The organism is Ruminococcus sp. SR1/5, from assembly GCF_000209835.1.
GTDB lineage: Bacteria > Bacillota > Clostridia > Lachnospirales > Lachnospiraceae > Blautia_A > Blautia_A fusiformis.
This window is the reverse complement of sequence record NC_021014.1, coordinates 556,029-613,699: the sequence shown is the minus strand read 5'-3', so window position 1 is coordinate 613,699 and position 57,671 is coordinate 556,029. Positions and strand designations below refer to the sequence as shown.

The following is a 57,671-nucleotide window of genomic DNA, read 5'->3' as shown; positions in this document are numbered from 1 at the left end:
GGAAAGGCGTGCATCCTTGTCTGTGATATTCACCTCTTCTTCCCAGCTTCCTGTATATCCGGGCGGAGTCTTTGTTTCCGCGATCTTATATTTTCCCTCATTATCCGAAGTCTTCAAAAGTTCACCACTTACATAAAGTTCACTGGAGATGTCATAATCCAGAAGAGTTCCTTTTTCTTTATAGGCTTTTTTGGCTGCACTGTATTCATAAAGTGTAAATTCCGCACCTTTCAGGATCTCACCGGTTTTCGCATCGATCTTACGAACTTCAATCCTTCGTTTTTCAGTCTGGTAGTTCACTGCTTCAAACAGAAATTCCTGCTTTTCTCCCGGCTTTTCCAGCGTAAAATTCTTCTGCCAGTTTCCGGTGTAATTGGGAGGAGATTTTGTCTCACGCACACGGAATTTTCCCTGATTGTCTTCGGTATAATTAAATTTCCCGGAGTTATAGGTACGCTTCTGTCCATCATAAGTCAGTTTTTTAAGGTTACGTAGGCTTTGCTTTTTTTACTCCACTGATACAGGGTGAATTCAGCTCCTGCCAGTGGATCGCCGGTATTTCCGTCTTTCTTTCTGATGGATACTGTTCCGCTGATATCCATGATATCCGTTACGCTGACGGTTGTCGTCTTTCCGCCGGTTACTGTAACATTTTTGATAGCGGTGTTCAGTTTATAGCCTGCAGCGGCTTTCGTTTCTTTCACATAGTATTTTCCCGGAACCAGTTTTGAAAAAAGGATCTCTCCACTGGCGTTTGTTGTTCCGGTTGAAACCTTCTGATCCTTACTGTACATAGTCCGGTATCCGGAGGTCAGAGCTTCTGCTGCAAACAGTCCGTACTGCGCTCCCTGGATCAGTTTTCCCGTGTTGGGTTCCTTCTTGACCAGCTTTGCATTGCCGTAAACCGAAGGCTTTACTGAAAACGAAAGGCTTCCTCTTGTTCCCTGGTATACGTAAGCACCAAAATCCTGTACTCCATCTTTTCCTGCCTGGGCACTTCCGTCAACCAGGATATAGGAAACCGGCTGAAGCAGCATTTTACAGGAAAACTTCTTTGTCGCAGATGCATTTAACGGAAAGATCAGAAAAAATATGCCCCATCCTTAAGGCTCAGGCTTGTCCCCGACATCATTTTGGGATTGGTTTTCTGTGAATTATAATCCGCTGCGCTCGTCCAGTAGGCCAGCTGCCATTTTTCTGCGGCTCCTCTTGTTATGGTGATCCCGTTCCCTGCTTTTGCTCCATCTGTTACTTTCATAAGAGTACTCATCTGAAATCCGTCCTTCATACTATCCGGAACAAAGGGAAAACCTGCAGGTCTGCTTCGAAATACACTTAACGGGATCGTCTTTCCGGATGCTGCTGCCCAGGAACCGTCTTCGGAAACATAAACGGCAGCTTTGTTTCTTGCAGGGATCGTCAATGTCTGGATCTTATCGATCAGGCGGTTTATCCCTGTATGTTCTACTTCTGCTGCTGTGGCATATCCACAGTCATTAAAATATACCTTTGACAGCGCAATATGCGTAAATACATAACGGTTCTGCCATTTTGACCAGTCTATGTGACTGCAGGAAGGGTCATATCCGGTCCCCAGATCCCCCGGTCCTCCGTAACCAAAGTACAAAAGCTTCTGGATCACAGAATTAGTCAGTGCTTTTACTACTTCATTCTTCAGCGTCATACTGTCCAGCCCATCCTGAGTTGCTTTCAGGCAATACAGAGGCGAAACCTTTTCCTCTCCTGTATCATCAATATAATGTACAGAACGATACGTACATCCCATACGGGTTTTATTTCCGGAACCAAGAAAATCATTGGCAGCTGTCCAGATCTCATCGCTGTAAACCCTGGTCCAGCTGTCCAGATAATACTGGGACGGGGAAAGTGCTGTAGCTGCGATAGCATCCTCTCCTTCTGAGATTACTTCCGCACTGCCAGCTTCCCGGAACTCCCCGGGAAGTGCTGCAGAAAGAGCAATGATCTCTCCGTTTTCGATATCCTGAATCAGTTCCTGATCCTCTTCACTTTCTCCTGTAAGGATTTCCGCGTTTTCTTCCGTGAATACAGTAAATCCCGGATCCTCTGTCTGCTCTGGTATCTCTGTCAGAGCTATATTTTCTCCTTCTTTTGAAGCAGCTTCCGGTTCTTCTTCCGGTTCGATCAGCTCATCACTGTCCGTATTTTCAGTATTATCTTTACCTTCTTCAAAAGCTTCCTCCACCGTTTCCGGTTCAGGCAAGGCTGTCGGAACCGGCATCTCAGCCTCCCCAGGCTGATCTGTTACCGGAATATCCGGGGCCTCCTCTTCTTCCTCCGGTTCTGTCTGTTCCTGCTGCGGATCTGCTGATACCGAACTCATATCTGCTGCAGGACTGGCCGAAACCACAAGAGAAGAAGCTGTGATTATCAATGCCAGCCATGCACCGATCATTCTTCTTTTCAATTTTTTCGTCCTCCTTTCCATAGCGTCAGACTGCAGGTAAGCAGCGCTATACCGGCCATCAGTGCAAACAGGATCACAGGAGATTCATCTCCGGTCTTCACTGGTATCGTCCTTACCGAAGAGCTGTTATTTCCGGAAGCTCTTTCTGTGCTTTCTTTCCTGCCATTCCGGCGTGGAACAGGGCTGGTATCTGCCGTCTCCTGATCCTCCTCCACAGAAAAGATCCATTTCACATCTGCAGCTCGAAGAGCATATAAATTATCCAGCTCTGCCGGAACCGTAACCTCAAATCTCATGTTTCCCTTTTCTCCGCTGGAAAATTCCCCCAGGGACACGGCCTTATTGAGAGACACAGCCAAAAGATCCCCGGAATACAGCTTTTTATCATTCATGGTGATCACCAGCTTCAGCTTTTTCAGAAATTCCTGATCCTTTACCGATTTACATTCCGGTGATGTGCGGAAGAAGATCTTTGCAGCATGCTCCGTTGTATTACGGATCTCTACAGAATCATGAAAAACATCTCCCGGCATTGCCGTGGAAAATCCGGAAAAAAAGTCTTCCGGAGCCGCGATCAGTTTGTGCGCATTTCCTTCAAACTCCACCTTCAGATCCACCGGACTTTTTTTCTGAACCACAAGACCATCGGTATCGTGGATACATCTTAAGATCTTCTGATTTCCCCAGGGTGACATGGCACGGAAATCCGGTGCAAAATTTGCCGCCTGGACAGCATCCGCCACGATGGTGATCCCCAGCTTCTTATCCTGGTAGGATTCATCCCATTGGGATGGTACAGTCACACCGGTAAAAATATCCACGCTGTCTCCCTGTTCCAGCTTCCTGGTATAATAAAAATACTCTCCCTTCCGGATCCATCTCGGTGACATTCCTGTAAGATTCCTGTCATCCAGACCATCCAAACCTTCCAGATCATCTGTATAAGAGATCTTCACCCTTACCCAGCATGGCTCTGAGTGATTGGTGATCCTGGGGATCTTGGATATCTCATCTCCCGGAAGAACGATCCGGCGATCCTGATATTTCATTTCTCGGCCGTCCTTTTTTTCCAGTTCCCGAAGAGAAATATTGATATCTCCCACTGATATGTGATTGGTCACTGTCACGGAATCTGAAAATCTGGCATAAGCAGCCGTGCACGCTAGGATACTGCCTGCCACAGCAGCACCTGCCAGCAGGGCTTTAAGGTGTTTTTTCAAGCATTCCCCCTCCTTTCTGCCTGAGCAGAAACCGGATCTGAAAAATACCTCCACGCACTTTCATAATCTGAAAATCCTTCTGCCTGTACAGCTTCCTCATAAACATTGATCTCAAAATCCTTAATGCTGTCCCTGTAAGTATCATCGATCTTTTGGGGATCGATCTGAAATCCGGTACACAGAGGAGTTGTTTTTTCACCCTCGGATATTTTTTCCGGTAGTAATAATAGCCGTCCTGACTGTTATACACCCAGTTTGCCGTATCCAGACCTGTTAATTTCACGCCTCTGCCGATATCGTCATTGGAGTAGGAAAGGGACATCCTCACATAGCAGTCTGCCTGGAACCCTTTCACACTGCCGGAAAAATTTCCGATCCGGATCTCTTTTCTGTAGGATGGACCATTCTCCATAGGCGTAGGTGTAGGATCCGGAAAATCTTCCTCGATCTCCGTTGTCACATACCCTACTGCAGCAGAATTTATCTTTTTTTCAAAATCTGAAAAATACGCCGCAGTCCCTGTTGCGCACAGGATCCCTGTTGTCAGGAGAAGGAAAACGGGTCTTTTTAATTTATTCATTTCGTGACACCACCGGCCTGTCCTTTATTCTGATTTACATATTTCTGGTAAGCAGCAGTTGCCTGCTCCAGAACCGTAGTCTTGTCATCCCCGGTATTGGTAGCCTGGATCGCATAAGCCCGTACCGGCATATCGATCTGCTGTGTATCCAGCTGACCTTCGATGATATTGGCAAAGGTTACTGTATCAAAAAGAGTTGTAGTCTTTGTTCCCGGCTTCAAGATGTGGTTATATGCATAGGTGTAAACCATATTCTGCCCCACTTCGGTCCGCTCCAGCTGTGTCCAGTCCTTGTTTTTGGTGAAGCTGAACAGCTCTGTTTTTGCAAGCGCATTCCTGGTACCATCCTTGGCTACCGTGATCACATTTCGGACCGGAACAGAAACTTCCAGATAGACAAATGCTTCATTTACTCCTTTATTTGCTACATAGGGGTCCTTCCGGATCACCTGAGTAGGAACCAGATCTGTATTGTCCTCCGGTTTCCAGTTAGGTTCATCCAGGTCGATATCCACTTTTCCTACGGTAAAGCTGTTGGTTGCCGTTTCAAAATCCGTGAGATATGCAGCTGTTCCTCCGGCTGCCAGTGCAGTGATCACAGCAGCAAGTGCGATTCCTTTTACCAGTTTTCTGTTTTTCATCATGATTAAATTCCTCCCTGTATTTTTTCTTTTTTGGGGTATATGCCAGATCAAAGAGTACTGACAGACATGCCGCTATGCAAACTGCGGCAAAAGGGATCCGGGCTTTCAGAAAATGGATCACGTAGCCCAGATAAGGCAGGTGAAAGACTACCCGCCCGATGATCTGTGACGCCTCTGCGGGAACAGGATCTTCTGTCTTGTTGGCGTCACCTTTTGTGATAAAGATATCCTTTTCTTTTTTAACCACTCTGTGGGTGACAACGGTATCTCCGTTATGAAAAGTAATGATATCTCCCTTTTTCGGAGAAAACTCTCCTTCCTTTGTAAAAACCACAGCTCCGGTTGGGATCTCAGGTTCCATGGATCCGGAATAGACCACATAGGGCCGAATCCCGAAAAGTCCGGGAATAAGAAGCACCAATGCCATCACCAGCATCAGTCCCAGAACTGTGTTGCCGATACATCGAAAAAATATTTTCATTCCTGTATTCTGTTCTACATACGATATTTGATGATCACTTCCCTCTGCAGGGAAAGAAACAGTGTTCGGATATCAGGAAAATTCCGGCGGAGACCTGCCCCACATAAATTGAGCCATAAAAAAGTCCTCCCTGTATAGCAGTCAATATGGCAATTCGCAACATGCTCCCATCACTTAAACGCACAGATTTTGAAGTGAGGACAAGCATAAGCAAAATAATAATACAGCAAAAATACTGAATGGAAATTATTCGAGCAGATATGCTCAGATGTGCAGTTCCTCTCATTACTTACAGAGGTGAAAGATTCCTGCGACATTTGTTAAAAAAGATTTGTTTCAGATGATATTATTATAGGGTCCACAGATCCGGAAGTCAATCAAATTCGTCCGACAGGATTCGACACTGGTTTCTCAGCGGGTATGTCTGTCACCCTATTTTTCATAAGCTGACAGACCCTGCATCCGTGCAACGCCAGATTTTTTTACAGCTGTACCAGAGAGTAAATATATTCCAATGGAAGCAGCATCAGATCACGGATTTCCCGTTCTTCCTCTTCTTTATTTCCGGAATTTACCGGCAATTCGATCCGGAAAGCCGGCTGGCGGATCATTTCTCCGTAATACTGTTCCGGCCTGCCTGTGCTCCTTCGCCCGTTCTGCGCTTCTCGTTCTATTGCAAGCTGCTCCAGCTTTCCCCTGGTACATTTTTTTAAGTGACGTGCAAGACGGTAGCATCTCTGACCAGTGGAAAAATTCTGATCCCGCCGATAATAAACCACCTTTTTTCCATATCCGCAGAAAACCAGCAGGCCACGTCCTCCGTATTCCTGAAAGATCCGGATCAGTGCACGTGTCTCATTTTCACTGGCAGGCTGCTGATGGATCTTTTTTCTGCTGCAGAAGGTAGTAGGAAAATTCCTTGCAGTATCCATTCCTCTTGCATTTCCCTCGAATTCATCGCAGGGAACATCCTGCATTTTCAGCATTTGACGGAAAATGGGATTTCGCACAGTATTGTAGCCCTTCCGGCAGATCTCATATCCATCCGGATTGACCACCGGTATGATACAAAGCCTGGTCTGATCCAGGAGCTTTTTTACCTCATAAAGCTCGTCCACGGTCCAGTTGCATTCATATATTCTGCAAAGCTCCAGTGCCATCCTGGTAAGCCTGTCCGTCATCTGTCCATCCGTTCCGGAAAAGCCAGCCACACAGAAAATACAGGCATCTCCTTGTCCGATCTCCAGCATAGGGATCATCCGGTCATCGTGGCTTTTTCCGATCACCCGAAACTGTGTAAAGCTGCTGTAACGCCTGGCTGCCTCCCACAGTGAATAATAAATTGCTTCGTAGGTTTTATCCTGTACTGTATCCATGATGTTCCCTTCCTTCCGTCTTTATACATGTTCATTATTATGTATATTATGCGAAAGAGCATAAAAAAGAACCGGTTTAACACCGATTCCTTTTGTTTACAAAATAATTCAGAATACCGCCGCCGATGATGATCACCAGCGCAACTGCAACCACTCTTTTCGCTGCCTCCTGAGGAAGCTGGCCCTTGGAGCCAATAGAAGCCTCATAAAAGGTCAGCGTATAATCGATCTCATGCGGGGCGCCCATGGCCAGTGTATCTGCGATCACTTCCATCTTATCATCCAGGGCAGTTACCGGGACAGTAAAAACAGAATTTCTGCCTTCCTCGCTCTCATTGAGATATTTTTCCCCATCTACGATCATATAATCATAGTTGGAGCTGCTCCACTGGAGCCGTGCATACATCTTCCCATCCTTTACCAGCATCAATGTGGGGGAAGAAACGCTGGCTTTTCCGCTTCCGCCTTCCAGCTCCACCTGTATGGAATATTCTCCGTCCTCCAGATCTGTCTTCACTGCGTTCTCTCCACCTGCAGCCAGAACCTGTATCGGGCATAGCAGCAGCATAGTCAGAAGAAGCAGCATTATTGTTCTCATCCTGTGTTTCATGGTTTTCTCTCCGTTTTTATTTTCCTTCGTATCACTATAGCACAACGCCCCTTTTCTGTAAAGAACATCTCAGAATTGTTGAAATGTCTCTTCTTTTCCAGTATAATAGAGTGAAATTTGCATACAAACGAAAGGAAATGAACAGAGATGATCGAAACAAAAAATCTCACAAAAAAATTCGACAGTTTTACTGCTGTGGATTCTCTGGATCTTCGCATAGAAACCGGCGAATTTTTCGGTCTGCTGGGACCCAACGGTGCCGGAAAGACCACCACGATCAGTCTGCTTTCCACTCTGCTCCTGCCCACAGAGGGCGAAATCCTCATTGACGGGCAGACACTTGGACGCAACCGACCGGATCTGAAGCGCAAGATCAGCGTGATCACGCAGGAATATTCCATGCGCCAGGATATGAACATGGACGAGATCATGGAATATCAGGGCCGTCTTTATTTCATGCCACGAAAAGAGATCAAACGGAAAACTGAAGAGCTTTTGGATTTCTGTGGACTTCTTCCCTTCCGCAAGCGGACTGTAAGGAAGCTTTCCGGTGGTATGAAACGAAAGCTTATGGTATGCCGGGCACTTCTCACAAGTCCGGAGATCCTTCTTCTGGACGAGCCCACTGCAGGCATGGACGCGCTATCCAGACGACAGATGTGGAATCTTCTCCGTCAGCTGAACGGAAAAAATCTGACCATTCTTCTGACAACCCACTATATGGAAGAGGCACAGTCTCTCTGCAACCGGGTAGCACTTATGGATCACGGAAAGCTGGAGGAGATCAATACTCCATCGGGCCTGATCGACGGCCTGGGCAAATACACCGTAGATCAGGAAACACCGGAAGGGGCAAAAAGCCACTACTTCCACAGTCGGGAAGAGGCCATCTCTTTTCTGTCCTCTCTGGACGGACAGTGCACCCTTCGTGAGACAACTCTGGAGGATGTTTTTTGTGGAGCGCGCAGGCAGGCATCTGATGCAGCGATAAGCCGGCGTCAGCCACAGTTATCTTATAATTTAACAGAATGGACGATGAATTATCATGGGAATACTTACTATTTTATGGGAAAAATGGGTGGAGTTCCGAAGGGATTTCTATAAGATCACGCTGGCGGCCATGATCGCGCCGCTGATGTATCTGATCGTTTTTGGAATGGGGATCCAGACCTCCTCACACGGAGAGCCTTATCTGAATTTCCTGATCCCTGGTGTGGTTTCACTGACTACAATGAACGGAAGCTTTAATGCTATCGCACAGAATCTGAATGTGCAGCGTCTTTATGAGAAAGCCTTTGACCAGGTTATGATATCTCCGACACCTCTGTGGCAGTTTATTGCCGGACAGATCATCGGAGGCAGTCTCCGCGGGCTTTATGCAGGAGGAATCATCCTTCTTCTGACCATGCCGATCGGAACCGGTCTTGTGTTCAACGGATGGTCATTGCTGGTGATGTTCCTCAACGGTGCTGTATTTTCAGCCATCGGTGTTGTGGTTTCTTTCCTTGCCAAAAACCATGCGGATGTACCTCGTTTTTCCAACTATATCATTATGCCAATGGCTTTTTTGTGCAACACCTTCTTCTCTACAGAGAAGATCCCGGGCTTTCTTGGGAATTTTGTAGCTGCTCTTCCACTGTCACAGACCAGTCATCTGATCCGTACCATTGCTTCCGGCGGTGGAGTCAATTACCTCAGTGTCCTGATCCTGACAGTCTATCTAATTGCATTCAGCATTGCAGCTTCCTGGTTTATCTATAAGAAAAAAAATCTGTAAATTTATTTTTACAAAAAATCACCGGCTTTCCTGTTCTTTCGGAAAACCGGTGATTTTTTATTTGTTATGCTATTTTGGCTATTGTGCGTTTAGATGTCCTTTTTTCTTCTTCTCACGATCACATATCCACCTGCAAGAAGGGATGCCACTGCCAGTGCGGACATGGTTCCGATCGGTGAGTTATCGGCTGTTGATACTGCATTCTTAGATCTGGTTCCGTTGCCTCCGTTGGAGGATGTTGCAGATGCCTCTCCTGTTATGGTTGCATCCGGATCAGAACCTGTCTGGCCGCCGGTACCGTATGTACCGTCTGCTCCCGGAGTTCCGGTAGGTGTCAGTTTTGCAGACCTAAACTGATATACTGCGGATTCAATGGTGTCTGTCTCCTGCCACTGACCACCGGTGTAGATGTATTTCTGGAAGAATACGTACAGGTTGTATGTAGCGTCTTTGTTGATTCCCTTGCCGGAACCAATCTTCCATGCTGTATGCATCTGGCTCTGGGTTGGGTTTGCAGCTGTACTCCAGTAAACCGGAACCCACTTCACATCACCCTCATTTGGATCCTGATTGGTTGTTCCTGCACCGATCACAGTAAATTCATAGAACTGATTCGGATAGAACTGAATTGCCTCATCCAGTCCCTGTACTACGCTCTCTTTTACATTTGGGATGTATGCATCCGGTGTGTCAGTCGGAGTTGGATCTGCAACTTTCGGTCTGGAATCTTCTTTAAATGCTATTTTCAATGGATTCGTCAAAACACCATTTTTATCTTTGATCTGGATATAAAGATCAATTGGGTTGTCAGAATCTAAATCCTCAAGACCGATATTAAATTTCTTATCAGCAGTAAATGTTATCTGTTTTCCGGTAGATGTAAGATCTTTCGGAGTGGCAGATGTGCCATCACTGTTACGAGAAACCCATTTATAATAACAGGTACCGCTCTTATTCGAAATAAGGGTAACATTCGCAGATGTATGGTTGATCCATGAAAAGCCAACCCATCTGACATTTGCCGGACGCTTAGCTTCATCCAATGTAATCTTCTTTGGTGTACTTACAGTTCCGTCAGTTCCTTTGATACTCACATAAACATCAATCGCATTGTTTGCATCCAAATCTTTCAAACTGATCGTGAAATCCTTATTTGCGGAAACCTTTGTTCCTTTGCTCATTTTATCAACTGTCGGAGCTTTGGAACCACGTTTTACCCATTCATAATAGTACACACCTGCTTTATCAGAACGCATAGTTACAGTCGCAGATGTATGACCTTTCCATTTGTAGCTTACGTTGGAAATCTTCGCAGGTGTTTTAGCTGTTTCTTTCAAAGTAACAGTTGCAATCTTGGTCACTGCTGTCTTTGATCCATCTTTTGCTACTACCTGCACATAAAGATCAATCGCATCACCTTCCAGATTTTTCAGATCAATCTTACAATCTTTTTTTGCGGTGACCGCAATCTTGCTGTCTTTAGTTGTAATGGAAGGTTTATCCGCTCCCTTTGCCACCCATTTGTAATAGCATGTACCACTCTTATCAGACTGAAGAACTACTTCTGCAGTTGTTGCAGTTTTACTTTCTGCGCTGATTTTTGTAACCTTTGGTGCTGCCGGTTTCGGATCAACTGGATTCTGTGCCTGTGTTACTGCAATATCCTTCTTTACACCTTCACCAACAATGGCGTTACCACTTTCACTTTCTTTTACCCATACATAAAGGTCAATAGTCTTGTCTGTGACCTTGGTAAGTTTCAGGGAAGTAGTTTCTCCTGCCTTAACCGTTCCACCTTCTGTAGCTGTCTCGATGGTCGGAGCTTCCGCACCTTTTGCAACATATTTATAGTAATATGTACCTGCTTTATCAGATGTGAAGGTTACAGAAACAGTATTTGCTTCTTTACTTGTAGGATTATCAATATTAACCGTTGGAATGTTGGAAACAAGCAGACCTGTAGCTGTATTTATTCCATAACTCTGGTCGCCTTCATAGCTCATCGCCTTAATTGCCTTTGCAAATGCATCCGCAGCTAAAGATTCAGGCTTCTGGAAAACTGTATAGTCAACTACCGGATTCTCTACGGAATATCCAATGTTCTGGTTCTCAAATGCACCGACAATGATGATACTTCCTGCACTCTGATCCTGCTTTCCTAATACGATATTGGATTTTACGTTCTTTTCTGCGCTTGTATAGTTCTCGATGATCTTCGGTTCGTCTGCTGCAGCATCCGTTCCATGTTCCAAAGAAATCGTACCTGTGCTGTAAACAGCTCCGCCTGTAGATACATTATCTTTGATCTCTCCACCTGTAATTACAAGTTTACCGCTGTTTTTAACTGCCGCACCTGCTGCAGTAGAAACATTCTTGGAAAGGGTAACACCTGTCGTCATCACAAATTTAGCGCCAGCTTCTACGGAAACAATCGATCCATCGACTGCAGTTTCATCGTCTTTCTTACCTTCAACAGAAAGTTTACCGATTTCTGAGGAGCCGTCACCTTCATTCTGTGTCATGGACAAAATACTTCCTGCACTTACTTTGAACATATCTCCTGCAACACTTCCACGTCCAACTACAGTTGTAGCATTTGTTGCACCAAAAATTGCAATATTTTTATTGGCAGGAACGGTAATAGTATCTGTGAGATTAAACGATGCACTGATCAGAATCTTATAAGCAGATGTATATAGATCACTATCATCAATAGATCCTGCAAAATCAGGTGCATTATTAATCGCTGCCTGAAGTTCTGCCGCAGTAGTAACCGTTGCATCTGCCGCAGTAGTTTGCTGCTCCTGCTGCGCCTCTTCCGCCTGAGCCTGAGCTGCTGCCTGTGCCTCTGCTTCCGCCTGAGCCTGGGCTGCTGCCTGTGCCTCTGCTTCCGCCTGGGCCTGGGCTGCTGCCTGTGCTTCTGCCTCTGCCTGGGCCTGAGCTGCTGCCTGGGCTTCGGCCTCTGCCTGAGCCTGGGCGTCGGCTTCACTCTGTGACTGGTCATCCACAGCCGCTCCGTCATCTGGTGTTTCTGTATTCTCGTCTGCAGTCGGTGCTTCTGCCTCTGTTACCGCTCCGGTATCTTCAGCGGCAAACGCTGCGGCAGGTGCCATTCCAACAGTCATGGAACCTGCAAGCAGGACTGCAAAAAGCTGCTTTTTTTCATTTATAAGTCCTCCTGTTATGAGTTAGTCTGTTTAAATCCAATTACAAAAAAGTATAGCACAACGCTTCAAAAAAGTAAAGCGGACCAAAGAATCCGCTTTACTTTATCTGTCTTACGGACGTACCTGTCCATTACCATAAATGATATACTTGGTGGTGGTCAGTGCAAGGAGTCCCATTGGGCCTCTTGCATGGAGCTTCTGGGTGCTGATTCCGATCTCCGCACCGAATCCAAATTCGTTTCCATCGGTGAATCTGGTAGAAGCGTTCACATAAACTGCCGCTGCATCTACCTCATCCAGGAATTTCTGGGCATGGGTATAATCATTGGTAATGATGGCCTCCGAATGCTTTGTATTATATTTATTGATATGTGCAATGGCTTCCTCCACGGAATCCACTACCTTTACAGAAAGGATATAGTCAAGATATTCCGTTCCCCAGTCCTCTTCTGTTGCAGGAACTGCTCCCGGCATCAGAGCCTTTGCCGCTTCATCTGCACGGACCTCCACATGCTTCTCCTTAAGGCGTCCGGCCAATACCGGCAGAAAATCATCCTTCACCTTACGGTTTACAAGAAGGGACTCGCATGCATTGCATACACCCACACGCTGGGTCTTTGCATTGATCACAATATCCGCTGCCATCTGAAGATCTGCAGTCTCGTCCACATAGATATGACAGTTTCCGGTTCCGGTCTCGATGACAGGGATCGTACTCTGGTTTACCACTGCTTTGATCAGTCCTCTTCCGCCACGTGGGATCAGTACATCCACATACCGGTTCAGCTTCATAAATTCCGCAGCCGTTTCTCTGGAGGTATCCTGGATCAGCTGGATGGCATCCTCGATAATGCCGCAGGCCTTCAATGCCTCACGGATACAGTTGACAATGGCAGTATTGGAATGAATTGCGTCGCTTCCCCCCTTCAGGATCACGACATTTCCGGTTTTGAAACAAAGACCGAATGCATCTGAGGTAACATTGGGACGTGCTTCGTAAATAATGCCGATCACACCTAAGGGAACACGTTTCTGTCCGATCAGAAGTCCGTTGGGACGTTTTTTCATACCGGTAACTTCCCCGATGGGATCTTCAAGACCGGTAAGCTGACGAAGTCCGTCTGCCATTCCCTCAATCCTCTCCGGTGTCAGCATCAGACGGTCGATCAGTCCTTCCGGCATGTGATTCTTTTTGCCGTTTTCCACATCCAGGACATTGGCCTTCAGGATCTCATCGGTATGAGCGACAAGAGCCTTTGCCACAGCTTCCAGGGTTTTATTTTTGTCATTTGTGGAAAGATTTCGAAGGACTGTCTCCGCATCTTTCGCATTCTGTCCCAGTTTTTCAAGCATTTCATTCATTTCCAAATATTCCTGCCTTTCTTTCTGTCTTTACAGCAATATCTTACTGTGCATCGCGGTATATATTCTCTTCCGTCACAATGACCTGCGGACGGATATCCGTAGGCTCTGTGGGAACCTCCGGAAGGATCTGGAAGGAAAATCCTACTGCAATGCGGCAGACCTCCGGATGTTTTTCCAGAAAACGGTCATAAAAACCGCCGCCATAGCCTACCCGGTTGCAATTTATGTCAAAAGCCACCCCGGGCATGACCATCATGGCTTCTTCCCAGGAAACCGTTTCTCCGTCTTCCTTTGGCTCAGGGATCCCGAAGTAGCCGGATTCCAGCTGACTGAAATCGGTCAGTCTGTAAAATACCATATCCTTTCCGAAAACCTTTGGCACTGCCACTTCCTTGCCGTCTTTCCAGGCCTGCTCGATGATGTAGCGTGTGATCACTTCATGGTTATAATCTGCGTATGCCATGATCCGTTCTGCATTCCGGTATTCCGGAAGCTGTGTCAGGGCCTCTGTGATCCGGAGACTATTTTCCCGGATCCAGGCATCGGTATGTTCTTTTCTGGCTTTGAAGATCTTTTTTCTAATTTCCTTTTTTCTTCCATATTTTTCTCCAAGATTGGTGATGCTGCCATCCTTTTCTTTGATATCGATATTATTCAGATGCGCACGGAGATTTCCCTTCACTGCATCCAGATATTCTCTCCGAAGCTTCGCCTGTTCCACCTTTTCTTCCTCGGTAAGACCTACACTTTTCTGTTTATGTGCCAGTGCGTTGATCCTGTCGATCTTGATATTGTCCATCATAATGATACTCTCCTTAAAGCAGTTTTTCGATATAATCAATGAGGAAGAATTCTTCCTTCTTGTTTCCTACAAATAATGTTCCGCAGCTCCTGCCTTCCACGATCCTGTGGATGTTGTGGAAGTCGTTTCCGTTGGCAATGACCATGTCCGCCCCTGCCGCAGTTGCGATGATCGCAGCGGTAAGCTTGGTTGCCATTCCCCCGGTACCGACATTGCTTCCTGTAGAGGATTTGCCAAGCTTACGCATATTGTCATCCATATTTTCTACAATGTCGATAAACTGTGCATCCGGATTGGAATTGGGATCGTCTGTAAAAAGACCGTCAATATCGGACATGAGGATCAGAAGATCCGCATCGATCAGTGCAGCAACTACAGAGGAAAGGGTATCGTTGTCTCCGAATTTTACCAGGTTCTGGAATTCGTAGGAGGATACCGAGTCGTTCTCATTTACAATGGGGATCACCTTTTCTGCCAGAAGCTGCTGGAAGGTATTCTGGGCATTCCTGCGGTTGGTATTGTTGACCATGGTATTCTTGGTCATCAGGATCTGTGCCACCATCTGATTGTATTCCCCGAAAAGCTTCTGATAAATGGTCATCAGCCTGGCCTGTCCCACAGCTGCACAGGCCTGCTTTTTCTCAAGCTCTGCCGGCTTTCCCTTCATACCCAGTGCAGCTGCACCTACCGCAATGGCTCCGGAGGATACCAACACTACGTCTTTCCCCTGATTGTGAAGGTCACTGAGCTCTCTGGCCAGGATCTCCAGCTTACGGAAATCCAGTCTTCCTGTTTCTGCGTGGATCAGTGATGATGATCCGATCTTGATAACGATGCGTTTCTTGTCTTTCAGTCGTTCCCTGTAATTTGCGTTCATGTTTTTTGTTTCTCCTGATACCTGTATATTAGTCTTACTGATAAGTAACGGAATCAATCCTGTCATTTTGTACGATCTCCACCCAGGTAGTACCCGGATTCAGGCGGATCTCCTGTTCATTTCCGTCGTAATAATGCGTGATCCCCCATGGAGAATCCTTCTCCCAGCGGATATCAATAGCTTTGCCTCTGGTAATAAACTTGCCCTCTCCGCCGGAAATGGCATCAATATTCAGATAGCCGTTTCCATCGTAGGCCGGGCAGGATGAATACTGAAGGATGATATTGTCGCAGGTAAGCGGTTCATTATCCAGCTGATCCACATGTTCCTTGCCAAACTGGAATCTCTTATATTCCTTTGTCTCTTCATCGTATTCATACCACGGATGATTGTCAGTAAAATTATCCAGCTTCACAAGGCTGGCTGTGATCCCATCCGGTACAGTCTCTGTACCATCTTCTGCAAAAAGATAATGTCCGGTATATTCTTCTTTATATTCCTGGCTGTATCCCATAGCATCTATGCCTGCCTGAAGGTGGCTGGCATCTGTATAGGCATTGTGAGGTGCCTTCCTGTCTGTTGTGCGGAAAAAAGCCAGCTTGCCGATCTGGATCCCGTTGAGGTTATCGATCACATGCTGCTCCAGATAAGGCAGTGCATAGGCAGCCTGTCCGTAGTGGGCATAGATCGCATTAAATTCGTTGGCATAAAAGAGATAATAGTCACGGCAGCTGCGAACGGAACCGATTCGTTCCAGCTCATCGTAATCTTCGAGAATGCCCATAAGACGGGTAATATTACCTTCCACCGGCGCTTCGTAGACAACACCGGCATGTCCGATACCACTCTGGGGAGCTCCGACACTGTTGTTGCCCATCATCACGGCAACCGGTCTTCTCCGTCCAATGCTCTCCGGAACATTTTCGCCGGTAAGATAGCTCTTTACCTGGGTTTCTTCCTGCTTTTCCTCATTGGGGACAAAGCCTACCAGATCCTGCCCTGCTCCAAAAGCGGGAACAGTCTGGGCAATGCAGATGCATGCAGCTGTGATACCTGCCAGGATACCTGTCTTTTTCATTCTCATATATTACCTCCTTTTCTTAAAGCGGAAGAGTTTCCCGCTTAGCTTTTCCGTGGGACAGCCCGTCTAGCGGTTGATCCCCAGCTCCTTCAGTGCCGCTGCCTGCTTGGCTTCCATGACCTTCGCCTCATCCTCTGTCATATGATCATAACCCAGAAGATGCAGCATACTGTGTGCCACCAGGAAACAGAATTCCCTTGTCACACTATGTCCGTATTCCTCTGCCTGGGCAAAAACCTTAGGCACGGAGATCATGATATCTCCAAGAAGGAGTTCATCACTGTCCAGATCAAAATAGGACTCATCCTCTTCCACAACGGAATAATCCGCCGGTGTCTCAAAGGGAATCATAGGAAATGACAGCACATCCGTAGGAGCCTGGATATTCCGGAATTCCGTATTTACCCTCTTGATCTCCTCGTTGTCTGTCAGGACAAGATTGACCTGTCCGTCATAGGGACATTTTTCCATTTCAAGAACCTTGTCCGCAACCTGGGATGCAAGGGCAGCATAGTCAATGCCTAACTCCTGATCTGTCTCATATTCGATATTTATGGTCATCTTCTGTACTCCTTATTTTTTACAGCATACCTGTCATCCTTCCTGGATTTGGCAGGCTTCTGTTTTTTTCATAATCGTCATAGGCCTGTACGATCTGCTGTACAAGTGGATGACGTACAACATCCTTGCTGGTCAGCTGACAGAATCCAATGTCATCGATCTTCTTCAGCACCTTCATCGCCACATCCAGACCAGATGTGGCATCCCTGGGAAGGTCCTTCTGGGATGCATCTCCTGTGATGATCACCTTGGAACCGAAGCCGATCCTGGTCAGGAACATCTTCATCTGGGCAGGTGTGGTATTCTGTGCCTCATCCAGGATGATGAAGGCATTATCCAGTGTACGTCCTCTCATATAGGCAAGAGGGGCAACCTCGATGAGCCCCTTCTCCATGTTTTTGGCAAAGCTGTCTGCGCCCATGATCTGATACAATGCGTCATAAAGAGGACGCAGATAGGGATCGACCTTGCTCTGGAGATCGCCAGGAAGGAATCCCAGCTTCTCGCCTGCCTCAATGGCCGGTCTGGTAAGAATGATCCTGGAAACCTCCTCATTGCGAAAAGCAGTTACTGCCATAGCCATGGCAAGATAGGTTTTGCCGGTTCCGGCAGGTCCCACGCCGAACACGATCATCTTCTTACGGATCTGTTCCACATAGTCCTTCTGTCCGAGAGTCTTGGGCTTGATGGGTCTGCCCTGTATGGTATTACAGATAAAATCCTTGTCGATCTCCTCCATCACGGAGCCGATCTTCTCCATGGCAAGGGAAAGTGCGTAATTCACATTCTGCTGTGTGATGGTATTGCCTCTGCCCGCAAGTGTGTTCAGTTCCTCCACGATCGCCCTGGCCTGTGTGGCTCCCTCCTGGCTTCCCAGGATCTTAAGAGAACCGTCACGGAAGATCATGGTTACGTTCAGAGTACGTTCGATCAGCTTCAGATGCTCGTCAAACTGTCCGAAAATATTCGCCTGGCGGTCTGCCGGCACATCCACATATAATTCGATAATGCTGCTAGCCATCCTCTGGTGTCCTTTCTTTTGGCTGCGTCTTTTTTCTGTGGGGGCTTTTCTTCCGGTCCGTTCAATGACGGTAAGAGTGCCTCTGCTGACGCAGTCCTGGTGATTTATTTCTATTTTAACATTATTTTCAGATATTTGAACCCCTTTTTCTATTAATTTTTCTTCATAGGCATAAAGCCTTTGTATGGCCTGTTTTTTTTGCGGCATCCTCTGTCAGCTGCTCTTTCTGTACTTCGTACTTCCCGATCGCAGCGATCCCCAGGGTAACAGGAGAACGAAAAATCCCGATACTGAAAAGAGGTTCCCGACTGACGAGACGTTCCTCATTTTGTTTCAGAGGAGAGGAAAAGTCCAGAAACCAGTTTCCCAGCTGAAAAAAAACCTTGTTTTCTTTTTATCGGACCACACCTTTTTCTCCATATCCAACGGAAAGGTATCGTAATAGGCAATGGTATGTCGGATGTAAATATCCGCATCTGCCTGAACATATGCATAGCGGATAACCTCCTGACTGTCATCGGTGATGTCCACGATCCCGGAAACCAGTTCCTGGCCTTTTTTATTTCATCCCCAGCCCTGACAAGAGGAGTTCCCTGCCGTGTGACCATGGAATCGATCACACCGTCCAGTGTTGAAAACAGACTGCAGAATCTTTCTTCCGGCTCTGCTTTTTCTCCGGCAGTTCCCTCCCGGATCTCAAAACGCAGGCCCGTTCCCGAAAATCCGGCAGACACCCAGGTGATCTCCGGAAATTCTCTTCGCAGGGAAGCTGCAAGTGCACTGCAGCTGATCTTCTTTCTGGATACTCCGAAACAGACCCCCTGCTCTTTCAGAAAGCTCATCAGCTGGGGTGTGGGATTTAAAATATTTCCCCGAATTTCAACGTTCCACACTCTGCCTGACAGAAAAAAAAGGAGGCAGCAAACTGCCAGAAATCCTGCGGGGATCATTTTTCTTCTTTTACAGAAAAGCAGAAAAAACAAAGGTCCTCTTTTTTTCAGGATGTGGATATGTACCCCTGTTTTTCTCCGCAGTGGCGAGATCTGCAGAAAATCCGCTACCTTCATAGTCAGCTGAAGCTCCGTCTCACCGGTACGGATGATCCTTTTCAGATCCATTTCCCTGCCTCTGCACAGATTCACAAACCGCTGGCACTGCTGCCCCTTAACAGAAACCCGCACAAAACCTGGGACCATTACTTATTTCCCTCCTCCAGCATAATGCTTTCGATCTGCCCGCGGATACATAGTTCAAGGGTTGTGTAGCAGGGAATCACAAGGTTTTTCCCACGGATCACAAGTCTGCCGGAAGGTGTCAGTATCAGGATCTCCTCCCTTGTATAGCTCTGGATATTCCGGTAATTTTCGATCACTGCCCGGCGTTTTCCCGTAAGTATCACCTGCACCTCCCGAAATGCCGGTTCCCCGGGAAGCTCCAGAAAAGCTGACATTTTTCTCATTAAAAAAATCCTCCGGCTTTTATCATTAATCTATGCCGGAGGATTTCTTCATATGTATCTTTCACTGTATCTGCTTTTTGTCTTTTATCTGCGGATCAGCACCATGGAAAACCAGAGAATGGTATTTCCACCCAGATTATATTCCATAGCTTCCTTTTCTACGATCTCACTGACTACCACGCCATAGCTTTCCAGACATGGATGCATATGCTCCGGAAAACGGCATGGTTTTCCGTCCAGATAGGCACAGCGTTCACAGAAGTCACAGGATTCCGTGGAAAGCGTAAAGGTCTCATAGCCCTCTCCCTCCAGAAAATCACGTACCTTCTCTGTAAGCGCTTCGTGTTCCATTCTTGTGGAAAGCATCTCCTTCATGTTCATGATATCCGATACCTCCGCAACGCTGGAAAAGAAAACTGCTTTCGGATAGCTCCGGATCTTCTTTTCGCATTCTGACAGCTCTCCCACTGCCGGAGGACAGGCCCATGTGCTCCCATAACGTTCACATTCCTGTTTACAGATCGTACGCACACGTGACTGTACTTTAATATCCCCGGTATCCAGCACACGATACTCAAAAATGGGATACTGGGAAATAAACTCATCAAATTTTTCTTTTATACTGTTCATACCTTTAAGATCTCCTGTTCTCCAAAAAGGCTCATAACTGCTGCCTCATAGTCACCAAAATGCTGGGATTTTTTGATCTTTTTCAGATATCTGGCATAATTGGTAAAGCCCGGTGCCATATAACTCCACAATTCCTTCATGCGGAAAAGTACATTTCGTTCTCCCGAAAGATATCGCTGATAATCCCGGTAAAGACGGTCATGGAACTGCCGCAGCTTTTTTCGGTATTCTTCCCGGTGATCCTCTCCGTCTTCTTTTTGCATAATGGCATCCAGAAGATAGGGCCTTGCGATCAGGCCTCTTCCGTACATGACGCTGTCTGCATCCGGAAATTTCTCCCGGATTTCCTGATAAGCCTCCACCGAAAAAATATCCCCGTTATATCCCAGAGGAACCTTCAGCTTTTCCCTTGCCTCCTCATACAGTCCATATCTGGGAATCCCCTTATAATGATCCTTCAGAAGGCGTGGATGGATGATCAGCTCCTTCAGCGGATATCTGCCGTAGATCTCAAGAAGCCGTTCCCAGTCTTCCTCATAATCCGTTCCCACTCTTGTTTTTATGGAGATCTCCATCCCGGTCTTTTCGAAGATCTCATCCAGAAAACGTTCCAGCTTATCCGGCTCGCCCAGGAAACCGGCACCCTTTCCCTTGGCTGTGACAGTTCCCGAGGGGCATCCCAGATTGAGATTTACTTCCCTGTGTCCGTATTCATCCCGGAAGATATGGGCTGTTTTCACAAAATCCTCCGCATTGTTGGTCAGGATCTGGGGGATCACCGGAAGATCTCCGTTGGTTTCCGGTGATACCTCTTTGATCTCCTTGCTGCTGAGACGTTTATTGGGCTTGGCAGTGATGAAGGGAGTAAAGTATTTATCCATGGGATAAAAACAGTCATGATATGCATTCCGGTAAACCCAGTTGGTTACGCCCTCCATAGGTGCCAGATAATTCTTCATTGTTTATCCTCCTTCATCCGGAAATAGATCTGCTTTCTCCCTCCGCTTCCTGTGGGGATCCTGCCTGTCTCATAATTTCCCAGAGATTTGATAAAGGGGGTCAGCTTGGAATATCCGTAATTACGCACATCAAAATCCGGAAGTCGTTTCCCAAGCTGGTCGCCCAGCTGTCCGGAGGAAAGCCATCCCTCTTCGTCAGAAAATTTCTCGATGATGGCATTAATGGCCTTGCGCACCCGCTTGAGATCTTTGTTCTTCCTGGAGCCGGAGCTGCTCTGTTTACTGCTGTTTCCGGATTTTTTAGCTTCTGCTGCAGTAGCCAGATCTTCCTTCTTCTCTTCCTCCTGCTGGTTGCGGTAGAGAAGATCCAGATATTTAAACTGGTTGCATGCGGAAATAAACGGCTTCGGCGTCTTCTCCTCACCCATACCCAGGACCAGCATTCCGGATTCCCGGAGCCTTGCTGCCAGACGGGTGAAATCACTGTCCGAAGAAACGATACAATATCCATCCACATTTCCGGAATACAGAATATCCATGGCATCAATGATCATCGCCGAATCGGTGGCGTTTTTCCGGTGGTATAGCTGTACTGCTGGATAGGGATGATGGAATCCTCCAGGAGAACCTTTTTCCAGGAGGAAAGCCGTGCACTGGTCCAGTCTCCATAGATCCGTTTGTAGGTGGCTATGCCGATGTTTGCCACTTCATCCACGATGATCTTGATGTATTTGTCTGATACATTATCTGCATCGATCAGTATTGCAATTCTTAATTCGTTGTCCATAAATCCAACCTTTTCTGTTTAATCTGTGCCGTCTCCGATGCGGATCAATGCTCCAGCATGATCTTGAGGATCTCTCTGTCTGTTTCCTTCATACCGTCTTTTCCGATCTGTCCCACACAGCTGATGGTCTCTGCGGTTTCTTCCTGGAGAATTCCTGTATAAGGTGCATAAGACTGCCCGTTCATGGCAAGATGATGCGCCAGAAAGGCTGCGTCAAGACAGGCTGCGATCTTGGCAGCACAGGAGATCTTGGCCCCATCACAGATGATTCCCGGAATATTGGCGAGGGTATTCTCGATCGTTTTTTTGATCAGGGAAATATCTCCGCCTACCATATAGGTAATGGCAGCTCCGGCTGCACAGGAGGCCGATACCGCACCGCAGAAGGCAGACAGCTTCCCTATATATTGCTTCTGATAAACTGTGAGGAGATTGGAAAACACCAGAGCCCTGTAGAGGCTGTAATCCGGCAGCTCCATCTCTCTTGCATAGACAATCAGCGGAACAGAGCATGCAATTCCCTGATTTCCGCTTCCGGAATTGATGACAACCGGCATATCACAGCCACCCATACGTGCCTCAGAAGCCGCTGCAGTAAGACTTCTCATTCTAGTGAGCATATCGTGAGAATAATTTTCACGGATCACGCGCCCGATACCCAGGCCGTATTTTCCGGTCATTCCCTCATGAGCAATGGCCATGTTGCTTCTGATCTGCGCATCCAGAAGCTCCTTTACATCGGAAAGCTCTACGGTATCTGCAAATTCCCGAATATCCTCCAGATTTAACAGGCCACGGTCCGTCTCTTCCTTTTCTTCCACTGCTTTATCTGCATCAAGGAGGATCTCTCCGTTTTTGCTGATCCTGGTCACGTTGATATGGTCGTATTTGATCTCCAGGCTGACGGCATCTTCACCGGCATACATTTCGATGATAATGTGAAGGACTACCGGCGTGTCCAGAAGCTCCACCTTACAGATATCTGCCTCCAGAAGTTCCCTGCAGCGTGCCCTGCCCTTTTCATCGACTTTGGAAAGAACTTCCATATTCAGTGAGGCATCTCCTGCCACCGCCCCAAGGATCACACCTGCAGGAATCCCCTTTAAGCCTCCTGAATTGGGAATGATCACACAACGCACATTTTTGATGATATTTCCGGAACATTTTGCTACGATACGCTCCGGCTCTTTCCCAAGGATCTCTCTTGCTCTTGCCGCACCATAGGCCAGAGCGATCGGTTCTGTGCATCCCATAGCCGGGATCATCTCCTCACGGAGGATCGCCAGATAGTTTTTATATATATTTTTGTCCACTTTTTTATTTACCTTCCCGTATTTTATGATTATTTCTTTTCCTGATATTTATGACATGCTACCATATGTCCCGGCTCCACCTGACGAAGTGCCGGGGTTTCCTGCCTGCAGCGTTCCTCACACCACGGACAGCGGTTATGGAAGCGACAGCCCCCGATAGATCTGGACTGTACTCCGGTATCCGTAACGATCTGATCCAGAGTTTTGACTCTCGGGTCCGGAACCGGAATCGAGGAGATCAGCATTTTTGTATAAGGATGCAGCGGATTGGAATAGAGCTTATCTGCATCTGCGATCTCCATGAGATTTCCAAGATAAAGCACCCCGATCTCATCACAGATCTTCTGGACCACCTGCAGCTGATGGCTGATGAACAGATAGGTCAGCCCGTATTTTTCCTGAAGATCCTGAAGCATCTGGACGATCTGGGCCTGCAGAGAAACATCCAGTGCAGAAATGGGCTCATCGCAGACTACAAATTCCGGCTGTACGGAAAGTGCTCTTGCAATGGAAATCCTCTGACGCTGTCCGCCGGAAAACTCATGAGGATACTTCAGAAGATCCTGCTCTTTGAGGCCAACCACGCGGATCAGTTCTTTTGCACGCTCCTTACGTTCCTTTGGAGTGTACATTTTATGGATTGCCATAGGCTCACAGATGATATCCTGCACTGTATGGCTTGGGTCCAGAGAGGAATAGGGATCCTGAAAAACGGACTGCATTTTTTTGCGGTATGGAAGCAGTTCTTTTTCCCCCATGGCTCCGATCTCTGTTCCTTCATAAAAAATCTCACCGCCTGTGGGTTTATGATAACGTAGGATTGCCTTTCCGATGGTAGATTTTCCGCTTCCGGATTCTCCTACCAGACCGAAGGTTTTCCCCTTTTCAATCGAAAAGCTTACCTGATCCACAGCCTTCAGTATGCCCGGCTTAAAGGACAGAATCTTCGGAGATTTCTGTTTAAAATATACTTTCAGATCTTTTACTTCAATTAAGGGCTTGCTCATCTCTTCTCCTCCCTTCTGTGACAGAATATCCTGTGTCCCTCTGAAGCCTCATAATATTTCGGAAGACAGGCTTCACAGGTTTTGTCCGCATATTTACAACGATTCAGGAAGGGACACAGATCACCGTTTCCGTCCGAAAGATCTCTCTCCAGAAACTGTTCAAAGGTACCTCCCACCCGCGGCATGCTTGCGATCAGTGCCTGTGTATAGGGATGTCCCGGATGAAGAAAAATTTCTTCTACAGTTCCTTCTTCCACCACGTAGCCACCACACATGACAGCTACCCGTTTACAGGTCTGCGCTACAACGCCCAGATCATGGGTGATCAGGATGATGCTCATATTGTTTTTTTCTGAAGTTCCAGAAGCAGATGAAGGATCTGCGCCTGGATCGTAACGTCCAGGGCTGTGGTGGGCTCATCTGCGATCAGGATCTTCGGGTCACTGCTCATGGCCATGGCGATCATCACACGCTGGCGCATACCGCCGGAAAGCTCGTGGGGATAGCTGTTCATAGCCTTTTCCGGGTCTGTGATGCCAACGGCTGTGAGAAGCTCCAGCACCCGGGCCTTTGCTTCTTTTTTGTTCATATTGGTATGGCGCCGGATCAGCTCTACCATCTTATTACCAACAGTGTAAACCGGATTCAGTGCGGAAAGAGAATCCTGAAAGATCATGGCGATCTCACCACCGCGGATCTCACGGAGCTCTGCTTCATTTTTCTTCAGGATATCTTCTCCCCGGAACAGGATCTCACCACCCATGATCTTACAGTTGGATGGTCCGAGACGGAGAATGGATTTGGTGGTTACGCTCTTTCCGCTTCCGGACTCTCCTACGATCCCGAAAAAATCCCCCTCACCGATGGCAAAGCCTGCACCTTTTACTGCCTGTGTCTCTCCAAGGTCTGTAAAGAAAGACACCTTCAGATCTTTTACTTCCAGTAATTTTTCCATATGTAAATGTCCTCCTTACTTGGGCTCGAATACTTTTCTTAATACTTCTCCCAGATAATTGAAGCTGACGACCGTGATCAGGATCAGGATTCCGGGGAAAATAGCCAGATACGGTGCCTGCTGGATATAGCGCTGTGCATTGCTCAGCATACTTCCCCAGGAAGCCGTAGGCGGCTGGATACCCAGGCCGAAAAAGCTCAGTGCAGATTCCATCAGGATGGCATTGGCAATGTTCATGGTTGCAGCCACGATAATGGTAGGCATGATGTTAGGCAGGATATGATGTACAATGGTGGAGAATTTCTTCTGTCCGGAGATCTTTGCATAGATGACATACTCTCTCTCGTTCAGGGAAATGGTCTCGCCACGGACGATCCTGGCAATGTTCATCCAGGTCAGAAAGCCGATGATCAGGACAATGTTCTGAAGTCCCGGTTTCAGGAAGGCATTCATAACGATCATGATCAGGAATGTCGGAAGGCTCATCAGTGCATCCACCAGACGCATCAGCACTGCATCCACCGTTCCTCCCACAAAACCGCTGATGGAACCGATGATCACACCAAGGGCTGTAGAAAGCACCATGGAAAGGAAGCCCACCAGAAGGGATGCTCTTCCTCCGTAAATACAACGAGCCAGATAATCCCGTCCCATATCATCCGTACCGAAAAGATGCGCCATGGAAGGAGCATTCAATCTCTCTGTGGCGCTGATGGCATTGGGATCTACCGGATACAAAAAGGCAAAAATGGAGATCAGTGCCAGCAGGATGATCGCTGCTGCACCTGCCACTGCAAGTTTATTTGTCTTAAAACCAAGTTTGATATTTTTCCAGATATTTTCTCTCATGTCCCTTTACCTCCTAACATCCTGCTTTGCGGATCCTCGGATCAAAGACAGCATACAGGATATCTGCCAGAAGATTTCCGAGCACCACGAGAAGCGCGGTGAACATGGTGATTCCCATGATCAGGGGATAATCATACTGCATAACAGCGGTCACTGCCAGCTGACCGATTCCCGGCCATGCAAAAAACCTGCTCGGTGATAATGGCACCGGAAACCAGAGACTGCAGGCTCATTCCGAGAACTGTGATCATAGGAAGCATGGCATTTTTCAGTACATGCCGGAAAAGGATTCCAGACTCTTTCATTCCGTAAGCCTTCTGCACCATAACATAATCGGAGGACATTTCCGTAATGGTACTGCTTCTTAAATACCGGATGTACTGTGACGCATTTGCAAAGGTCAGAACTGCGCAGGGCATGACCATATGCAGGATCAGATCTCCTAAGGAACGGTTGCCGTCTGAATGCATACCGATACTTGGCAGGATATGGAGATGCACACTGAAGAGATAGATCAGCATGATACCGAACCAGAACGTAGGAATGGAGATACCTACATAACAGAACATGCTGGTGATCTTATCCAGAACACCATTTTTATTCTTTCCGGAATACAGGCCTAGTACAATGGCAATGAGAAAACCAAGCAGCATGCTGGTTCCCATTAGGATCACGGTTGCGGGAAGCCTCTCCAGCATCTGTGTCAGGACCGGTCGGTTATTCATCAGGGAATTTCCGAAATTCCCGTGAAGGATCCTTCCCAGCCACAGAAAGTACTGCTCATAGACAGGCTTTGTAAGTCCCAGGCTTTCTCTCAGGTTCTGGATATATTCTTCACTCATATTTGGTTCCACATAAGTCAGGACAGGATCTCCGGGCGCTGCTTTTGTCAGTGCAAAGCAGAGAACAGAGACAATAAACAGTGTCAGAATACACTGTATCAGACGGTTTACGATCTTCTTCAAAATGTACCTCCTTTATTTTCCCCGAAAACAGGAAATCGGCTGGCGCAAAAACGCGTCAGCCTCTTTCTGTTTCCGGTATTCATCCGCTATAAAATTATTTATTTCTCCAATGTGTAGATCTTGGAATAATCATAATAAATAGTTTTTAACAGACATTCATCAAAGCCTCCGAAATCTTTACTTACCGCATAGAAACCATTGGAATAAGCGATCGGATAGATATACATGTTATCATTGATCGTATTCTGGATCTCCTTATAAATCTCGCCACGTTTTGTCTCATCTGCAGTACTGTTGCCCTCTTCCCACAATGCATCCAGATCTGTATCCTTGATCCTGGAATAGTTGGAACGGCTGACGGAAGAACTCATGTCTGCATAAAGGCTCGGCTCTTCTCCCAGAGTGTAGAAGCTCAGTACCAGATCATAATCTGTGCACTCCGTATCCTTTGTCTTATTCTTGAAGGTAGACTCATCTGTAGGAAGAAGATTGATGGTGATTCCTACATTGGCAAGGGCAGACTGTACATACAGAGCTTCACTCTCCATTGTCTTATCTGTGGAGATATACATCAGGTTCAGAGAAAGACTTGTCTTTCCTGCTTCGGAAAGGAGCTCCTGTGCTTTAGCCGGATCATTGTCGTAGGTATTGTCCGGTTTTGTATAGTAGAGTGTATCCGGTGTGAAAATAGAATCTGCAGGCTCTGCATAATCCTCGGAAAGGAAAGCAAACTGACAGAACTCCTCTTTATTCAGTGCGTATGCGATCGCCTGACGTACCTTTACATCCTGAAGATCTTCGTTCAGCTCATTCATGAACATGGCGTTGACACGTCCGGAATTATAGGTATTGATGTTTACGTTATCGTAAGCACTGACGGTATCGTAATCATCTGCGCTGATCAAACGTGCATCCAGATCTCCGCTTGCAAGTGCCGCATTGGCGGAGCTGGAATCCTTTACGATCTTGAAGGTGATGGAATCCAGATTTACATCATCAAAATAGTCATCGAATTTTGTTACTTTATAATACTCTCCGGATTTGTATTCCTCGAACTTAAAAGGACCACTTCCCACCGGTTCATTGTTGAGATCACTTTCTCCGATATTCTCCACGCCGTCATAAATATGCTTCGGAATACAGTAAACCTGGCTCAGTCCGCCAAGAAATCCTGCGGAAGATGATCCAAGGGAAATCTTGACTGTAAGGTCATCAACCTTCTCTGCCTCTACTGCCTTGTCATTAACGTATCCGTAAGAAGAATACGGAACATTCTGCTTCTCATCTACCAGCACCTGCATGGTGAATACCACATCATCGGCTGTGATCGGCTGACCGTCATGCCATTTCAGTCCGTCTTTGAGCTTCAGTGTGAATTCGCTGGCATCATCATTGGCTGTTACACTTTCGCAAAGTCCGTTTCCGTAATACATCTCTCCGTTCACGATCTCAAAAAACGGGCTGTACAGTGCCTGCATCATATCGAAGCTTGTCTGATCCACAACATAAAGCGGATTGATGTTCTGCGGATCTGCTGTTTCTGCAATGGTAATATTTCCGCCTTCCGCCTTGGTTCCTTCTGTTTCTGCTGCAAAAGCAGTCATTCCTGACATAACAGTTGTTCCTGCCACTGCAGCTACCAGAAGCGCTGCCAGTACTTTTTTTCTCATTTCCTGTTCCTCCTGTGTTTCAGTGAGTATTCCTCTTTTCCCACCAGTTTAATATGATATAGGTAAAATAATACTATACCATATTACCTTTGTCAAGCTGTCCCTGGCTCTTCAGAGATTTTTTTACTGCATTTCGTTAAAGCTTGTATTTATTCTACATACAGATCACACAGGCGTCAAGATAAATTTTCTGTATCTTGCCTCTGATCTATATATATTTCCTTAATTCGTCATATTTTTGATCCAGTGTCCGTAATTGCACTTCAAAAATGCAGGCACACATTTAAAGATCTGATCTGCATTCAGGCAGCATACCACCACTGCCGGAGATGCCTTAACCACAAATGCCATAAACATGGACAGAGGGATCACGATCCCCCAGGTACTGATCAGGTCCACCTTCATGGAATAGGCAATGCTTCCGCTTCCCCGGATGATACCACCGTTTGTCGGCATCTGATAGGACATTCCTACCATTACTACACTTAAGTCATTACCGAAAGCCCGAAGGCAACCCCTGCAATTTCCACACAGCGCAGTGTAGCAAGCAGGATCTGCGTCACCGCAAAGAAAAAGTAAGTAAACCGGATGATCGCCAGATAGGAAAGACCGCCTTCGATAATCGTCTGGTCTGTTGTAAAAAGCCCCAGCAGCTGTGTTAGAAAAAGGCTGGCCAGGATAAACAGCATAAGGGCAATAAAAAAGCCTGTGCGCATGGCCCAGGCACCGATCTTCCTTACCGGCTCTGTCTCTTTCTTTCCCCAGTACTGACTTCCGAATATGACAAGTCCGTCTCCCAGCGCCATAAGTAGCTGCTGAAAGACGAACTGTACCTGATTTACGGTGGTCACACCGGATAATGCAGTTTCGCTGAAGGCTCCAAGCATAATGTTGTCCGCAAGATTGACACTTAAGGTCACTACATTCTGCAGCACCAGCATGGAGCATAATTTCAGAAAATTACGATAAAAATTCTTCATCAGTCTTTTACGATGGCAATAATATCATCAGCGTTGATCACCAGATATTTCTCACCCTCATATTTGATCTCGGTTCCTGTGTATTTTCCGTAGATCACACGGTCGCCCGGCTTTACCTGTACCGGTACTTCTTTACCGTCTACGACCTTACCGCCACCTACTGCGATAACCTCTGCCTGCTGGGTTTTCTCCTTGGAGCTTTCCGGAAGTACGATGCCGGATGCGGTTTTGTCTTCTGTCTCAAAATATTTTACGATAACTCTGTCTGCAACTGGTTTTAATGCCATATTCATTTCCTTCTTTCTGTGATTATTAGCACTCTTAAGCTCCGAGTGCTACTCTTTTTTATCATACTACATATCCGAAAATTGTCAAGATATTTGCAGATATGTAGTATGATATTATTTATGATAGGGCTCTCCGCTGATGATACGATAGCTACGGTAGATCTGTTCCAGAAGGATCACACGCATCAGCTGATGAGGAAATGTCATCTTCGAAAAGCTTAAAGCATAGTCTGATCTCTTCAGTACTTCTTTTCCAAGACCGATAGAGCCGCCGATCACAAACTGGATATGGCTGGTCCCACGTATTCCCAGCTCGTTGATCTTCCGTGCGAAGTTCTCAGAGGTCAGCTGTTCGCCTCCAATCTCCAGAGTGATCACAAACGCATCCTCCCGGATATATTTAAGAAGACGCTCCCCTTCCTTGTTCCGAATGGCATCTTCTACTGTTTCGCTGGCATTATCCGGTGTTTTTTCGTCGGACACTTCTATGATCTCCAGCTTGCAGTAACGCCCGAGGCGCTTGGAATACTCCGCAATGGCATCCCGCAGATATTTTTCCTTGATCTTCCCTACTGTCAGGATACTTATTTTCATCCGCCGTTCTCCTCCAGATAATTCTCAAATTCTTCTGCTGACATCAAAACCTTCCTTGGCTTGGTTCCTTCCTCCGGACCTACCACTCCTGCGTCACAAAGCTGATCCATGATCCTTGCCGCACGGTTAAATCCGATCTTGAACATACGCTGGAGCATACCGATGGAGGCCTTTTCCTTCTCAATGATAAATTTACCGGCTTCTGTAAAATAGACATCTCTGTCACCGCCGCCGGCTCCTCCCGGGACACCGGCTGTATTGACCTGCTTCTCGATGGAGGTATCATAAACAGCACCCTGGTTTTTGTCAGAAACATATTCTACGACTGCACTGACCTCCTCATCTGAAACAAAAGCACCCTGCAGTCTGGCCGGCTTCTGATACCCCTGAGGATAAAACAGCATATCGCCCTTGCCAAGAAGCTTCTCGGCACCGTTCATATCCAGGATCGTTCTGGAATCCACACCGGAAGATACGGAAAATGCGATCCTGGACGGCATATTGGCCTTGATCAGACCTGTGATGACATTGACCGATGGCCTCTGGGTAGCAATGATCAAATGGATACCTGCTGCACGTGCCAGCTGGGCCAGACGGCAGATCGCATCCTCAACTTCTCCCGGCGCAACCATCATAAGATCCGCAAGCTCGTCCACGATGATCACGATCTGCGGCATCTTCTCAGGTGCCTTTTCTCCCTCCGGGACCCGCATATTGGCAACCTTTTTGTTATATTCTCCAAGATTACGTACCCCATATTCCGCAAAGGCATTGTAACGACTGGTCATCTCGGAAACAGCCCAGTTCAGCGCACCGGCCGCTTTCTTCGGATCTGTGACCACCGGAATGAACAGGTGCGGGATCCCATTATATACACTGAGCTCCACCACCTTCGGATCGATCATGATCAGACGCACCTCATCCGGTGTAGCCTTATAAAGGATGCTGATGATCAGCGTATTGATGCAGACGGATTTTCCGGAGCCGGTTGCTCCGGCGATAAGAAGATGCGGCATCTTGGCAATATCTGCCACTACCGGTTTTCCGGCAATATCCTTACCTGCTGCAAAGGACAGCTTGGATTTTGCATTTTTAAACTCCTCTGACTGAAGAAGATCCCTCAGCATGACCGGGCTGTTCTCCTTGTTCGGGACCTCGATCCCCACGGCTGCCTTTCCCGGTATCGGTGCTTCGATGCGGATATCCGGTGTAGCAAGATTCAGCTTGATATCATCGGAAAGACCAACGATCTTGCTGACCTTCACACCCATTTCCGGCTGCAGCTCATAGCGAGTAACGGTAGGTCCGCAGCTCACATTGGTAACGGTTACATTGACACCGAAATTATGCAGGGTTTCCTGAAGCTTCTGCGCTGTTTTGCGCAGATGTGCATCGGAATCTCCCTGAGATCTGCCATCTCCGCGCTTCAGAAGCTTCAGCGGCGGATACTGATATGGTTTCTTCTCCGGAGCTTCTCCCTGGCTGATCTCATGCTGGATATTTCTGATCCCATGCTCGATCTCTGTCTGAGATGACTTCGGGTTTCTGGAGGGCTGATGGGATGCTTTCTGTTCAGCTTCCGGCTGAGGATCCTCCTTTATCTCAGCGGGAGCAGCTGCCTTTCCTGTTTCCCGGGAAGCTTTTGCTGCTACAGCTGTCTTTGCCGGCAGGATCTGCTGCATCTCGGGAATATCTACATCCTCGTAGCCGGAATAAGCATCCTCCTCTTCGGCTTCCTGCATTTCTCTTTCGAAATCCGGCTCCTCCGACTCTTCCCGGGCCGGCTGGGACTGTGAACGGTGGATCTGGAATTCCAGCGGCTGAGCATGCTCCTCCGGTTTCTCATCAAGCCCTGGATCCTCTTCTGTCAGATCTGTATCTGCCGGAAGTACAGCCTTTTGTTCATCAAGGAAAGAAGGAAGATTAAATTCTCCTTCCCGGTTCGCCTTCACCGCAGCCTGTCTTTCTTTCTGCGATCTTCTTGTTTTTTCTTTTGTTTTTTTGAGATATTTTCCGGATCTTTCTCTGTAAGGGCAAGTTCTTCTTCCTCCAGCTCTTCTTCCAGCCGGCGGATCTTCTCCGCTCTTTTTTCCGCACGGATCTTTCTGCGAAGCTCCTTCTGCTTTTCTCTGTCCGGCTGTCCCTCAAGATAAGCTTCTCTGCCCTCTCTTGCTGCATCTGTAAAAAAGTCCAAGATCTTATTCATAAATCCGAAGAAGGATCTCTGTGTTATGATGATGAGAGACACAAGAAGCACCAGAACGATGATCACAGTTCCGCCCACAACGCCAAAAGCGGATGCTGTGGAAATACATACTGCACCACCGAATACTCCACCGCCGGTACGGTATTCCGAACTCAGTGAATAATAATCCGAAAACGTGGTACTTGGCGTATAGCCCTCTGTGATCAGCTGAAGAAAGCCGCAGAGGAACACAAAAAATACCACGCCCGCCAGTACCTTTTTGTAGGCAAGGCGGTTGGTATTGTTCACGATCAGGAACGTAACTCCGGCAAAAAGCAGGATCGGGAAAATATATGCACAAAGTCCCATGATGCCAAAGCATACGGCACTGATGGCATTTCCTACGATCCCTCCCATACCAAATGCACTGATCATCAGGATCAGGCAGGCCGCAAACATCACAAGGATCAAGATCTCTGTCTGAAAGCGGTTACCGACAGGCTGCTGCTTCGCCGCAGGTTTTCTTTTTCTTTTTTTTGTCGTTTTTGAAGCTGCCATTGTCAGACTCCTCCCAGTTGATATCAAATATAATTCGCTGCCAGAATAAGGATTCCGGCTGCAAAAGAATAAAATGCAAAATAACGCAGTCTGACCTGATTCGAAAGCTTAAGCATAAAACGGATCACCAGATAGCCTGTGATCCCGGCCACGATCATTCCAAGAACATAAGTAAATCCCTGGCCAACAGTCATATGAACAGAAGTGAACTCTCCCATCTCCACAAAAAAAGCTCCCACCACAGCCGGAATGCTCATCAGCAGCGAATATTTCACTGCAAACTTCCGTCCGAGGCCGCAGAAAAGTCCTGCGCTCATGGTAAGTCCAAGCCTGGAAAGTCCCGGAAACACAGAAAGGCCCTGACAGATACCCATCCACATAGCATCTCCGAAGCTGGTTTCTTTTGTTCCCTTGCTGCCATTGACATTACTGTAGTCCACAACAAGGAGGATCACACCTGTAAGAAGGATTCCGATCCCGGAAAACATGTGTGAGGATGCGCTTCGCACAACAAGTCGTTTGCACTGATATCCGATCAGGACTGTAGGAATGGTGGATACCATGATCAGGGCAGTAAGCTTCCGGTAAGTTCCGCTTATGATCTTTGCGTAGGTAAGCTCTTTCCCAGTCCTACGGTTATAGAGAAAAATATTGGCATTTCCGATCAGATCCAGTATCATTCCGATCAGCTCGATCCCGATCTTCTTGATGTCCTTCAGAAAAACAAGGATCAGAGCTATCATAGTTCCCAGATGGAGCATCACTTCAAAAAGCACACCGGAGCCTCTGGTACCGCCCAAAAGATCCTGCACTCCACAGAGATGTCCGAAACTGCTCACCGGCAGAAATTCGGTGATTCCCTGAATGATTCCCAATATAATCGCATGTATCACTGACATAATGATATTTCCTTTTCTTAAATTTTTTCCAACACATTATAGCATAACTGAGTAAAACTTACAATCTTCACTTGGCAAAAGTTTCAAACAAATGTTCTTTTTTTGATCTGCAAGAAAAAAAATCCTCCGGCTGCATCAGAAAACACAGTCGGAGGATCTGTTTATAAACAGACTTTCTGCTTATTTATTTTTCAGATATTCGTCGATACCTTTTGCACCAGCTTTACCTGCACCCATGGCAAGGATTACGGTAGCTGCACCTGTAACGGCATCACCACCGGCATATACGCCGTCCTTGGATGTCTTACCGGTTTCTTCCTCGGCAACGATACATCTTCTCTTGTTGATGTCAAGGCCCTTGGTTGTGGAAGAGATCAGAGGGTTCGGTGAAGTACCAAGAGACATGATGACAGTATCTACATCCATATCATACTCGGAACCAGGAATCTCTACCGGACGTCTTCTTCCGGATGCATCCGGCTCACCAAGCTCCATCTTGACAACCTTCATACCGTTTACGTGGCCGTTCTCATCAACGAGGATCTCCTTCGGATTTGTAAGAAGATCAAAGATGATGCCCTCTTCCTTAGCGTGATGAACTTCCTCTGCTCGTGCAGGAAGCTCTGCCTCACTTCTTCTGTATACGATATGTACCTCAGCACCAAGTCTCAGCGCTGTTCTTGCAGCATCCATGGCAACGTTACCACCGCCGACAACTGCAACCTTTTTGCCTGCTGCGATCGGTGTATCATAGGAATCATCGAATGCTTTCATGAGGTTGCTTCTTGTCAGGTACTCGTTTGCAGAGAATACACCGCTTGCATTCTCACCCGGGATACCCATGAACATCGGAAGTCCTGCACCGGAACCGATGAATACAGCCTCAAAGCCCTCATCCTCGATCAGCTGATCGATGGTAGTGGATTTACCGATGACAACGTTTGTCTCGAATTTAACGCCAAGCTCTTTGACCTTCTCGATCTCTTTCTTAACAACCTTCTGCTTCGGAAGACGGAACTCTGGAATACCGTAAACAAGAACACCGCCAAGCTCATGAAGAGCCTCGAATACAGTTACATCGTATCCTGCCTTTGCAAGGTCACCTGCACAGGTAAGTCCGGATGGACCGGAACCGATCACTGCAACCTTATGTCCGTTCTTAACCTCTGCTCCTGCAGGTTTGATATCATGCTCCAGAGCATAGTCTGCAACGAATCTCTCCAGCTTACCGATAGAAACAGCCTCGCCCTTCTTACCGCGGATACACTGTCCCTCACACTGGGATTCCTGCGGACATACACGACCACAGATAGCTGGAAGTGCGGAAGATAAACCGATCACCTTGTAAGCCTCTTCCATGTTGCCTTCTTTGATGTGCTCGATAAATCCCGGAATATTGATGGATACCGGACATCCCTCTACACATTTCGGTTTCTTACAGCCAAGGCATCTCTGTGCCTCTTCCATTGCTTCTTCCTGATTATATCCAAGACATACTTCCTCGAAGTTTGTCGCACGTACCTTCGGATCCTGCTCTCTTACAGGAACTTTTTTAACATTTTTGCATCTGCCATTAGTTGTCACCTCCGCAATGTCCGCATCCACCGTGGTGGGTATCGCCTTCCTGAAGCTTCAGTAATGCACGGCCCTCCTGGGTCTTATACATCTGGCTTCTCTTCATAGCCTGATCGAAATCAACGAGATGTCCGTCGAACTCCGGTCCGTCTACGCAGGCAAATTTGATCTCATCACCGACCTGGAGACGACAAGCGCCGCACATACCGGTTCCGTCAACCATGATCGGGTTCATGCTGACAATTGTGTGGATACCAAGCTTCTTGGTAAGAAGACAGACAAATTTCATCATGATCATCGGTCCGATCGCTACACAGACGTCATAATGCTTGCCCTCGTTTGTCACAAGATCCTCAAGAGTCTTTGTTACCATACCGGAACGGCCATAGGAACCGTCATCTGTTGTAACATAAAGATTGGAAACAGCGCCAAGCTCTTTCTCAAGGATAACCATATCCTTAGTCTTGGAACCAAGGATAACATCCGCTGTGATGCCGTGCTCATGGAGCCATTTAACCTGCGGATAAACAGGTGCGGTACCGACACCACCGGCTACGAATACCATTTTTTTCTTCTTAAGTTCTTCGATATCCTCATGGACGAACTCAGACGGACATCCCAGAGGTCCTACGAAATCACGGAATGAATCTCCCGCCTTCAGTGCGGACATCTTAATGGTAGATGCTCCGATCTCCTGGAATACGATGGTAACTGTACCGGCCTCGCGATCGTAATCGCAGATGGTAAGCGGGATCCTTTCTCCCTTTTCGTCAAGTTTCACAATGATAAATTGTCCTGGCAGACAGTGGCTTGCAACACGTGGTGCATGCACAACCATAAGATGGATCTTAGCTGCCAGCGTTTCAGCTTTTAAAACCTTATACATGGTCTTCCTCCTCGCGCAAATTATAAACCTTTATTAATAATACGCTAAAAATCAGCATATGACAAGAGTAGATTTACAATTTCTGTCAAAATTCTTTACCACAGCACAGCGCAACCATGTTAGTCTTATGCAACTAATATCATCAAAAGCCACATACAAAACTGGTTATTTCTGTGTTTTTTTCCTTTCGATAAGGGTATACAATCGGTCCAGTGCCTCCCGGATCCCTCCTACTTCATCGATGAGTCCTTCCTTTACCGCTTCCTCACCCTCCAGCATAGTCCCCACATCTTTTACAAGCTGGGAGGTATCTAGCATCAGCTCCTCCATCCGTTCTGCCGTGATATGTGAATGTCCGGATACAAAGGCAATGATCCGGTCCTGGATTTTTTCCATATTGCGGTAGGACTGCGCTACGCCGATGAACATTCCGTTCTGGCGCACCGGATGGACCACCATGGTAGCACTTGGCACGATAAAGGAATAATCTGCTGATACCGCCATGGGTACACCTATGGAATGTCCCCCGCCCAGCACCAGGGAAACCGTAGGGATACTCAGAGACGCGATCATCTCCGCAATGGCAAGCCCTGCCTCCACATCTCCTCCTACCGTATTTAAAAGGATCAGAAGTCCCTCGATCTCCTCATCATCCTCAATGAGAGCCAGCTTTGGCAGTACATGCTCATACTTGGTTGTTTTGCTGTGAGACGGCGCGGATTCATGACCTTCGATTTCCCCGATCACCGTCAGAAGCTCCACTTTATGCTTCCGGGAATTTCCATCGAGCACTGCCTGCCCGGTTTCCCGGATCTGTTCGTTCTGGCTCGCTTCCCGGTCCAGTTCCTTCTGTTTTCTCTCTTCGCTCTGTTTTTCCATAAAAAAATACCTCCGGAATCTGAAATTCTGGAGGTATTATATGCAAAATATTACTTTCTATTCAGAGATCATTCGTCCCAGTTTGTCCATACGTCAGTAACGTCGTCGTCATCATCAAGAAGATCCAGTGTTCTGTGAAGATCTTTGATAGCCTGATCATCCGTCAGCTCCACATAGGTCTGCGGGATCATGGCGATCTGTGCTTCTACAAGCGGGATTCCGGCTTTCTCAAGAGCCTCACGTACAGCACTGAAATCGTCCGGTGCTGTGATGATCTCAAAGCTGTCCTCTTCCTCGTTGAAGTCCTCAGCACCTGCATCCAGAGCTGTCATCATCAGCTCGTCCGCATCCATCTCGCCGCACTCATCCTCAAGCTCTTCCTTATCGATGATGATCTGGCCCTTCTGGTCGAACATAAAGGATACGCATCCCTGTGTTCCGATGCTTCCGTTACCCTTGGTAAACGCGTTACGTACATTACCTGCAGTACGGTTCTTGTTATCTGTAAGAGTCTCTACGATAATAGCAACACCGTTCGGACCATATCCCTCATATACAGCCTTCTCGTAGCTGTCTGCAGAATCCGCACCTGCTGCCTTCTTGATTCCACGATCGATCGTATCGTTCGGCATGTTGTTCGCTTTTGCTTTTGCGATGACATCACGAAGCTTGCTGTTGTTTGCAGGATCCGGGCCGCCGGCCTTTACTGCCATAACGATCTCACGGCCGATGACTGTGAAGATCTTACCCTTCTTGGCATCATTTTTCTCTTTCTTATGTTTGATGTTGGCAAATTTTGAATGTCCTGACATGGTATCTTCCTCTCCTTGTTACCGTATATTTTCTTTCGTGCCCTGCTCATTTTGGGTACCGTTTTTACATAATTGCAACTCGGTTTAATATAGCACTTATGAAAGATTTCGTCAAGAATCAGAAAACAAACCGGTCAAAATTCCTCATGTTTCCCTAAAAAGTCAGTTCCAGACTGATCTCAAGCGCATGATTCACCTTATCAAGCATAGCACTGTCCAGATGACACACCTTATCCTTCAGACGCCGCTTGTCGATGGTGCGGAGCTGTTCCAGAAGGATCACGGAATCCTTTTCGATCCCGTAGGCGGATGCATCGATCTCAATATGTGTCGGCAGCTTTGCCTTATTCATTTTTGATGTAATTGCCGCACAGATCACTGTGGGACTGTGACGGTTGCCCACATCGTTCTGGATGATCAGCACCGGACGGATGCCGCCCTGTTCACTGCCCACCACAGGTCTTAAGTCCGCGTAAAAAATATCCCCTCTTTTTATAACCACACAATTCACACTCCGATTCTGGTCCGGCTTATTTGCAAGCCGTATTCCTTTTTACAGATAAGTATTTCCACAATTTCTTTGTGTATACCATGCGTGGTACTTTTTTACCGGCCTTATGTCTGACCCGGCGTTTTCCGGATCCGGGTATTTACGGATCTACTGGAAAAAGCTCTCCTCTTCTCCGCATTCCTTACCGTCTTTGATATAAACCCGCGGAACACGTTTACTGATCCCGCAGACAAATTCATAGGAAAATCTTCCGGAAAGATCTCCCAGTGTCTCCACACTGATAAATTCCTCTCCATCTCTTCCCATCAGGGTGACCTCGTCCCCGGCCTTCACCTCCGGGATATCTGTGACATCAACCATAAACTGATCCATGCAGACCCGTCCGAGGATCGGAGCTTTTTTGCCCCGGATCAGGACCCAGCCCTTATTGGAAAGCTGTCTCGGATAGCCATCTGCATAACCTACGGGGATCGTTGCCATTCTGGTAAAGCGTTCTGTAACAAACGTTCCTCCATAGCTTACCGCTGTTCCACGTTCCACATTTTTCACATAGGATACATGACTTTTCAGCTCCATTGCAGGTGTCAGCTTCACAATATCACGTTCTACCTCCTCTGACGGATAAATACCGTAAATGGTGATGCCGGCACGAACGACATTGAGATTTGCTTCCGGAACACGGATGATACCTGCACTGTTGGAGCAGTGACGTACCGGAATATGAACGCCTCTTTTTTCCAGAAGCTCTGCAAAACGGAGATAACGGTCCAGCTGCACCAGTGCAGGAGAACGGTCGGTCTCATCCGCCCTGGCAAAATGGGTAAACATTCCCTCGATCACCAGATTCGGGATTTTTGAGATTTTTTCGATCTTTACTGCATTTTCCGGAATATCCGCATATCCGATCCTTGTCATTCCCGTATCTAGAGCCAGATGAATATGTACATTTTTTCCAATACGTGCACCTGCTTTTGCATATTCTGCTGCTGTATTTAGATCCGATATGGTGATCCGGATATCATTGGCTGCAAGTTCTTCATAATATTCCTCAAATACAAGGCCAAGGATCAGGACAGGCTTGGTGATCCCTGCATGCCGAAGTTCCAGTGCCTCCTCTGCAGTAGCTGTTGCAAATCCCCAGATATAGTCATAGTCCTGGATCAGACGGGCAATAGCTCTGGCACCATGACCATAACCGTCCGCCTTGATCACAGCGATGATCTTTGTCCCTTCTTTGACATTTTTATGCATTTCCTCAAAATTGTGGGCAATGGCATCCAGTGATACCAGTGCTTTTACTCTCTCGTATTTTTTCATAATTCCGACTCCTCTTCACCTATAGCTAATGCCTTGGGCAGATATTCTATGATATCTCCTGCCAGCATACTGCGCTTTCCTTTTCAGCGGCTGCAAGATCACCGCAAAGTCCGTGAAGATAAACACCTAACGCGGCCTTTAAAACCATGGGAGGCTGTTCCTCCGTTTTCAGATACATACATAACACTGCTGCCAGGATCCCGGAAAGCACATCTCCGCTTCCTGCAGTTGCCATTCCGGAATTACCGGAAAGATTCAGATACATCTGGCCTTTTTCATCTGCGATCACCGTACATGCATCCTTCAATACGCACACAGAGCCTGTTTCCGCAGCACATTTCAGTGCAGTATCTGCGATCTCATGCTGGATCTCCTGGATCGTTCTGCCACTGAGCCGGCTCATTTCTCCGATATGCGGTGTCAGGACTACATGCTCTCCCAGATACTGATACCACTGTGGATGTGCAGCCAGAAGGTTCAGGCCGTCCGCATCCAGGATCAGCGGCTTTTTCTCCCGGGCAGCCGCCGTGAGAAACCACTGTTCTCTCTCACGGCTGGCCACTGATGTTCCAAGTCCCGGTCCGATCACGATCACATCACACCAGGATAGAAGCTGTTCATTGGATTCCTGATCAAAGCGGCTGCAGACCATAGCCTCCGGAAGGAGTATCTGCAGTGGGATCCTGTTGGCTTCCACAGTCTGGATCTTTACCATTCCCGCACCGGCACGAAGTGCTGCACAGGCGCTTAAATAAGCGGCTCCGCACATTCCCTCACTTCCGGTCACAAAGAGCACTTTTCCGAAGGTACCCTTGTTTCCGCCGGGATCACGTTCCGGAAACAGCTTCAGATCTTTATTTTCCAGACAGGCGGCAGATGCAGTCACAGCTTCCTGCTCATAGATCCCGATATCGGCGGTAACGATCCTTCCTGCATACAGTCTTCCCGGATAAAAGCAAAGACCTCTTTTCCGGTAGGCAAATGTGACAGTTAGATCGGCGCTGAAGGCAATTCCCATTTCCAGGCCAGTATCTCCGTTCACTCCTGACGGGATGTCAACTGCGATCTTTTTGGCCCTCGCACTGTTCATCTCATGGATGATATCAGCATAATGCCCCTCGATCGGACGCGTCAGGCCTACCCCAAACACGGCATCTACTATAGTAGTATATTCACTCCACTGCGGGTTATTCACCTCCGGGACACGATAACCAGAAGCGATCTTATACTGAAGAGCAGTCTCTCTGGTCATTTTATCTTTGTTTCCGACCATATAAAACTCTACCCGGATCCCCTTCAGATGGAACAATCTGGCAACAGCGATACCGTCACCGCCATTATTTCCGCTTCCGCAGACTACCAGGATCCTTTCGTCCTTCTGGAGATACTTTTCTGTTTCCTCTACCACCTTCAGTGCTGCCCGCTCCATCAGAACCTCGGAGGGAACTCCGATCTCACGGATCGTTGTGGAGTCCAGATTCTTCATTTCTTTGCAGGTAACAAGCTTCTTCATTCTGTCTTCTGCCTCCCCTCTGTCATAGAGAAAGCTGCCGTTTCCGGCAGCTTAACAATTCTTACTTATCCACATGTTCCTGCCTGTATTTGCTGAGATTATAAGACAGTGTCATCAGACTCTCGGAAAGATGAACGTTCTCTACGATCACATCATCCGGTGTCTCAAGATCGAGATGTGCAAAATTCCAGATTGCCTTGATCCCGTTCTCCACCAGGATATCTGCCATTTCCTTGGCTTTATTCTTGGGAAGTGTCAGAATCGCGATCTCCACGTTATTCTCTCTCAGGAAAAACGGAAGCTCACTGAGCATCTGGATCTCAAGTCCACGGACTGCGATGCCCTCAAGCACAGGATTTACGTCAAAGATACCAACCAGCCTGAACCCGCGCTTCTCAAAATCCACATAATTGGCAAGTGCCTGTCCCAGATTACCGGCACCCAGAATGATCATCGGATGAACGGTATCCAGTCCCAGGATCTTACCAATCTCTGTATAAAGATAATGTACATTATAGCCATACCCCTGCTGCCCAAAACCGCCGAAATTATTAAGATCCTGACGGATCTGAGAAGCTGTGGTATGCATCTTCTTACTTAACTCATTGGAAGAAATACGTTCTACATTGTCTTCCATCAGCTCTCCTAAGTAGCGGTAATAGCGTGGCAGACGCTTAATCACCGCTTTCGAGATTTGTTTTGTCTCCACGATAGTTTTCCTCCTTACCTTACACTAGGTTAATTATAACGAATTGACATTTTCCTGTCAATTAAAGTTGTCTATTCTGTACAAATTTCTTTATATTTTTTCTAATAATTGATTTTTTCTTTGAAATCCCGGCAGTTTCCGTTATAATAGGTGGAGGATTTTTCCCTGTTCAGACATAAACAGGGGTGATTCTTTATACAGGAGGACAGTTTTTATGATTTTATCATGTCAGAATATATGCAAGGCCTTTGGCGAAAAAGTAATTTTAAATGATGCATCCTTTCACATTGAAGACCGTGAAAAGGCTGCTCTGATCGGATGCAACGGTGCAGGAAAGACCACACTGCTGCGGATCATCATGCAGGAGCTTTCTGCTGATTCCGGTACCGTTGTGCTTGCCCGGGATAAAAATATCGGCTATCTTGCCCAGTACCAGGATATCCACGGACATCATACCATCTACGAGGAGCTTCTTACCACAAAGCAGCACATCATCGATATGGAACGCCGTATCCGCAATATGGAACAGGAAATGAACACGGTGACCGGTGATGAGCTGAACCGTCTGATGGAAACCTATACCCGCCTGACCCATCAGTTTGAGCTGGAGAACGGATACGCTTACAAAAGTGAGCTGACCGGTGTCTTAAAGGGTCTCGGCTTCACGGAGGAAGATTATGACAAGCAGATCGAAACTCTTTCCGGCGGTCAGAAAACCCGCGTGGCGCTGGGCAAGATGCTTCTTTCCAAGCCGGATATCCTGCTTCTGGATGAGCCAACCAATCACCTGGATATGGAAAGCATCTCCTGGCTGGAAACTTATCTTCTGAATTATCCGGGAGCTGTTTTTATCGTCTCCCATGACCGTTATTTTCTGGATAAGGTGGTCACCAAGGTCATTGAGATCGAAGCCGGACAGACCCGCGTATACAGCGGCAACTACTCTGCCTATGCTCTCAAGAAGGCTCAGCTTCGTGACGCACAGTACAAGGCATACTTAAATCAGCAGCGGGATATCAAGCATCAGGAAGCCGTTATCGCCAAGCTGAAATCCTTTAACCGTGAAAAATCCATCAAGCGTGCGGAAAGCCGTGAAAAATGCTGGACCGTGTACAGAGGATCGAAAAGCCTCTTGAGCTCCAGGACCGGATGCGTATCTCGCTAGAACCACGGGTGTTAAGCGGAAACGATGTGCTCCACGTGGAAGCGCTTTCCAAGGCCTTTCCGGGACAGACCCTGTTCTCCGATATCTCCTTTGATATCAAACGCGGCGAGCGTGTGGCACTGATCGGAAACAACGGAACCGGAAAGACCACCATGCTGAAGATCATCAACGGTCTTATTGAGGCAGATGCCGGCAAATTTTCCCTTGGTTCCAAGGTGCAGATCGGTTATTACGATCAGGAACATCATGTTCTGCATATGGACAAGACAATTTTCCAAGAGATCTCCGATACTTATCCGACTCTCACAGAGACCGAGATCCGAAATATGCTTGCCGCATTTCTCTTTACCGGAGATGATGTTTTCAAGGAGATCTCCGCACTTTCCGGTGGAGAAAGAGGCCGTGTTTCCCTTGCAAAGCTGATGCTTTCCGAAGCCAACTTCCTGATCCTTGACGAGCCTACCAACCATCTGGATATTGCCTCCAAGGAGATCCTGGAGGAAGCACTGGTCAGCTACACCGGTACAGTCCTTTATGTATCCCATGACCGTTACTTTATCAATCAGACTGCGACCAGGATCATGGAGCTGACAAACCAGGCAGTGGTAAATTATATCGGTGATTATGATTACTATCTGGAAAAGAAGGAGGAGCTGACCAGTACCTATGCACCGGGAAGCACTTCTCCGGAGGCACCTGCCGAAGAAAAAGCTGTTTCCGAAAACAAGCTTTCCTGGCAGCAGATGAAGGAAGAACAGGCAAAGAAACGAAAACGGGAAGCCGAGCTGAAAAAAGTCGAAGCCCGTATCGAAGAGCTGGAAACAAGAGACAGCGAGATCGACGAAACCATGGTCCTTCCGGATGTCTGCACCAATGTAGCGGAATGTACAAAGCTGAGCCGCGAAAAAGCATCCATCGCTGAAGAACTGGAAGAACTTTATGAAAAATGGGAAGAGCTGGCCTGACGGTCAGCTCTTTTTTATCCCCTTATGTTTTTATGGAAGCAGCATGCCGAGATGCTGTTCAAAGCATACACCATCGTTACGGTCTGTTCCTTCCTCCACCGCATCCCGGATCGATGCCGAGATAAAATCCACGGCCAGCTCTGCACAGGTTTTCATGGAATATCTTTTTACCAGCCCTGCACTGAGCACGGATGCAAAAAGATCTCCTGTCCCGGAATAGCTTCCGCCGGATTTCTCTGCAAATACCCAGGAGCTGTTTCCGTTTTCCAGGACAAGATTCCCCATTTTCAGAGGCTGCCCCTCCTCCCTGTGATCCACTCCGGTGATCACAACGGCAGGAAGTGAAAATTTCCGGGCAAGTCCGCACCCGATCTCCCGGATTTCTTCCATCCGCCGGGCCTCTGATGCCTTTTGCAGTTCCTTCCAGATCTCCTCCATTTTTTCTTTTCCGTAGAGAAGAAGGAGGGCTTCCGTAAGGTTCGGTGTGATCACATAGGAACGACGTGTCAGTTCGCAGAACCGGCTACGAAGCTCTTCTGTATAGATCGGATAAACCGCGCCGTCATCCCCCATCACCGGATCTGTAAGGATCAGAGTATCCTTCCCTGCAAACGCATCCATAAATTTCAGGATCCTGTCTGCCTGCTTATCGTCAGAAAGAAATCCTGTATAGATCCCATCCGGGAAAAATCCTCTTTTTTTCCACTGCTCCATATATGGTTCCATATGCTCTGTGAAATCCTCACAGAAATAACTTTCATAACCGGTCTGGTTGCTTAAAACAGCGGTGGGAAGTGGACACGCCTGGACCCCCATCACCGAGATCACCGGGATCGCTGCTGTCAGTGAACATTTCCCCAGCCCGGAAAGATCATTGATCACTGCTATTTTTTTCATGGTAATTCTCCAGTCTTGAGTTTTTTCTGTAATATTATAGAATGAACTGTCAGGTTTACGCAATCATTTTTGGAAGGAAATCATCATACTTATGTTAAATATATCTGCAGAACACAAAAAAGAACACCTTTATCTGGAAGTTTATCACTATTACCGGAAGCTGATCCTGGAAGGCCGTCTCCTTCCCGGAAGCAAAATGCCCTCCCTTCGCAAATGCGCCCAGGAGCTGAAGCTGAGCCGTACCACCATCGAAAATGCCTATCTTCTGCTGGCAGCAGACGGCTATATCATCGCCAGGGCACAAAGCGGCTATTATGTCACCGGCATTGCTTCCAAGCAGCATCTGCTTACCCCCGAAAAACAGAATAAGGACATCACGCCCTGCCTTTATGATTTTGCCTCTTCCGGTGTTGACCGGGAAAGCTTCCGTTTTGATCTGTGGCAGCGTTACATCAAAAGTGCCCTCCGCCAGGGCGACCGTATGCTTTCTTATGGCGAACCCCAGGGCGAAAGCGATTTCCGGGAGGTTCTCGCAGACTATATCCGGGAACGCAGAAATGTGATCTGCTCCCCGGATGACATTGTAGTAGGGGCCGGTCTCCAGCCCCTTCTCCAGATCCTCTGTCCTCTGATCCATGAACGGAAAACCGTTTCGTTCCCCACACCGTCCTTCACCACATGCAGCACCATCTTTCAGGATTACGGCTTTGATGTCCATTACCGGGACAAAAGCTGCGATGTGATCTATGTTTCTCCTGCTCACATGACGAAATGGGGCGAGATCATGCCGGTAAAACGACGCCTGGAGCTGATCCGTCATGCGGAGATCGATGACCATCTGATCATTGAGGATGATTTCGAAAACGAATTTGTTTATTTCCAGAAACCGACGCCTTCACTTTTCGGTCTTGCAGGTGGTGAAAACGTTGTCTATATCGGTTCCTTTTCCAGGCTACTGCTGCCCTCCATCCGTGTCAGCTTCATGGTATTGCCACGCTCTCTCCGGGAAAAATATACAAAAAAGCAGCCTTTTATAATCAGACTGCTTCCAAGGCAGAACAGATCGCACTCTGCCAGTTTATCCGCGACGGGCATCTGGCTTCCCAGACAAGAAAGCTCCGCCGCCTTTATTCCCAGAAGCTGAAGGCTCTTTCCCAGGCTGTCCGGGAAACCTTCGGCCAGGACTGCCAGATCCAAACAGGAGCCGCAGGAACCAGCCTTGCCCTTACTCTCCCCTGTTCTCTCACAGGCAGTGAACTGACAGACAGAGCCCGGAACCATGGTCTGGGACTGGAGGTTCTCAGAGAAAACGGAGCCGAGGTCACCTTGGTCCTCTCCTGCTCCTCCATTCCATCCAAGGATTTTCTGCCTGCCTGTCAGCTTCTGAAGGAGGTTACCGGCTCCTAATCTCTCCGGTTATCGATCATGTAGAGCAGGGCATTTACAATGCACGCAGCGATGTTGCTTCCACCCTTGCGTCCTTTTGCCACAATATAAGGCACATCTGCGTGCATGATCAGCTCCTTGGACTGCACAACATTCACAAAGCCTACCGGCACACCGATGATCAGCTCAGGAGAAAGCTTTCCGTTCTCAATAAGCTCATAAAGACGTACCAGTGCGGTAGGTGCGTTCCCAATGGCAAAGATCAGCTTTTTATCCATCTCTGCGGCCTTGTCCATGCTGGCTGTGGCTCTGGTAGTCCCGTTCTTTTTTGCAAGGGCAGCCACATCCTCATCGGACATGAAACAGTAAGCCTCACCGCCGTAGCGGGCAAGTGCACGCTTGTTGATCCCGGCCTTTGCCATCTGGGTATCTGTGACGATGCAGGCACCGTTGCGGATGGCGTCCATGGCCATCTCCACTGCACCCTCCGAGAAGCAGAGATTTTTTGCATAATCAAAATCTGCGCTTGTGTGGATGCAGCGTTTTACGATCAGCTCTGTTCCCGGGATCAGGGGAGTATCCCCCAGCTCTTCTGTGATGATCTCAAAGCTTCTTTTTTCAATCTCCATGGGTTTTACATTTTCAAGCTCAACTTTCATTTCTATTCTTCCTCCGTAATCCCGTTTTCCAGTATCTCATAGATTTTTTTCATATCCAGATGCTTCCGCAACTCTGAAGCCAGGATATCATACTGCTGTTCCTTAAATGCCGCAAAATCCACGCCTGTCATATTTTCCACATCAATACCTTTTTTCTCGCCGATCACGCGGATGATCGCCTCTGCAGATGCTTCCTTATCGAAAACGCCGTGGATATAGGTTCCGCACACATTTCCCGCAAAAGCACCCTCTTCTTTTTTCTTACCGCTGACGCTGTCTGTGATCTTCGTGGCTGTTCCTGCATTGTCCTTCAGGATGCTTTCGCCCATATGGATCTCATAGCCCTCGATCTCCGCACCGGAAAGAGGAGCAAACACACCGGACAGCTGACCGAAATGCCCCTGCACCCTGGTCCTGGTTTTCTTTTCGGCAAATACCGTTTCCATGGGAAGAAGTCCCATTCCTTTCATGGAACCGCCATTTTCAACTCCATGAGGGTCGCTTAAGGTTTCACCCAGCATCTGATAGCCACCGCAGACACCAAAGATCAGCTTGCCTCTGGAGGCTTCCTTGAGAACTGCTGCTTCCATTCCGCTTTCCCGCATCCAGATCAGATCACCCATGGTGTTCTTGGTTCCAGGAAGGATGATCATGTCCGGAGAGTGAAGATCTCTCGGGTGTTTTACATAGCGGAGAGAAACTCCGGGAATGCTCTCAAAAGGATTAAAATCCGTAAAGTTAGAGATCCTTGGTGTACGGACCACTGCGATATCAATGACACCGGCTTCCTGCTTCCGGTCAAAACGTTCCGTCAGGCTGTCCTCATCCTCCACCTGGATATCCAGATAAGGCGCCACACCCACCACCGGGATCCCGCTTCTTTCCTCAAGCATGACAACACCAGGGTCCAGAATAGTCTTATCTCCGCGGAATTTGTTGATGATCAGCCCCTTTACCATAGCCTTCTCATCGTCCTCCAGAAGCTCTACCGTACCGATCAGCTGGGCAAAAACACCTCCACGGTCAATATCTCCCACAAGAAGGACCGGTGCCTTGGCCATCTTTGCCATACCCATATTTACAATATCCTCATCCTTGAGATTGATCTCGGCAGGACTTCCCGCACCTTCGATGACAATGATATCGTTTTCCGCTGCAAGAGCGTTGTACGCCTTCATCACATCCGGAACCAGGGTCTTCTTATATTTGAAATAATCCCTGGCACTCATGGTTCCAAGAACTTCTCCGTTAACGATCACCTGGGAGCCTACATCATTGGTAGGCTTCAGAAGGATGGGATTCATCAGGACAGACGGTCGGATCCCGGCTGCCTCTGCCTGCATGACCTGGGCCCGTCCCATCTCAAGACCATCCTCTGTGATAAAGGAATTCAGTGCCATATTTTGTGATTTAAAAGGAGCCACACGATACCCATCCTGCTTAAAGATCCTGCAAAGTCCCGCAGCCAGCAGGCTTTTTCCGGCATTGGACATGGTTCCCTGTACCATTATTGCTTTTGCCATAATATACCTCCCTCAAGTACTTCGATCAGTTTTACATTTTCTTCATGGCGCTTTACCGCGATCCGGTAATACCCCTTTGTAAGACCCGGATAATTGCTGCAGTCACGGATCAGGATCCGCTTGCGCAGACAGAAGTCAAAGAGCTCCTCCGGTCCTTTAAAGAAAATATAATTTGCTTCCGACGGAAATACTTTATACCCAATGCGGACCAGCTCATCCTTCAGCCACTGTGCCTCCCGAAAAACAAGCTGTCTTCCCTCCTCTACATATTCCGTCTCTGTAAGTGCCTGGAGCCCGGCTGCCTGGGCCATGGTGGAAACATTCCATGGCTGAACGCAGAGCTCCATCCTTTCCATCAGCTTTCTGTCAGAACAGAGGCCATAGCCCAGCCGCACACCGGCCATGGCATATCTTTTTGTAAATGCTTTCAGGATAAAAAGATTATTGAACCCGGAAAGAGAATGCTTCAGAGAATACTCTTCCGGTTCCTTTACAAAATCAAGGAAACATTCATCTACCACCAGCAGGATATCCAGCTTTCTGCATTTTTCCAGGATCCTTTTCAGAAGCCTGTGGGGGATCAGCATGCCGGTAGGATTGTTGGGGTTACATAAGAAAGCCATATCCAGTCCCTTATGGAGGATATCCAGATAGGCTTCACTGAGCACAAAACCGTCATTTTCCGTCAGCATGTAATATTCCAGCTCACAGCCAGTGCTGGCCAGAGCCTGTCCGTATTCCGCAAAAGTAGGCGCCGGGATCAGAGCCCGCTTTGGCTTTACTGCATGACAAAGCGTAAAGATCACTTCTGCTGCTCCGTTACCGCATATTACCTCTTCCGCTTTTACCCCTTCCGATTCTGCGATCCTTTCCCTGAGAACGCCGCATCCCACCTGGGGATACTGTGCAATATGATCCAGACTGTGGATAATGGCCTGCTTCACACTTTCCGGTGTTCCCAAAGGATTCAGATTTGCCGAAAAATCCAGGCAGTCTTTATGTTTATATACGTCTCCTCCATGTATGTGTTTTGTCATTGGTCATTCTCCTGTCTGTATTTATTGTTACCTTAATAACCCGAACCGGATCCCCGCACTGAGCAGTCCAAATACAACCACACCCAGTATGGATGCCGCGTACATCAGCCGGTTAGCCCTTTTGATATCCTCCGGCTCCACCGGGCGGATCGGATCCCCGATCGTGGGTTTTTCATATAATTTCCCGAAATAATATGCATTTCCCGCAAGCTGTACATCCAGCGCTCCGGCCATGGCAGCCTCTGTCTGAGCAGAGTTGGGGCTTGCATGATTCCTCCTGTCACGTTTGTAGATCTTTGCCGCGTTTTTTGTATCCATTCCTGTAAAAACAGTTCCTGCCACCATCAGCCAGCCGGAGATCCTGGCAGGGATATAATTGGCCACATCATCCAGCTTTGCCGCAATACGGCCGAAATAAAGATATTTGTCATTTTTATATCCAAGCATGGAATCCATGGTATTGATACCCTTGTACAAAAACATCAGCGGCACCCCGCCGATAGCCATATAAAGCATGGGGGCGATCACGCCGTCGGATGCATTTTCCGCAACGGTTTCCACGGCAGCCTTTGTCACGCCGGTTTCCGTAAGCTCTCTGGTATCACGGCCTACGATCATGGACACCGCATAGCGTGCCTCGTCCAGAGTTCCGTTTTTCAGCCGGTCATAAACCTTCATACTCTCATCCTTCAGGGAACGGGTGGCAAGAAGCTGATAGCACCAGAAAACCTCCAGCACAAATCCGGCCACCGGCAGATACCGGTAAAGATAATAAAGCACCAGAAGCGGCACCCCGCCGCTGAACAGACAGACAAGCACTACGATCAGAAAGCCTCCTGTCAGCTCACCGCCGTGATTTTTCGGAAAAATCTTCCGGATCACCTTTTCCAGCACTGCAATCAGATTGCCGATGACGCAGATCGGATGATAAAGCCATCTGGGATCTCCGATCAGAAGATCCAGCACAAATCCTATGACCAGTGCAGGAAGACTATATTTCAGCATCTTTTTTCTGCCTCCGTTCTTTCTTATATTCCAATGCGTTCTTCAGAAAGCGTGCCGGAACCCTGGGATTTCCGTAATAATAAAGATGCGGAAATCCTGCCATCAGCCTGCCCCGGTCATGGATACAATCCCATCCTCTTTTAGATGCCGGCTTTGCCGCATGAAAATCCTCTCCGCAATCTGTGGAATCAAAATAATGAAATTCATGAGCCGGGATCTCACCAAGTCCGGTATCCTGTTTTTCCGTAAGGGTGATATAGCCGAACCGGTTCAGCTTCGGTGTGCGGTAAGCCCTTCCAGGGATCACCCCGCAGACTCTACGCTGCTTTCCTTCCATATCCTCCATCTCCTGATGAAGATACATGAATCCGCCGCATTCTGCCAGACAGGGCATTCCGTCCAGGATGACTTCCCGGATCCGGGTGCACATTTCCTGATTTTCTTCCAGCGCCTCCCCGTTTAATTCCGGGTAACCGCCGCTTAAAAGAAGCCCGTCCAGATTCTCCGGAAGCTCTCTGTCATGAATGGGGGAAAAACGTACCAGCTCCGCTCCCATCTGCTCCAGAAGATTTAAATTATCCGCATAGAAAAAGCAGAAGGCTTCATCATCCGCCACACCGATCCGCACCTTTTCCTCTGTACGGTATCCGAAGGCAGTATCCTTCTGTATCAACATTTCCGTCTCCGGTGCCGCAAGCTCCGGTGCTTCCCCTGCAAGCTCCAGGATCCCATCGATATCCAGGGTTTTCTCCAGTACCTCGGAAAGCTTCTGCAGACGGCTTTTCAGCTCCGGGATCTCCTCCGGAAGCACCAGCCCCAGATGACGGCTTTCGATCACACAGTCCTCCACCTTCGGAACATATCCCAGCACCTTTACGGAAAGCTCCTCTTCCAGAAGCTTCTTCATCCTGGGATACAGCATGGGAGACATCTGGTTAAAGATCACGCCGCAAATATGACTGTCCTTTTTGTATTCCAGAAAGCCCTTTACATAGGCAGCCAGGGAAACACTCATGCCACGGCTGTTTACGATCAGGATCACCGGTGTATCTGTGGTGGAGGCCAGATCATAGGCGCTGGCTCTGGAGGTGATCCCTCCTACACCGTCATAATACCCCATGACTCCCTCCATCACTGCGATCTCACAGTCCGATGCGTTCTTTGCCAGAAGATACCGGGTTCTGTCTCCATCTGTAAAAAACGTATCCAGGTTTCGGGATCTTGTACCGATCACACGGCTGTGGAACATAGGATCTATGTAATCCGGGCCGCATTTAAAAGAAGCCACCTTAAGGCCACGGTTCACCAGCGCCTGGAGCAGCCCGCAGGTGATCAGGGTTTTTCCGCTTCCGCTGGCACCTGCCGCAAGAAGTATTCTCGGGATCTTCACCTAAATCTCCTCCCCTCTTCCGCTGCAGGAAATGATATAGATCGGATTCTCACCCATCATCATATGATACCTTCCGATAGATTTGGATCTTGCCGCAGACAGCTGTACGATATCCACATCCGTCAGGCTGAAATCTCGTATGGCATTCATGGCTTCCGTCACCGTCTCCAGCGTGATGCAGTTGATCACGATCCGTACTCCCGGATTTTTGTCCAGAAGAAGCCGGATGATCTCGTTCATGTTTCCGGAGGACCCGCCGATAAAGGCATGTGTCGGAACAGGCAGTTCCACCATCGCTTCCGGTGCAGTACCCGGCACGATCTCCAAATTGTCTGTGGCAAATTTCCGCCTGTTCTCCTTCAGAAGAGCAAGGGCATCCTCCTTTTTCTCGATGGCATAGACCTGCCCCTTCCAGGCACGAAGCGCCATCTCAACGGAAACCGAGCCTGTGCCCGCTCCCACATCATAACAGACAGAATCCTCCTGAAGCCGAAGCTTGGACAGAGAAACCGTACGCACCTCTTCCTTTGTCATAGGCGCCTTCCCACGGAGAAATTCCTCATCACAGATCCCGTGAACTGCGGGCAAAGGTACTGCCTTTTCATTGCACGCAGTTACCACGCTTAACGCATCTCCCCGGTATTCTGTAAGCTCTGCCGCACTGGCATGAAAGATCTTTTCATTTTCGTAGGAAAGATTTTCACCCACATAAAGGGTCACATCACCCATTCCATACGCAACCAGACGAGAAGCCAGACGAGCTACCCCATCCTCTGTTCCCAGAATGGAAAAAACCTTGGGGTTATGCCGGATCAGGGCAATCAGATTGCAGTCTCTTCCATGAGCGCTGACGATCCTGGCATCATCCCAGGAAAGACCGATCCTCGCCATAAAATAAACAACGGAAGAAATCCCGCAAATCACCTGGACATCACCATCCAGAAGATCCATCAGCTTCCTTGCACCGCTGTAGAAGCCCACATCGCCGGAAAGGGCAATGGCTACGGTACGGTACTGTGGATGTGTCTTGATATACTCCACGATCTTATCACTGCGGTACTCATGGAGAACCATCTGCCCCGGCCTCTGTACGGCATCTGTCATACGCTTTGCACCGATCAGAAGCTCCGCCTCATCAAAGGCCTTCTTTCCTTCCAGGGTCAGTGTTTTTTCCGCACCCATGCCGATGCCTACAAGAGAAACCCTCTGTGACAGGGTAAGGCCGAACAGCTTTGCCAGAAATACCCTTGCTTCCGGCAGGGACAGCCCCTCCTCCTGCAATGGTCTTCCGATGATCACAGGTGTGACGCCGCAGCGCTGACAAGCCTCCATCTTTTCCGGGAATCCACCTGCCAGACCGGTATCCTTGGTGACCAGATAGCTGCACTGAAACTGTCGAAGCATGGCTTCGTTGATCTCTGTGGAAAATGGCCCCTGCATACCGATGAGATGCTTTCCCTCGATCCCCAGCTCCGCGCAGGAGCTGATCACGGAAGGGATAGACAGCACCCGGGCAAAAAGCCTCTCCTGGTAATCCGGGATCACTGTAAATTTAGACAGCTCCTTGCTTCCTGTGGTAAGAAAAATGTTCCCCTCTGTACCGGAAAGAAGCTCTGCCGCCTTCTCCGTGCTTTCCACATAGATGGCTTCCCTGTTCTTCTCCCCCTCCGGGCGAAGGACACGCTGATAGCGGATGCTTCCGTTCTCACAGGCAGTCCGGATATTTTTTGTCACCTCTGCTGCATAGGGATGAGTGGCGTCCAGAACGATCTCCGGCGCTTCCCTTCGGAAAAGCTCCTCCATATCTTCGGTTTTCAGCCTTCCGGCGCTGACATGGAGAAATTCATTTTCCTTCAGAAGGGAGCCACCATATTCCGTGGCTGCACAGGCATAGACCGGAACATGATTTTCCGCAAGGAACTCACAGAGTGCATAGCCCTCGGTGGTCCCTGCAAAAACAATGGCTTTATACATTCTTATATCCCCTTGGTGTTACCATCTTGCCGTTTACATTCTTAGTCTGTGAATTTCCCACAAATACGGTAGTAAACATATCCACTTCTGTATCACGGAGCTCCTTCAGTGTCATAACCTGTGCAGTCTCGCCATCACGAGCGATCTGGGCAACCGTGCCGCAGACAGTATCCGGGGACTTGTATTTCATCATCAGATCACAGGCCTTCTGAAGATAATCCTTACGTTTTCTGCTGGACGGATTGTAAAGGCATACCACAAAATCCGCCTGTGCTGCTGCCAGAAGCCTTGCCTCGATCTTCTCCCACGGAGTCAGAAGATCACTTAAGCTGATCAGGCAGAAGTCATGGATCAGCGGTGCACCCAGCACTGCGGCGCCGCCTGTGGCTGCTGTCACACCCGGGATAATGGTCAGCTCCACATCCGGATAGTTTTCTCCCACCTCATACATCAGACCTGCCATACCGTAAACACCGGCGTCACCACTGCAGATCATGGAAACGGTTTTTCCTTTTTTGCCTCGTCAAAAGCAAGTACACAGCGGTCTACCTCTTTTTTCATCGGTGTGGTCATGAACTCTTTGCCTGCAAAATACTCCTTTACAAGATCCACATACACCGTGTAACCGATGATCACATCACTTTCATTTAATGCACGGATCGCTCTTCCAGTCATCTGGTCATACGCACCCGGGCCAATTCCTACAACATAAATCTTACTCAAAACGTATCCTCCGATTTCCGGCTGCAAGGGCGGTGGTCACACCGTCCCGGCCTGTTTTTTTCTGATCAGTGTACCCTGTCCGCAACCCAGAACCGCGCTTCTCTCACAGACATTCTCTACACCTGTTATCTTTTTTACAAATTGTGACGGGGTAAATTCACCCTGCACTGCCTTCAGCTCTTCCTCTGTAAAGGTCAGAAACGGAAGCTGCCAGGCTTCTGCCAGAGAAAGAAGTCCCACCTCTTCTTTCTTCAGATCGATACTGGCAATGGCTCTCAGTGCTTCTCTGTAAACATCTGATTCCTTCAGACATTCCTCTGCCGCCTTCCGGATGGAGGCTGCATCCTTTCCCCTGCGGCAGCCCATTCCCAGAACTGCAGCGGGCGGCACCACATGGACTGTATTTTTAAAGGGCAGACAGCCTCTGTGGATCGTCACCGCAATACCTGTTTCCGGTGCCTCACCGGCTTTCTCACCATTCCCCGGATCCACTGCAGCTGAGGGCCTTCCGTCTTTCCCGCAAAGCACCAGACCCTCCGGCAGCTCCCCGTCCCATGGAAACTCACTGTAAAAGCCAACGCTCTCTCCTGCAAGAAGGGCCGCAGAAGCCTCCTTTGCAGCCTTCATATGAAAAATAGCACAGCCATTCTTTTTTGCAAAAACATCCACTGCAAAACGGCTGTGAAGATCTGTGGCTGTTGTCACAACCGGCTCCGCCTTAAGATATCCGGCACAGCGAAGAGCCAGCTCATTGGCTCCGCCCAGATGTCCGGAAAGAAGAGCAATGACAAATTTTCCACATTCATCGATCACCAGCACAGCCGGATCCGTCTTTTTTCCGACAATGTAAGGTGCGATACTGCGCACTGCGATCCCGCAGGCACCAACAAAGATCACACCCTCTTTTCCTGTCCGGAACTGTTCCCCTGCCCACTGGGAGGTGGAAACAGAGATCGGATCCGGAAGGTACCGGCTCTTTTTTGCAAGGGTGACACTCTCACCCTCTTTTTCCAGAGCCCTCTGAAGCCTTTCCCCTGTCTCCAGCCCTGTCATACTGAAGCAAATGATGGAAATGTTCATATTTTATTTCGTAGCCTCACGGAACTCTGTGGTAAAGCCCGGATCATACAGCTTGGATCTGTCATAGCTTGCAGCATTGACCGCATCACCTACCAGCATAAGCGCTGTTTTTGTGATCTTGTTCTCTTTTGCTGTCTGGGCCAGAGTACCCACTGTACAGATAAACTTCTTCTCATCGGGCCAGGTTGCCTTGTAGACGATGGCAGCCGGTGTATCCTCACGGTATCCGCCCTCTACCAGTCTGCGGCTCAGCTCCTCCAGCATACCTGTACTGAGGAAAATAACCATAGTCGCATTATGAGCGGCAAAGGACTGAATGCTCTCTTTTGCCGGCACCGGTGTCCTTCCTTCCATTCTTGTGATGATCACACTCTGGGAAATATCCGGAAGTGTATACTCCAGGTTCAGTGCAGATGCAGCTCCGCAGAAGGCACTGACACCCGGGCAGGAATCATAGGGGATTCCCTTTTCATCCAGGATATCCATCTGCTCACGGATCGCACCATAGATACATGGATCGCCGGTGTGGAGACGAACGGTCATCTTACCTTCAGCCTCTGCTCTCTCCATAACAGAGATCACTTCCTCAAGGGTCATCTTTGCACTGTTATGGATGGTGCACACATCCTTGGAATACTCCAGAAGCTGGGGATTTACAAGAGATCCCGCATAGATGATCACATCTGCCTCTTCCAGATACTGTTTACCTCTTACTGTGATAAGATCCGGTGCTCCCGGACCTGCTCCTACAAAATGTACCATAATCTATTCCTCTCTTCTGTCTTTGTTTTCTTTGATAATGATCAGGGAATAATATCCTGCATCCTCAGGGATCTCCTCCACGGTCCGGTAGATCTTTTCATCCGGCATTCCGCAGTTTTCGATCATCATGGCCTCTGCCCCCTGAGAAAGAAGCTCCGCCTTCACATCCTTCATTTTCTTTCCGGCCTTCATAAGGACCTTGGTACCGGAAAGCTTCAACGCATCCTCAATCTGATAGGAAGCCGGGATCACGTGAAGAGGCTCTGCCTTCTCCACAAGTCCGGTGTTCAGACGGGCGGAAACTGCACAGAAGGATGTGATGCCACAGACGATCTCCGTCTCATAGCCCTGAGCCACAAGTCTGTGATGGATATAGAGATATGTGGAATACACGGTAGGATCTCCCAGTGTGAGAAATACCACGTCTTTACCCTGGTCCAGGACAGCCTTGACTTTATCTGCTCCTGCATCGTGATAGCTCTTCAGCACCTCCGGATCCTTGGACATTGGAAAAGGAACTGCAAGAAGCTCCTTCTTTCCAAGCTCCGGATAAGCCCCCTCCACGATCTTAAACGCTACCGTATCCTCCGGAACCTGTCCCGGAAGTGCGATCACCTCTGCCTCCTTTACAAGACGAAGTGCTTTTAAGGTAAGAAGCTCCGGATCTCCCGGTCCTACACCTACACCATATAATTTACCTGCCATATTTCTTTCCTCCTAACTATATTTTCCAGACAGGATAAAACCTGTCTGTTATTTATATCAAATTTTGTCCTGAAAGTGGCATGCTCCCACCCC

At 48.0% G+C, this 57,671-nt stretch carries 57 protein-coding genes and 3 pseudogenes (1 of these 60 only partly in view); 4 read left to right on the top strand and 56 right to left on the bottom strand.

What is annotated here, in order from left to right; translation table 11 throughout:
- The 9 genes from CK1_RS03080 to CK1_RS03040 form a co-directional block, all read right to left on the bottom strand.
- Positions 1-399 carry the start of an MSCRAMM family protein gene (locus CK1_RS03080; protein ID WP_306288711.1) on the bottom strand. The gene continues 837 nt to the left of window position 1, outside the view, so only the first 399 of its 1,236 coding nucleotides appear in the window; its start codon is at positions 397-399; its stop codon lies beyond the left edge, outside the window.
- A 74-nt stretch (positions 400-473) separates the two neighbouring features.
- Positions 474-1,037 carry a prealbumin-like fold domain-containing protein gene (locus tag CK1_RS03075; RefSeq protein ID WP_015524858.1) on the bottom strand — a complete coding sequence of 188 codons (564 nt, stop codon included), beginning with the start codon at positions 1,035-1,037 and terminating at the stop codon, positions 474-476.
- 44 nt (positions 1,038-1,081) lie between these two features.
- Positions 1,082-2,446: a thioester domain-containing protein gene (locus CK1_RS03070; RefSeq protein ID WP_306288710.1), complete on the bottom strand. Its 1,365-nt coding sequence runs from the start codon at positions 2,444-2,446 to the stop codon at positions 1,082-1,084.
- Positions 2,443-3,666 carry a hypothetical protein gene (locus CK1_RS03065; protein ID WP_306288709.1) on the bottom strand — a complete coding sequence of 408 codons (1,224 nt, stop codon included), beginning with the start codon at positions 3,664-3,666 and terminating at the stop codon, positions 2,443-2,445. The genes CK1_RS03070 and CK1_RS03065 overlap by 4 nt, the downstream gene beginning before the upstream one ends.
- A complete protein-coding gene (locus tag CK1_RS03060; RefSeq protein ID WP_015524857.1) occupies positions 3,650-4,246 on the bottom strand; it encodes a hypothetical protein in 597 nt (198 codons plus the stop codon). The genes CK1_RS03065 and CK1_RS03060 overlap by 17 nt, the downstream gene beginning before the upstream one ends.
- The gene (locus tag CK1_RS03055) at positions 4,243-4,890 is read right to left on the bottom strand and encodes a TasA family protein (protein ID WP_015524856.1); all 648 of its coding nucleotides are present in this window, start codon (positions 4,888-4,890) and stop codon (positions 4,243-4,245) included. Before CK1_RS03055 ends, CK1_RS03060 begins: the two co-directional genes overlap by 4 nt.
- On the bottom strand, positions 4,793-5,371 hold the full coding sequence (locus CK1_RS03050; RefSeq protein WP_015524855.1) for a signal peptidase I: 579 nt from the start codon (positions 5,369-5,371) through the stop codon (positions 4,793-4,795). Before CK1_RS03050 ends, CK1_RS03055 begins: the two co-directional genes overlap by 98 nt.
- 482 nt (positions 5,372-5,853) lie before the next feature.
- Positions 5,854-6,747, bottom strand: coding sequence for a M14 family zinc carboxypeptidase (locus CK1_RS03045; RefSeq protein ID WP_015524854.1), 894 nt, complete (start codon positions 6,745-6,747; stop codon positions 5,854-5,856).
- A 76-nt stretch (positions 6,748-6,823) separates the two neighbouring features.
- Entirely contained in the window at positions 6,824-7,357 is a 534-nt protein-coding gene (locus CK1_RS03040) for an iron transport-associated domain protein (protein WP_021650529.1), read from the bottom strand.
- Between the two features lie 147 nt (positions 7,358-7,504).
- On the opposite strand from CK1_RS03040, the gene CK1_RS03035 reads away from it, so the two are divergent.
- Positions 7,505-8,461, top strand: a complete 957-nt coding sequence (locus tag CK1_RS03035; RefSeq protein WP_015524852.1) for an ABC transporter ATP-binding protein — start codon at positions 7,505-7,507, stop codon at positions 8,459-8,461.
- Positions 8,403-9,134: an ABC transporter permease gene (locus CK1_RS03030; protein WP_021650531.1), complete on the top strand. Its 732-nt coding sequence runs from the start codon at positions 8,403-8,405 to the stop codon at positions 9,132-9,134. The genes CK1_RS03035 and CK1_RS03030 overlap by 59 nt, the downstream gene beginning before the upstream one ends.
- A gap of 89 nt (positions 9,135-9,223) precedes the next feature.
- Here the strand turns inward: CK1_RS03030 and CK1_RS03025 are convergent, their stop codons facing one another.
- The 36 genes and pseudogenes from CK1_RS03025 to CK1_RS02860 all read right to left on the bottom strand — a co-directional run bounded on the left by CK1_RS03025 (position 9,224) and on the right by CK1_RS02860 (position 42,310).
- Positions 9,224-12,259 carry a hypothetical protein gene (locus CK1_RS03025; RefSeq protein WP_015524851.1) on the bottom strand — a complete coding sequence of 1,012 codons (3,036 nt, stop codon included), beginning with the start codon at positions 12,257-12,259 and terminating at the stop codon, positions 9,224-9,226.
- Between the two features lie 153 nt (positions 12,260-12,412).
- Positions 12,413-13,663 carry a glutamate-5-semialdehyde dehydrogenase gene (locus CK1_RS03020; protein ID WP_015524849.1) on the bottom strand — a complete coding sequence of 417 codons (1,251 nt, stop codon included), beginning with the start codon at positions 13,661-13,663 and terminating at the stop codon, positions 12,413-12,415.
- A 43-nt stretch (positions 13,664-13,706) separates the two neighbouring features.
- Complete coding sequence (locus CK1_RS03015) at positions 13,707-14,468, bottom strand: 5-formyltetrahydrofolate cyclo-ligase (protein ID WP_015524848.1); 762 nt, start codon at positions 14,466-14,468, stop codon at positions 13,707-13,709.
- Positions 14,469-14,481: 13 nt separating this feature from the next.
- Positions 14,482-15,345, bottom strand: coding sequence for a glutamate 5-kinase (gene proB, locus CK1_RS03010; RefSeq protein WP_044960851.1), 864 nt, complete (start codon positions 15,343-15,345; stop codon positions 14,482-14,484).
- 34 nt (positions 15,346-15,379) lie between these two features.
- On the bottom strand, positions 15,380-16,429 hold the full coding sequence (locus CK1_RS03005) for a DUF3048 domain-containing protein (protein ID WP_021650536.1): 1,050 nt from the start codon (positions 16,427-16,429) through the stop codon (positions 15,380-15,382).
- Between the two features lie 63 nt (positions 16,430-16,492).
- The gene (ybeY, locus tag CK1_RS03000; RefSeq protein ID WP_015524845.1) at positions 16,493-16,987 is read right to left on the bottom strand and encodes an rRNA maturation RNase YbeY; all 495 of its coding nucleotides are present in this window, start codon (positions 16,985-16,987) and stop codon (positions 16,493-16,495) included.
- Between the two features lie 19 nt (positions 16,988-17,006).
- On the bottom strand, positions 17,007-18,008 hold the full coding sequence (locus tag CK1_RS02995) for a PhoH family protein (RefSeq protein ID WP_306288708.1): 1,002 nt from the start codon (positions 18,006-18,008) through the stop codon (positions 17,007-17,009).
- Between the two features lie 323 nt (positions 18,009-18,331).
- Positions 18,332-19,204: a sporulation protein YqfD gene (locus CK1_RS02990; RefSeq protein ID WP_015524843.1), complete on the bottom strand. Its 873-nt coding sequence runs from the start codon at positions 19,202-19,204 to the stop codon at positions 18,332-18,334.
- Entirely contained in the window at positions 19,204-19,467 is a 264-nt protein-coding gene (locus tag CK1_RS02985) for a YabP/YqfC family sporulation protein (RefSeq protein ID WP_015524842.1), read from the bottom strand. Before CK1_RS02985 ends, CK1_RS02990 begins: the two co-directional genes overlap by 1 nt.
- 84 nt (positions 19,468-19,551) lie before the next feature.
- Complete coding sequence (locus CK1_RS02980; protein ID WP_015524841.1) at positions 19,552-20,097, bottom strand: DUF2284 domain-containing protein; 546 nt, start codon at positions 20,095-20,097, stop codon at positions 19,552-19,554.
- A complete protein-coding gene (locus CK1_RS02975; RefSeq protein ID WP_015524840.1) occupies positions 20,094-21,056 on the bottom strand; it encodes a tRNA dihydrouridine synthase in 963 nt (320 codons plus the stop codon). The genes CK1_RS02980 and CK1_RS02975 overlap by 4 nt, the downstream gene beginning before the upstream one ends.
- Positions 21,053-21,484, bottom strand: a complete 432-nt coding sequence (locus CK1_RS17920; protein ID WP_353611211.1) for an OST-HTH/LOTUS domain-containing protein — start codon at positions 21,482-21,484, stop codon at positions 21,053-21,055. Before CK1_RS17920 ends, CK1_RS02975 begins: the two co-directional genes overlap by 4 nt.
- A pseudogene (locus tag CK1_RS17915) lies at positions 21,485-21,843 on the bottom strand (NYN domain-containing protein); the annotation flags it as partial. It abuts the gene before it with no gap.
- 44 nt (positions 21,844-21,887) lie between these two features.
- Positions 21,888-23,156, bottom strand: a complete 1,269-nt coding sequence (locus tag CK1_RS02965) for an L-cysteine desulfidase family protein (RefSeq protein WP_021650543.1) — start codon at positions 23,154-23,156, stop codon at positions 21,888-21,890.
- Positions 23,157-23,185: 29 nt separating this feature from the next.
- On the bottom strand, positions 23,186-24,163 hold the full coding sequence (locus CK1_RS02960) for an ABC transporter ATP-binding protein (RefSeq protein ID WP_015524837.1): 978 nt from the start codon (positions 24,161-24,163) through the stop codon (positions 23,186-23,188).
- Positions 24,160-24,504, bottom strand: coding sequence for an oligopeptide/dipeptide ABC transporter ATP-binding protein (locus CK1_RS02955; RefSeq protein ID WP_015524836.1), 345 nt, complete (start codon positions 24,502-24,504; stop codon positions 24,160-24,162). The genes CK1_RS02960 and CK1_RS02955 overlap by 4 nt, the downstream gene beginning before the upstream one ends.
- Positions 24,501-25,118 carry an ABC transporter ATP-binding protein gene (locus tag CK1_RS02950; protein ID WP_015524835.1) on the bottom strand — a complete coding sequence of 206 codons (618 nt, stop codon included), beginning with the start codon at positions 25,116-25,118 and terminating at the stop codon, positions 24,501-24,503. Before CK1_RS02950 ends, CK1_RS02955 begins: the two co-directional genes overlap by 4 nt.
- Before the next feature lie 15 nt (positions 25,119-25,133).
- Complete coding sequence (locus CK1_RS02945) at positions 25,134-25,967, bottom strand: ABC transporter permease (RefSeq protein WP_015524834.1); 834 nt, start codon at positions 25,965-25,967, stop codon at positions 25,134-25,136.
- Between the two features lie 13 nt (positions 25,968-25,980).
- Positions 25,981-26,109, bottom strand: a complete 129-nt coding sequence (locus tag CK1_RS02940; RefSeq protein WP_015524833.1) for an ABC transporter permease subunit — start codon at positions 26,107-26,109, stop codon at positions 25,981-25,983.
- Positions 26,099-26,932, bottom strand: coding sequence for an ABC transporter permease (locus CK1_RS02935; protein ID WP_306288707.1), 834 nt, complete (start codon positions 26,930-26,932; stop codon positions 26,099-26,101). Before CK1_RS02935 ends, CK1_RS02940 begins: the two co-directional genes overlap by 11 nt.
- Positions 26,933-27,030: 98 nt before the next feature.
- Positions 27,031-28,602: an ABC transporter substrate-binding protein gene (locus CK1_RS02930; RefSeq protein WP_015524832.1), complete on the bottom strand. Its 1,572-nt coding sequence runs from the start codon at positions 28,600-28,602 to the stop codon at positions 27,031-27,033.
- 222 nt (positions 28,603-28,824) lie between these two features.
- Entirely contained in the window at positions 28,825-29,058 is a 234-nt protein-coding gene (locus CK1_RS17910; protein ID WP_015524831.1) for a hypothetical protein, read from the bottom strand.
- Positions 29,059-29,087: 29 nt separating this feature from the next.
- Positions 29,088-29,582, bottom strand: a complete 495-nt coding sequence (locus CK1_RS02925; protein ID WP_015524830.1) for an MATE family efflux transporter — start codon at positions 29,580-29,582, stop codon at positions 29,088-29,090.
- The gene (gene groES, locus CK1_RS02920; RefSeq protein ID WP_015524829.1) at positions 29,582-29,869 is read right to left on the bottom strand and encodes a co-chaperone GroES; all 288 of its coding nucleotides are present in this window, start codon (positions 29,867-29,869) and stop codon (positions 29,582-29,584) included. Before groES ends, CK1_RS02925 begins: the two co-directional genes overlap by 1 nt.
- 114 nt (positions 29,870-29,983) lie before the next feature.
- Positions 29,984-30,463: a 23S rRNA (pseudouridine(1915)-N(3))-methyltransferase RlmH gene (rlmH, locus tag CK1_RS02915; protein ID WP_015524828.1), complete on the bottom strand. Its 480-nt coding sequence runs from the start codon at positions 30,461-30,463 to the stop codon at positions 29,984-29,986.
- Positions 30,460-32,415, bottom strand: coding sequence for a DNA translocase FtsK (locus CK1_RS02910; RefSeq protein WP_306288706.1), 1,956 nt, complete (start codon positions 32,413-32,415; stop codon positions 30,460-30,462). The genes rlmH and CK1_RS02910 overlap by 4 nt, the downstream gene beginning before the upstream one ends.
- Positions 32,412-33,206: a DNA translocase FtsK 4TM domain-containing protein gene (locus CK1_RS02905; protein ID WP_015524827.1), complete on the bottom strand. Its 795-nt coding sequence runs from the start codon at positions 33,204-33,206 to the stop codon at positions 32,412-32,414. The genes CK1_RS02910 and CK1_RS02905 overlap by 4 nt, the downstream gene beginning before the upstream one ends.
- A gap of 23 nt (positions 33,207-33,229) precedes the next feature.
- Positions 33,230-34,105, bottom strand: coding sequence for an undecaprenyl-diphosphate phosphatase (locus CK1_RS02900; protein WP_015524826.1), 876 nt, complete (start codon positions 34,103-34,105; stop codon positions 33,230-33,232).
- A 180-nt stretch (positions 34,106-34,285) separates the two neighbouring features.
- Positions 34,286-35,710, bottom strand: coding sequence for an NADPH-dependent glutamate synthase (gene gltA / locus CK1_RS02895; protein WP_306288705.1), 1,425 nt, complete (start codon positions 35,708-35,710; stop codon positions 34,286-34,288).
- Positions 35,679-36,566, bottom strand: coding sequence for a sulfide/dihydroorotate dehydrogenase-like FAD/NAD-binding protein (locus tag CK1_RS02890; protein WP_015524825.1), 888 nt, complete (start codon positions 36,564-36,566; stop codon positions 35,679-35,681). The genes gltA and CK1_RS02890 overlap by 32 nt, the downstream gene beginning before the upstream one ends.
- A gap of 165 nt (positions 36,567-36,731) precedes the next feature.
- On the bottom strand, positions 36,732-37,445 hold the full coding sequence (locus tag CK1_RS02885) for a ClpP family protease (protein WP_015524824.1): 714 nt from the start codon (positions 37,443-37,445) through the stop codon (positions 36,732-36,734).
- A 68-nt stretch (positions 37,446-37,513) separates the two neighbouring features.
- Complete coding sequence (locus tag CK1_RS02880; RefSeq protein ID WP_015524823.1) at positions 37,514-38,257, bottom strand: YebC/PmpR family DNA-binding transcriptional regulator; 744 nt, start codon at positions 38,255-38,257, stop codon at positions 37,514-37,516.
- A gap of 154 nt (positions 38,258-38,411) precedes the next feature.
- Positions 38,412-38,759 (bottom strand): type II toxin-antitoxin system PemK/MazF family toxin, encoded by a 348-nt coding sequence (locus tag CK1_RS02875; RefSeq protein ID WP_021650556.1) that lies wholly within the window; start codon positions 38,757-38,759, stop codon positions 38,412-38,414.
- 156 nt (positions 38,760-38,915) lie between these two features.
- The gene (gene alr / locus CK1_RS02870) at positions 38,916-40,085 is read right to left on the bottom strand and encodes an alanine racemase (protein WP_015524822.1); all 1,170 of its coding nucleotides are present in this window, start codon (positions 40,083-40,085) and stop codon (positions 38,916-38,918) included.
- Between the two features lie 46 nt (positions 40,086-40,131).
- On the bottom strand, positions 40,132-41,598 hold the full coding sequence (locus CK1_RS02865) for a bifunctional ADP-dependent NAD(P)H-hydrate dehydratase/NAD(P)H-hydrate epimerase (protein ID WP_015524821.1): 1,467 nt from the start codon (positions 41,596-41,598) through the stop codon (positions 40,132-40,134).
- A 61-nt stretch (positions 41,599-41,659) separates the two neighbouring features.
- Positions 41,660-42,310 carry a redox-sensing transcriptional repressor Rex gene (locus tag CK1_RS02860; protein WP_502685119.1) on the bottom strand — a complete coding sequence of 217 codons (651 nt, stop codon included), beginning with the start codon at positions 42,308-42,310 and terminating at the stop codon, positions 41,660-41,662.
- A gap of 211 nt (positions 42,311-42,521) precedes the next feature.
- Between CK1_RS02860 and abc-f the strand changes: the two are divergent.
- Positions 42,522-44,437, top strand: a pseudogene (abc-f, locus tag CK1_RS02855) (ribosomal protection-like ABC-F family protein).
- Between the two features lie 30 nt (positions 44,438-44,467).
- On the opposite strand, the gene CK1_RS02850 reads toward abc-f, so the two are convergent.
- Complete coding sequence (locus tag CK1_RS02850) at positions 44,468-45,334, bottom strand: pyridoxamine kinase (RefSeq protein WP_015524819.1); 867 nt, start codon at positions 45,332-45,334, stop codon at positions 44,468-44,470.
- Positions 45,335-45,425: 91 nt separating this feature from the next.
- Between CK1_RS02850 and CK1_RS02845 the strand changes: the two genes are divergently transcribed.
- Positions 45,426-46,478, top strand: coding sequence for an aminotransferase-like domain-containing protein (locus tag CK1_RS02845; RefSeq protein WP_015524818.1), 1,053 nt, complete (start codon positions 45,426-45,428; stop codon positions 46,476-46,478).
- A gap of 259 nt (positions 46,479-46,737) precedes the next feature.
- On the opposite strand, the gene CK1_RS02840 is transcribed toward CK1_RS02845, so the two are convergent.
- The 10 genes and pseudogenes from CK1_RS02840 to cobI form a co-directional block, all read right to left on the bottom strand.
- The gene (locus CK1_RS02840) at positions 46,738-47,379 is read right to left on the bottom strand and encodes a precorrin-8X methylmutase (protein ID WP_015524817.1); all 642 of its coding nucleotides are present in this window, start codon (positions 47,377-47,379) and stop codon (positions 46,738-46,740) included.
- Positions 47,380-47,381: 2 nt separating this feature from the next.
- Entirely contained in the window at positions 47,382-48,902 is a 1,521-nt protein-coding gene (locus CK1_RS02835; protein ID WP_015524816.1) for a cobyric acid synthase, read from the bottom strand.
- A complete protein-coding gene (gene cobD, locus CK1_RS02830) occupies positions 48,887-49,939 on the bottom strand; it encodes a threonine-phosphate decarboxylase CobD (RefSeq protein WP_015524815.1) in 1,053 nt (350 codons plus the stop codon). The genes CK1_RS02835 and cobD overlap by 16 nt, the downstream gene beginning before the upstream one ends.
- Positions 49,940-49,966: 27 nt before the next feature.
- Positions 49,967-50,944, bottom strand: a complete 978-nt coding sequence (gene cbiB / locus CK1_RS02825) for an adenosylcobinamide-phosphate synthase CbiB (protein ID WP_015524814.1) — start codon at positions 50,942-50,944, stop codon at positions 49,967-49,969.
- Entirely contained in the window at positions 50,931-52,334 is a 1,404-nt protein-coding gene (locus tag CK1_RS02820; protein ID WP_173741295.1) for a cobyrinic acid a,c-diamide synthase CobB, read from the bottom strand. The genes cbiB and CK1_RS02820 overlap by 14 nt, the downstream gene beginning before the upstream one ends.
- On the bottom strand, positions 52,335-54,308 hold the full coding sequence (locus CK1_RS02815; protein WP_015524813.1) for a bifunctional cobalt-precorrin-7 (C(5))-methyltransferase/cobalt-precorrin-6B (C(15))-methyltransferase: 1,974 nt from the start codon (positions 54,306-54,308) through the stop codon (positions 52,335-52,337).
- Positions 54,301-55,031 (bottom strand): annotated as a pseudogene (gene cobJ / locus CK1_RS02810) (precorrin-3B C(17)-methyltransferase). Before cobJ ends, CK1_RS02815 begins: the two are co-directional and overlap by 8 nt.
- A gap of 36 nt (positions 55,032-55,067) precedes the next feature.
- Complete coding sequence (locus CK1_RS02805; RefSeq protein WP_015524811.1) at positions 55,068-56,111, bottom strand: cobalt-precorrin 5A hydrolase; 1,044 nt, start codon at positions 56,109-56,111, stop codon at positions 55,068-55,070.
- 3 nt (positions 56,112-56,114) lie between these two features.
- Positions 56,115-56,873: a precorrin-4 C(11)-methyltransferase gene (gene cobM / locus CK1_RS02800; RefSeq protein WP_015524810.1), complete on the bottom strand. Its 759-nt coding sequence runs from the start codon at positions 56,871-56,873 to the stop codon at positions 56,115-56,117.
- A 3-nt stretch (positions 56,874-56,876) separates the two neighbouring features.
- A complete protein-coding gene (gene cobI, locus CK1_RS02795) occupies positions 56,877-57,578 on the bottom strand; it encodes a precorrin-2 C(20)-methyltransferase (protein ID WP_015524809.1) in 702 nt (233 codons plus the stop codon).
- Positions 57,579-57,671: the final 93 nt, after the last annotated feature.

What these genes read in the sequence shown, in the direction of transcription:
- cbiB (WP_015524814.1), bottom strand. Translation starts at nt 50,944, where the DNA reads ATGCTGAAATATAGTCTTCCTGCACTGGTCATAGGATTTGTGCTGGAT.
- CK1_RS02845 (WP_015524818.1), top strand. Translation starts at nt 45,426, where the DNA reads ATGTTAAATATATCTGCAGAACACAAAAAAGAACACCTTTATCTGGAA.
- CK1_RS02865 (WP_015524821.1), bottom strand. Translation starts at nt 41,598, where the DNA reads ATGAAGAAGCTTGTTACCTGCAAAGAAATGAAGAATCTGGACTCCACA.
- CK1_RS03025 (WP_015524851.1), bottom strand. Translation starts at nt 12,259, where the DNA reads ATGACTGTTGGAATGGCACCTGCCGCAGCGTTTGCCGCTGAAGATACC.
- CK1_RS03035 (WP_015524852.1), top strand. Translation starts at nt 7,505, where the DNA reads ATGATCGAAACAAAAAATCTCACAAAAAAATTCGACAGTTTTACTGCT.
- CK1_RS03005 (WP_021650536.1), bottom strand. Translation starts at nt 16,429, where the DNA reads ATGAGAATGAAAAAGACAGGTATCCTGGCAGGTATCACAGCTGCATGC.
- CK1_RS02980 (WP_015524841.1), bottom strand. Translation starts at nt 20,097, where the DNA reads ATGAACAGTATAAAAGAAAAATTTGATGAGTTTATTTCCCAGTATCCC.
- cobD (WP_015524815.1), bottom strand. Translation starts at nt 49,939, where the DNA reads ATGACAAAACACATACATGGAGGAGACGTATATAAACATAAAGACTGC.
- CK1_RS03030 (WP_021650531.1), top strand. Translation starts at nt 8,403, where the DNA reads ATGGGAATACTTACTATTTTATGGGAAAAATGGGTGGAGTTCCGAAGG.
- alr (WP_015524822.1), bottom strand. Translation starts at nt 40,085, where the DNA reads ATGAAAAAATACGAGAGAGTAAAAGCACTGGTATCACTGGATGCCATT.
- CK1_RS02960 (WP_015524837.1), bottom strand. Translation starts at nt 24,163, where the DNA reads ATGAGCAAGCCCTTAATTGAAGTAAAAGATCTGAAAGTATATTTTAAA.
- CK1_RS02815 (WP_015524813.1), bottom strand. Translation starts at nt 54,308, where the DNA reads ATGTATAAAGCCATTGTTTTTGCAGGGACCACCGAGGGCTATGCACTC.
- CK1_RS03040 (WP_021650529.1), bottom strand. Translation starts at nt 7,357, where the DNA reads ATGAAACACAGGATGAGAACAATAATGCTGCTTCTTCTGACTATGCTG.
- CK1_RS03050 (WP_015524855.1), bottom strand. Translation starts at nt 5,371, where the DNA reads ATGAAAATATTTTTTCGATGTATCGGCAACACAGTTCTGGGACTGATG.
- CK1_RS02975 (WP_015524840.1), bottom strand. Translation starts at nt 21,056, where the DNA reads ATGAAGAATTATCTGGCACCTATGGAGGGCGTAACCAACTGGGTTTAC.
- ybeY (WP_015524845.1), bottom strand. Translation starts at nt 16,987, where the DNA reads ATGACCATAAATATCGAATATGAGACAGATCAGGAGTTAGGCATTGAC.
- CK1_RS02955 (WP_015524836.1), bottom strand. Translation starts at nt 24,504, where the DNA reads ATGAGCATCATCCTGATCACCCATGATCTGGGCGTTGTAGCGCAGACC.
- CK1_RS02805 (WP_015524811.1), bottom strand. Translation starts at nt 56,111, where the DNA reads ATGAACATTTCCATCATTTGCTTCAGTATGACAGGGCTGGAGACAGGG.
- CK1_RS03055 (WP_015524856.1), bottom strand. Translation starts at nt 4,890, where the DNA reads ATGATGAAAAACAGAAAACTGGTAAAAGGAATCGCACTTGCTGCTGTG.
- CK1_RS17920 (WP_353611211.1), bottom strand. Translation starts at nt 21,484, where the DNA reads ATGGGTGAGGAGAAGACGCCGAAGCCGTTTATTTCCGCATGCAACCAG.
- CK1_RS02930 (WP_015524832.1), bottom strand. Translation starts at nt 28,602, where the DNA reads ATGAGAAAAAAAGTACTGGCAGCGCTTCTGGTAGCTGCAGTGGCAGGA.
- CK1_RS03015 (WP_015524848.1), bottom strand. Translation starts at nt 14,468, where the DNA reads ATGATGGACAATATCAAGATCGACAGGATCAACGCACTGGCACATAAA.
- CK1_RS02885 (WP_015524824.1), bottom strand. Translation starts at nt 37,445, where the DNA reads ATGGAAAAACAGAGCGAAGAGAGAAAACAGAAGGAACTGGACCGGGAA.
- rlmH (WP_015524828.1), bottom strand. Translation starts at nt 30,463, where the DNA reads ATGAAAATAAGTATCCTGACAGTAGGGAAGATCAAGGAAAAATATCTG.
- CK1_RS03075 (WP_015524858.1), bottom strand. Translation starts at nt 1,037, where the DNA reads ATGCTGCTTCAGCCGGTTTCCTATATCCTGGTTGACGGAAGTGCCCAG.
- CK1_RS02880 (WP_015524823.1), bottom strand. Translation starts at nt 38,257, where the DNA reads ATGTCAGGACATTCAAAATTTGCCAACATCAAACATAAGAAAGAGAAA.
- cobM (WP_015524810.1), bottom strand. Translation starts at nt 56,873, where the DNA reads ATGGTACATTTTGTAGGAGCAGGTCCGGGAGCACCGGATCTTATCACA.
- CK1_RS02905 (WP_015524827.1), bottom strand. Translation starts at nt 33,206, where the DNA reads ATGGCAGCTTCAAAAACGACAAAAAAAAGAAAAAGAAAACCTGCGGCG.
- CK1_RS03020 (WP_015524849.1), bottom strand. Translation starts at nt 13,663, where the DNA reads ATGAATGAAATGCTTGAAAAACTGGGACAGAATGCGAAAGATGCGGAG.
- CK1_RS02890 (WP_015524825.1), bottom strand. Translation starts at nt 36,566, where the DNA reads ATGTATAAGGTTTTAAAAGCTGAAACGCTGGCAGCTAAGATCCATCTT.
- CK1_RS02950 (WP_015524835.1), bottom strand. Translation starts at nt 25,118, where the DNA reads ATGGAAAAATTACTGGAAGTAAAAGATCTGAAGGTGTCTTTCTTTACA.
- CK1_RS02835 (WP_015524816.1), bottom strand. Translation starts at nt 48,902, where the DNA reads ATGGCAAAAGCAATAATGGTACAGGGAACCATGTCCAATGCCGGAAAA.
- CK1_RS02945 (WP_015524834.1), bottom strand. Translation starts at nt 25,967, where the DNA reads ATGAGAGAAAATATCTGGAAAAATATCAAACTTGGTTTTAAGACAAAT.
- CK1_RS02940 (WP_015524833.1), bottom strand. Translation starts at nt 26,109, where the DNA reads ATGCAGTATGATTATCCCCTGATCATGGGAATCACCATGTTCACCGCG.
- CK1_RS17910 (WP_015524831.1), bottom strand. Translation starts at nt 29,058, where the DNA reads ATGCCGACAAACGGTGGTATCATCCGGGGAAGCGGAAGCATTGCCTAT.
- cobI (WP_015524809.1), bottom strand. Translation starts at nt 57,578, where the DNA reads ATGGCAGGTAAATTATATGGTGTAGGTGTAGGACCGGGAGATCCGGAG.
- groES (WP_015524829.1), bottom strand. Translation starts at nt 29,869, where the DNA reads ATGGCATTAAAACCAGTTGCAGACAGAGTTATCGTAAAATATTTTGAG.
- CK1_RS03060 (WP_015524857.1), bottom strand. Translation starts at nt 4,246, where the DNA reads ATGAATAAATTAAAAAGACCCGTTTTCCTTCTCCTGACAACAGGGATC.
- CK1_RS03045 (WP_015524854.1), bottom strand. Translation starts at nt 6,747, where the DNA reads ATGGATACAGTACAGGATAAAACCTACGAAGCAATTTATTATTCACTG.
- CK1_RS02900 (WP_015524826.1), bottom strand. Translation starts at nt 34,105, where the DNA reads ATGTCAGTGATACATGCGATTATATTGGGAATCATTCAGGGAATCACC.
- CK1_RS02990 (WP_015524843.1), bottom strand. Translation starts at nt 19,204, where the DNA reads ATGGTCCCAGGTTTTGTGCGGGTTTCTGTTAAGGGGCAGCAGTGCCAG.
- CK1_RS02840 (WP_015524817.1), bottom strand. Translation starts at nt 47,379, where the DNA reads ATGAAAGTTGAGCTTGAAAATGTAAAACCCATGGAGATTGAAAAAAGA.
- CK1_RS02995 (WP_306288708.1), bottom strand. Translation starts at nt 18,008, where the DNA reads ATGGCTAGCAGCATTATCGAATTATATGTGGATGTGCCGGCAGACCGC.
- CK1_RS02985 (WP_015524842.1), bottom strand. Translation starts at nt 19,467, where the DNA reads ATGAGAAAAATGTCAGCTTTTCTGGAGCTTCCCGGGGAACCGGCATTT.
- CK1_RS02925 (WP_015524830.1), bottom strand. Translation starts at nt 29,582, where the DNA reads ATGAAGAATTTTTATCGTAATTTTCTGAAATTATGCTCCATGCTGGTG.
- CK1_RS02850 (WP_015524819.1), bottom strand. Translation starts at nt 45,334, where the DNA reads ATGAAAAAAATAGCAGTGATCAATGATCTTTCCGGGCTGGGGAAATGT.
- proB (WP_044960851.1), bottom strand. Translation starts at nt 15,345, where the DNA reads ATGAACGCAAATTACAGGGAACGACTGAAAGACAAGAAACGCATCGTT.